The 56,940-nt window shown below is 71.7% G+C and carries 50 protein-coding genes, 1 tRNA gene and 2 pseudogenes (1 of these 53 only partly in view); 34 read left to right on the forward strand and 19 right to left on the reverse strand.

Annotated elements, in window-relative coordinates:
- The 5 genes from IF47_RS0118915 to IF47_RS0118935 all read left to right on the forward strand — a co-directional run.
- A partial coding sequence (locus IF47_RS0118915; RefSeq protein WP_037732947.1) for a sulfate adenylyltransferase subunit 1 occupies positions 1 to 1,158 on the forward strand: 1,158 nt, incomplete at its 5' end.
- A 127-nt stretch (positions 1,159 to 1,285) separates the two neighbouring features.
- Positions 1,286 to 1,435 carry a hypothetical protein gene (locus tag IF47_RS31645; RefSeq protein ID WP_157840003.1) on the forward strand — a complete coding sequence of 50 codons (150 nt, stop codon included), beginning with the start codon at positions 1,286 to 1,288 and terminating at the stop codon, positions 1,433 to 1,435.
- Between the two features lie 74 nt (positions 1,436 to 1,509).
- Positions 1,510 to 3,783 carry a TOMM precursor leader peptide-binding protein gene (locus IF47_RS0118925; protein ID WP_031510040.1) on the forward strand — a complete coding sequence of 758 codons (2,274 nt, stop codon included), beginning with the start codon at positions 1,510 to 1,512 and terminating at the stop codon, positions 3,781 to 3,783.
- A gap of 32 nt (positions 3,784 to 3,815) precedes the next feature.
- Positions 3,816 to 5,327, forward strand: a complete 1,512-nt coding sequence (locus IF47_RS0118930; protein WP_051717875.1) for a SagB family peptide dehydrogenase — start codon at positions 3,816 to 3,818, stop codon at positions 5,325 to 5,327.
- Between the two features lie 152 nt (positions 5,328 to 5,479).
- The gene (locus tag IF47_RS0118935; protein ID WP_245641168.1) at positions 5,480 to 6,664 is read left to right on the forward strand and encodes a sensor histidine kinase; all 1,185 of its coding nucleotides are present in this window, start codon (positions 5,480 to 5,482) and stop codon (positions 6,662 to 6,664) included.
- A 475-nt stretch (positions 6,665 to 7,139) separates the two neighbouring features.
- Here IF47_RS0118935 and IF47_RS0118940 read toward each other — a convergent pair whose 3' ends face one another.
- The 6 genes from IF47_RS0118940 to IF47_RS29630 form a co-directional block, all read right to left on the reverse strand.
- Positions 7,140 to 7,745, reverse strand: a complete 606-nt coding sequence (locus IF47_RS0118940) for a response regulator transcription factor (RefSeq protein WP_031510043.1) — start codon at positions 7,743 to 7,745, stop codon at positions 7,140 to 7,142.
- Positions 7,746 to 8,222: 477 nt separating this feature from the next.
- On the reverse strand, positions 8,223 to 8,819 hold the full coding sequence (locus tag IF47_RS0118945) for a YdeI/OmpD-associated family protein (protein WP_031510044.1): 597 nt from the start codon (positions 8,817 to 8,819) through the stop codon (positions 8,223 to 8,225).
- On the reverse strand, positions 8,816 to 10,843 hold the full coding sequence (locus IF47_RS29625; RefSeq protein WP_078591966.1) for an NAD(P)-binding domain-containing protein: 2,028 nt from the start codon (positions 10,841 to 10,843) through the stop codon (positions 8,816 to 8,818). The genes IF47_RS0118945 and IF47_RS29625 overlap by 4 nt, the downstream gene beginning before the upstream one ends.
- 50 nt (positions 10,844 to 10,893) lie before the next feature.
- Positions 10,894 to 11,376, reverse strand: a complete 483-nt coding sequence (locus tag IF47_RS0118955) for a type II toxin-antitoxin system RatA family toxin (RefSeq protein ID WP_031510046.1) — start codon at positions 11,374 to 11,376, stop codon at positions 10,894 to 10,896.
- Positions 11,373 to 12,962, reverse strand: a complete 1,590-nt coding sequence (locus IF47_RS0118960) for an aldehyde dehydrogenase family protein (RefSeq protein ID WP_031510047.1) — start codon at positions 12,960 to 12,962, stop codon at positions 11,373 to 11,375. Before IF47_RS0118960 ends, IF47_RS0118955 begins: the two co-directional genes overlap by 4 nt.
- Before the next feature lie 224 nt (positions 12,963 to 13,186).
- The gene (locus IF47_RS29630) at positions 13,187 to 13,510 is read right to left on the reverse strand and encodes a transposase (RefSeq protein ID WP_425423621.1); all 324 of its coding nucleotides are present in this window, start codon (positions 13,508 to 13,510) and stop codon (positions 13,187 to 13,189) included.
- Here IF47_RS29630 and IF47_RS32155 point away from each other — a divergent pair.
- The 9 genes and pseudogenes from IF47_RS32155 to IF47_RS0119005 all read left to right on the forward strand — a co-directional run.
- A pseudogene (locus IF47_RS32155) lies at positions 13,442 to 13,775 on the forward strand (IS1380 family transposase); the annotation flags it as partial. The gene IF47_RS29630 and the pseudogene IF47_RS32155 sit on opposite strands and share 69 nt — an antisense overlap.
- A gap of 681 nt (positions 13,776 to 14,456) precedes the next feature.
- Complete coding sequence (locus IF47_RS30800; protein WP_157840005.1) at positions 14,457 to 14,924, forward strand: CYTH domain-containing protein; 468 nt, start codon at positions 14,457 to 14,459, stop codon at positions 14,922 to 14,924.
- 199 nt (positions 14,925 to 15,123) lie between these two features.
- Positions 15,124 to 15,450, forward strand: coding sequence for a hypothetical protein (locus IF47_RS0118975; protein ID WP_245641172.1), 327 nt, complete (start codon positions 15,124 to 15,126; stop codon positions 15,448 to 15,450).
- Between the two features lie 135 nt (positions 15,451 to 15,585).
- Positions 15,586 to 16,350: an IS5 family transposase gene (locus tag IF47_RS0118980; protein ID WP_031510050.1), complete on the forward strand. Its 765-nt coding sequence runs from the start codon at positions 15,586 to 15,588 to the stop codon at positions 16,348 to 16,350.
- Positions 16,351 to 16,389: 39 nt separating this feature from the next.
- Positions 16,390 to 17,286, forward strand: coding sequence for an MFS transporter (locus IF47_RS0118985; RefSeq protein WP_051717878.1), 897 nt, complete (start codon positions 16,390 to 16,392; stop codon positions 17,284 to 17,286).
- Positions 17,287 to 17,315: 29 nt separating this feature from the next.
- Positions 17,316 to 17,951 (forward strand): C39 family peptidase, encoded by a 636-nt coding sequence (locus tag IF47_RS28850; RefSeq protein WP_106982608.1) that lies wholly within the window; start codon positions 17,316 to 17,318, stop codon positions 17,949 to 17,951.
- Positions 17,951 to 19,090, forward strand: coding sequence for a GNAT family N-acetyltransferase (locus IF47_RS0118995; protein WP_051717880.1), 1,140 nt, complete (start codon positions 17,951 to 17,953; stop codon positions 19,088 to 19,090). The genes IF47_RS28850 and IF47_RS0118995 overlap by 1 nt, the downstream gene beginning before the upstream one ends.
- A gap of 32 nt (positions 19,091 to 19,122) precedes the next feature.
- Complete coding sequence (locus tag IF47_RS28855; RefSeq protein WP_169745226.1) at positions 19,123 to 20,382, forward strand: ATP-grasp domain-containing protein; 1,260 nt, start codon at positions 19,123 to 19,125, stop codon at positions 20,380 to 20,382.
- 648 nt (positions 20,383 to 21,030) lie between these two features.
- Positions 21,031 to 21,690: a M15 family metallopeptidase gene (locus IF47_RS0119005; protein WP_031510055.1), complete on the forward strand. Its 660-nt coding sequence runs from the start codon at positions 21,031 to 21,033 to the stop codon at positions 21,688 to 21,690.
- Positions 21,691 to 21,730: 40 nt separating this feature from the next.
- Here the strand turns inward: IF47_RS0119005 and IF47_RS32160 are convergent, their stop codons facing one another.
- On the reverse strand, positions 21,731 to 22,585 hold the full coding sequence (locus IF47_RS32160; protein ID WP_078591969.1) for a hypothetical protein: 855 nt from the start codon (positions 22,583 to 22,585) through the stop codon (positions 21,731 to 21,733).
- Between the two features lie 545 nt (positions 22,586 to 23,130).
- Between IF47_RS32160 and IF47_RS28000 the strand changes: the two genes are divergently transcribed.
- Together IF47_RS28000 and IF47_RS31945 are read left to right on the forward strand one after the other, a co-directional pair.
- On the forward strand, positions 23,131 to 23,709 hold the full coding sequence (locus IF47_RS28000; RefSeq protein WP_245641169.1) for a site-specific integrase: 579 nt from the start codon (positions 23,131 to 23,133) through the stop codon (positions 23,707 to 23,709).
- The gene (locus IF47_RS31945) at positions 23,706 to 23,831 is read left to right on the forward strand and encodes a hypothetical protein (RefSeq protein WP_281179523.1); all 126 of its coding nucleotides are present in this window, start codon (positions 23,706 to 23,708) and stop codon (positions 23,829 to 23,831) included. Before IF47_RS28000 ends, IF47_RS31945 begins: the two co-directional genes overlap by 4 nt.
- A 68-nt stretch (positions 23,832 to 23,899) precedes the next feature.
- Here the strand turns inward: IF47_RS31945 and IF47_RS0119015 are convergent.
- Positions 23,900 to 23,973, reverse strand: a tRNA-Pro gene (locus IF47_RS0119015).
- 307 nt (positions 23,974 to 24,280) lie between these two features.
- On the opposite strand from IF47_RS0119015, the gene IF47_RS0119020 reads away from it, so the two are divergent.
- On the forward strand, positions 24,281 to 25,627 hold the full coding sequence (locus tag IF47_RS0119020; protein WP_037732948.1) for an NAD(P)/FAD-dependent oxidoreductase: 1,347 nt from the start codon (positions 24,281 to 24,283) through the stop codon (positions 25,625 to 25,627).
- A gap of 55 nt (positions 25,628 to 25,682) precedes the next feature.
- On the opposite strand, the gene IF47_RS0119025 is transcribed toward IF47_RS0119020, so the two are convergent.
- A complete protein-coding gene (locus IF47_RS0119025; protein WP_031510057.1) occupies positions 25,683 to 27,104 on the reverse strand; it encodes a lipase maturation factor family protein in 1,422 nt (473 codons plus the stop codon).
- A gap of 148 nt (positions 27,105 to 27,252) precedes the next feature.
- On the opposite strand from IF47_RS0119025, the pseudogene IF47_RS28005 reads away from it, so the two are divergent.
- The 4 genes and pseudogenes from IF47_RS28005 to IF47_RS29640 all read left to right on the forward strand — a co-directional run.
- Positions 27,253 to 28,235: pseudogene (locus IF47_RS28005) on the forward strand (NAD-dependent epimerase/dehydratase family protein); the annotation flags it as partial.
- A gap of 174 nt (positions 28,236 to 28,409) precedes the next feature.
- Entirely contained in the window at positions 28,410 to 29,075 is a 666-nt protein-coding gene (locus IF47_RS0119035) for a glycosyltransferase family 2 protein (protein ID WP_031510058.1), read from the forward strand.
- Positions 29,072 to 29,737, forward strand: coding sequence for a TIGR04282 family arsenosugar biosynthesis glycosyltransferase (locus tag IF47_RS31650; protein WP_037732951.1), 666 nt, complete (start codon positions 29,072 to 29,074; stop codon positions 29,735 to 29,737). The genes IF47_RS0119035 and IF47_RS31650 overlap by 4 nt, the downstream gene beginning before the upstream one ends.
- Positions 29,734 to 30,561 (forward strand): methyltransferase domain-containing protein, encoded by an 828-nt coding sequence (locus IF47_RS29640; RefSeq protein WP_245641170.1) that lies wholly within the window; start codon positions 29,734 to 29,736, stop codon positions 30,559 to 30,561. The genes IF47_RS31650 and IF47_RS29640 overlap by 4 nt, the downstream gene beginning before the upstream one ends.
- Here IF47_RS29640 and IF47_RS0119050 read toward each other — a convergent pair.
- On the reverse strand, positions 30,548 to 31,933 hold the full coding sequence (locus IF47_RS0119050; RefSeq protein WP_051717884.1) for a hypothetical protein: 1,386 nt from the start codon (positions 31,931 to 31,933) through the stop codon (positions 30,548 to 30,550). The genes IF47_RS29640 and IF47_RS0119050 overlap by 14 nt on opposite strands.
- Positions 31,934 to 32,106: 173 nt before the next feature.
- On the opposite strand from IF47_RS0119050, the gene IF47_RS0119055 reads away from it, so the two are divergent.
- Positions 32,107 to 33,096, forward strand: coding sequence for an acetylxylan esterase (locus IF47_RS0119055; protein ID WP_031510063.1), 990 nt, complete (start codon positions 32,107 to 32,109; stop codon positions 33,094 to 33,096).
- Between the two features lie 87 nt (positions 33,097 to 33,183).
- Here the strand turns inward: IF47_RS0119055 and IF47_RS0119060 are convergent, their stop codons facing one another.
- The gene (locus IF47_RS0119060) at positions 33,184 to 34,455 is read right to left on the reverse strand and encodes an extracellular solute-binding protein (protein ID WP_031510064.1); all 1,272 of its coding nucleotides are present in this window, start codon (positions 34,453 to 34,455) and stop codon (positions 33,184 to 33,186) included.
- A 291-nt stretch (positions 34,456 to 34,746) separates the two neighbouring features.
- Here IF47_RS0119060 and IF47_RS0119065 point away from each other — a divergent pair, with 291 nt between their 5' ends.
- The 5 genes from IF47_RS0119065 to IF47_RS0119090 all read left to right on the forward strand — a co-directional run bounded on the left by IF47_RS0119065 (position 34,747) and on the right by IF47_RS0119090 (position 40,015).
- Entirely contained in the window at positions 34,747 to 36,351 is a 1,605-nt protein-coding gene (locus tag IF47_RS0119065) for an ABC transporter substrate-binding protein (RefSeq protein ID WP_031510065.1), read from the forward strand.
- Positions 36,352 to 36,455: 104 nt separating this feature from the next.
- On the forward strand, positions 36,456 to 37,424 hold the full coding sequence (locus tag IF47_RS0119075) for an ABC transporter permease (RefSeq protein WP_031510066.1): 969 nt from the start codon (positions 36,456 to 36,458) through the stop codon (positions 37,422 to 37,424).
- Positions 37,421 to 38,329: an ABC transporter permease gene (locus IF47_RS0119080; protein ID WP_051717885.1), complete on the forward strand. Its 909-nt coding sequence runs from the start codon at positions 37,421 to 37,423 to the stop codon at positions 38,327 to 38,329. Before IF47_RS0119075 ends, IF47_RS0119080 begins: the two co-directional genes overlap by 4 nt.
- A 59-nt stretch (positions 38,330 to 38,388) precedes the next feature.
- On the forward strand, positions 38,389 to 39,312 hold the full coding sequence (locus tag IF47_RS0119085; RefSeq protein WP_078591971.1) for an ABC transporter ATP-binding protein: 924 nt from the start codon (positions 38,389 to 38,391) through the stop codon (positions 39,310 to 39,312).
- Positions 39,305 to 40,015 carry an ABC transporter ATP-binding protein gene (locus tag IF47_RS0119090; protein WP_051717888.1) on the forward strand — a complete coding sequence of 237 codons (711 nt, stop codon included), beginning with the start codon at positions 39,305 to 39,307 and terminating at the stop codon, positions 40,013 to 40,015. The genes IF47_RS0119085 and IF47_RS0119090 overlap by 8 nt, the downstream gene beginning before the upstream one ends.
- Before the next feature lie 46 nt (positions 40,016 to 40,061).
- Here the strand turns inward: IF47_RS0119090 and IF47_RS0119095 are convergent, their stop codons facing one another.
- Positions 40,062 to 41,273, reverse strand: a complete 1,212-nt coding sequence (locus IF47_RS0119095; RefSeq protein WP_031510070.1) for a pyridoxal phosphate-dependent aminotransferase — start codon at positions 41,271 to 41,273, stop codon at positions 40,062 to 40,064.
- Between the two features lie 56 nt (positions 41,274 to 41,329).
- Between IF47_RS0119095 and IF47_RS0119100 the strand changes: the two genes are divergently transcribed.
- The 3 genes from IF47_RS0119100 to IF47_RS0119110 all read left to right on the forward strand — a co-directional run bounded on the left by IF47_RS0119100 (position 41,330) and on the right by IF47_RS0119110 (position 44,794).
- The gene (locus IF47_RS0119100; protein ID WP_078591972.1) at positions 41,330 to 41,920 is read left to right on the forward strand and encodes a winged helix-turn-helix transcriptional regulator; all 591 of its coding nucleotides are present in this window, start codon (positions 41,330 to 41,332) and stop codon (positions 41,918 to 41,920) included.
- A gap of 292 nt (positions 41,921 to 42,212) precedes the next feature.
- Positions 42,213 to 43,127: an AurF N-oxygenase family protein gene (locus tag IF47_RS0119105; RefSeq protein ID WP_031510072.1), complete on the forward strand. Its 915-nt coding sequence runs from the start codon at positions 42,213 to 42,215 to the stop codon at positions 43,125 to 43,127.
- 17 nt (positions 43,128 to 43,144) lie between these two features.
- Positions 43,145 to 44,794 (forward strand): FAD-dependent oxidoreductase, encoded by a 1,650-nt coding sequence (locus IF47_RS0119110; protein WP_031510073.1) that lies wholly within the window; start codon positions 43,145 to 43,147, stop codon positions 44,792 to 44,794.
- 51 nt (positions 44,795 to 44,845) lie between these two features.
- On the opposite strand, the gene IF47_RS0119115 is transcribed toward IF47_RS0119110, so the two are convergent.
- The gene (locus IF47_RS0119115) at positions 44,846 to 45,496 is read right to left on the reverse strand and encodes a GOLPH3/VPS74 family protein (protein ID WP_031510074.1); all 651 of its coding nucleotides are present in this window, start codon (positions 45,494 to 45,496) and stop codon (positions 44,846 to 44,848) included.
- A gap of 476 nt (positions 45,497 to 45,972) precedes the next feature.
- On the opposite strand from IF47_RS0119115, the gene IF47_RS0119120 reads away from it, so the two are divergent.
- The 3 genes from IF47_RS0119120 to IF47_RS0119130 all read left to right on the forward strand — a co-directional run bounded on the left by IF47_RS0119120 (position 45,973) and on the right by IF47_RS0119130 (position 48,923).
- Positions 45,973 to 46,809: a nitroreductase/quinone reductase family protein gene (locus tag IF47_RS0119120; protein ID WP_031510075.1), complete on the forward strand. Its 837-nt coding sequence runs from the start codon at positions 45,973 to 45,975 to the stop codon at positions 46,807 to 46,809.
- 147 nt (positions 46,810 to 46,956) lie between these two features.
- On the forward strand, positions 46,957 to 47,766 hold the full coding sequence (locus tag IF47_RS0119125; RefSeq protein ID WP_031510076.1) for an SAM-dependent methyltransferase: 810 nt from the start codon (positions 46,957 to 46,959) through the stop codon (positions 47,764 to 47,766).
- Between the two features lie 125 nt (positions 47,767 to 47,891).
- Positions 47,892 to 48,923, forward strand: a complete 1,032-nt coding sequence (locus tag IF47_RS0119130) for an MsnO8 family LLM class oxidoreductase (RefSeq protein ID WP_031510077.1) — start codon at positions 47,892 to 47,894, stop codon at positions 48,921 to 48,923.
- Between the two features lie 276 nt (positions 48,924 to 49,199).
- On the opposite strand, the gene IF47_RS0119135 is transcribed toward IF47_RS0119130, so the two are convergent.
- From IF47_RS0119135 to xylB, 4 genes are all read right to left on the reverse strand, one after another.
- Positions 49,200 to 50,540: a carboxyl transferase domain-containing protein gene (locus IF47_RS0119135; protein ID WP_031510078.1), complete on the reverse strand. Its 1,341-nt coding sequence runs from the start codon at positions 50,538 to 50,540 to the stop codon at positions 49,200 to 49,202.
- Entirely contained in the window at positions 50,533 to 51,996 is a 1,464-nt protein-coding gene (locus tag IF47_RS0119140) for an acyl-CoA synthetase (protein WP_031510079.1), read from the reverse strand. Before IF47_RS0119140 ends, IF47_RS0119135 begins: the two co-directional genes overlap by 8 nt.
- Positions 51,997 to 52,173: 177 nt before the next feature.
- Positions 52,174 to 53,391, reverse strand: a complete 1,218-nt coding sequence (locus IF47_RS0119145; protein ID WP_031510080.1) for an ROK family transcriptional regulator — start codon at positions 53,389 to 53,391, stop codon at positions 52,174 to 52,176.
- Positions 53,392 to 53,468: 77 nt separating this feature from the next.
- Positions 53,469 to 54,896 (reverse strand): xylulokinase, encoded by a 1,428-nt coding sequence (gene xylB, locus IF47_RS0119150; RefSeq protein WP_031510081.1) that lies wholly within the window; start codon positions 54,894 to 54,896, stop codon positions 53,469 to 53,471.
- A 78-nt stretch (positions 54,897 to 54,974) separates the two neighbouring features.
- On the opposite strand from xylB, the gene xylA reads away from it, so the two are divergent.
- Entirely contained in the window at positions 54,975 to 56,147 is a 1,173-nt protein-coding gene (gene xylA, locus IF47_RS0119155; RefSeq protein ID WP_031510082.1) for a xylose isomerase, read from the forward strand.
- 86 nt (positions 56,148 to 56,233) lie between these two features.
- On the opposite strand, the gene IF47_RS0119160 is transcribed toward xylA, so the two are convergent.
- Positions 56,234 to 56,530 (reverse strand): SGM_3592 family protein, encoded by a 297-nt coding sequence (locus IF47_RS0119160; protein ID WP_031510083.1) that lies wholly within the window; start codon positions 56,528 to 56,530, stop codon positions 56,234 to 56,236.
- A 69-nt stretch (positions 56,531 to 56,599) separates the two neighbouring features.
- Positions 56,600 to 56,940, reverse strand: the final stretch of a protein-coding gene (locus IF47_RS0119165; protein ID WP_051717889.1) for a glycoside hydrolase family 95 protein. Its footprint extends 2,005 nt past the window's final position; the window shows 341 of its 2,346 coding nt (coding positions 2,006–2,346); its start codon lies beyond the right edge, outside the window; it ends in the stop codon at positions 56,600 to 56,602.

Below are 56,940 nucleotides of genomic sequence, written 5' to 3' on the forward strand. Positions count from 1 at the left end.
GTCGAGCACGCCTCCCGCAGCCGCGGCGCCGAGGGCCCGGACCTGGCCCTGCTCACCGACGGCCTGCGCGCCGAGCGCGAGCAGGGCATCACCATCGACATCGCCTACCGCTACTTCGCCACCCCGCGCAGACGGTTCGTCCTGGCCGACACCCCCGGCCACGTGCAGTACACCCGCAACATGGTCACCGGCGCCTCCACCGCCGACCTCGCCCTGGTCCTCGTCGACGCCCGCAACGGCGTGGTCGAGCAGACCCGCCGACACCTCGCCGTCGCCGCCCTGCTGCGCATCCGCCATGTGACCCTCGTGGTCAACAAGATGGACCTGGTGGACTGTTCGGAGGACGTGTTCGCGCGCACCGCCGACGCGTTCTCCGAGTGCGCCACCGCGCTCGGCGTCGAGCGGGTGACCGCCATCCCGGTCTCGGCGCTGGCCGGCGACAACGTCGTTCGCCCCTCGGAGCGCATGGACTGGTACGCGGGGCCCACGGTCCTCGAGCACCTGGAGACGGTCCCGGTGGGCGACGATCCGCGCACCGTGGCGGCCCGCCTGCCCGTCCAGTACGTCATCCGTCCGCAGACGCCCGAGCACCCCGACTACCGCGGCTACGCGGGCCAGATCACCTCCGGGGTGCTGCGCGTCGGCGACCGGGTCGCCGTCCTGCCCGCCGGCTCGGTCAGCACCATCGCGGCCATCGACACCCTGGACAGCACCACCACCGACACCGCCTGGGCACCCCAGTCCGTCACCGTCCGCCTGACCGACGACCTCGACATCGCCCGGGGCGACCTGCTGGCCCCGGCGGACACCGCGCCCCACGCCGTGCGGCGGCTGACCGCCACGGTCTGCCACCTGCACGACACCCCGCTGCGGGTGGGGCAGCGGGTGCTGCTGAAGCACACCACCCGCACCGTACGGGCGGTCGTCGCGGAGATCTCCTCGCAACTCGATCTGCGGGACCTGTCCGAGCGGCCGGGAGCCGACACACTCGGCGCCAACGACATCGGCAGGATCGTGGTGAGGACCGCCGAGCCGCTCGCCCTGGACGGTTACGCGGACTTCCGGCGCACCGGATCGTTCCTGCTCATCGACCCCTCCGACGGCAGCACGCTCACCGCCGCGATGGCGGACGAGCCGGCCGGCACGGAAGGGGCGTGATGCCCTCGCCGGATGATCATGAGAACCTCATGCCCACCCGGTGACACAGGCACTGCCGGCCTTTTACGAGGTACAGCAGACTCTTCCTCGTCAGCAAGCCAACTCAGCACCCAGGGGAAGGGTCGACATGAACCTCACCGCCGTCACCGCCGTCACCGCCGTCACCGTCATCCCGACCGTCGAGGACCTGGTCATCGAGGACCTGAGCGGAGCCGTCGCCGAGCAGTACCAGCCCGGCACCTGCATCTGCTGGATGAGCGAGGCGCTCGCCGAGTAGTCCCGCACGCCTCTTCCGGCATCCGGGCAAGCAACCATCCGCAGGCCGTACACCACACAGGGGAGGGCAATACGGTGACACAGCGCCAAGGCACCGCGTACGGACTCGGATTCAAGCCTCATCTGAGGGCCGAAACAGTTCCGGGGGAGGGCGTGTTCCTCATATCCGAACGCGGAGTGACCGCCCTGCGCGGATCCTGTGTCACCGCTCTCGCCTCATTGCTGGACGGCACCCGTACGCTCGACCGGCTGGTCGCCGACACCGCCGGTTCCCTCCCCGCCGACCAGGTACGCCAGGTCGTCACCCGGCTCCTCGGCTCCGGCCTGCTCGCCCACCGGGTGCCGGACCCGGCCACGGCCGGGTCCGGCGAGGCGTTCTGGGAACTGGCCGGTGTGGACGGCAGCGAGGCGGTCCGCCGCACCGGCAGCGCCACCGTCGCCGGCATCGGCCGGGGTACGGAGGCGGGCACCGGCACCGAAGAGCTGCTCGCCGCCCTGGCCGGGGCGGGCCTGCGCGTCCACCGGGCGGGCACGGACACCGAATCCCCCGGCCTGGCCGTCGTCCTCTGCGACAGCTACCTCGACCCCGCCCTGGCCGAGGTGGACGCCGTGTACCGTGCCGACGGCACGCCCTGGCTGCCCGTCCGGCTCACCGGCGAACAGCCCTGGATCGGGCCGGTGTTCCAACCCGACGAAGGACCGTGCTGGCATTGTCTGGCCGAGCCGCTGCGCCGTAACCGCCCCACGGAGACCTACCTGGCCCGGGCGCTCGGCCGCCCCGTCAGCGTGCCGCCCTCCGGGCTGGCCGCAGGCCGTACGGCCGGACTCCACCTCGCGTGCCTCGAAGCCGTCAAGTGGATGGCGGGACACCGGCACTCCGGCCAGAGCGCGCTGTGGACGATGGACACCCTGAACCTGGCCGGCCACCACCATCCGGTGCGCAAGCGGCCCCAGTGCCCGTCCTGCGGAGACCCCGAGGTGACGACCCGCCGCATCTGGGCCCCGGTCCGGCCGGTCAGCCGGCCCAAGTCCGGCACCGGCACCGGCGAGCGGTCGCTGACCCCCGAGGAGATGCTGGATCGGTACGGGCACCTGGTCGACGAACTGACCGGCGTGGTCAAGGAGGTGCGCCGCGACCGGCGTGACCCCGGCTTCCTCAACTGCTTCCACTCCGGGCACAATCCGGCATCCTCGCCCACAGGGCTCGCCGCCGTGCGCGCGGGACTGCGCAGCCACAGTTCCGGTAAGGGCACCACCCCGCTCCAGGCGCAGGTCAGCGCCCTGTGTGAGGCCGTCGAACGCCACAGCGGCTACCGCCAGGGTGACGAACCCGCCCTGCGGGCGCCCTACCGCCAGGTCGCCGACCGCGCCGTCCACCCCGACACCGTCCAGTTGTTCCATCCCCACCAGTTCTCCGACCGGGCGACCTGGAACGCGGAGCACGCCCCCGCACACCATGTCTGCGCCCCCTTCGACGAGGACGTTCCGGTCGACTGGACCCCGGTCTGGTCCCTGACCGCGAATCGCCACCGGCTGCTGCCCACGTCGATGCTCTACTACGACACGCCCTGCCCCTCGGGCTTCTTCTCGGCCCACTCCAACGGCTCGGCGGCCGGAAGCTCCCTTGAGGACGCCATCGTCCAGGGTTTCCTCGAACTCGTCGAGCGCGACGCCGTGGCCCTGTGGTGGTACAACCGCACCCGCCAACCCGCCGTGGATCTCGGCTCCTTCGACGACTCCTGGATCGAGGAGACGAGAGCCGCGCACACCGAACTGGACCGCGCGCTCTGGGTCCTGGACCTCACCAGCGACCTCGGCATACCCGTCTTCGCCGCGCTCTCCCGGCGTACCGACAAGCCCGCCGAGGACATCACCCTGGGGTTCGGCGCGCACTTCGACCCCCGGGTGGCGCTCCGGCGGGCCGTGGCCGAGGTCAACCAGATGCTGCCGCCGGTCGTGAACGTCACGGCGGACGGCGCCGGCTACGGCTGCGACGACCCGATTCCGCTGCACTGGTGGCGAACCGCCACCACCGCGAGCCACCCCTATCTGGTCCCGTCCGGACCGGACCGCACCCCTGCCGACTTCCCGTACACGCCGCGCGCCGACCTGGCCGCGGACGTGGCCGCGGCCGAGGCGCTCGCCCGGGGCCTCGGCAGCGAACTCCTGGTGCTCGACCAGACGAGGGCGGACGTCGGCCTGCCGGTCGTCAAGGTGATCGTGCCCGGGATGCGCACTTTCTGGACCCGCTTCGCCCCCGGCCGCCTGTACGACGTCCCGGTACGCCTGGGCCGCCTCTCCGCACCCACCCGTTACGAGGACCTCAATCCGGTCCCGCTTTTCCTGTGACACCGTCGCACCATCCGCGTGAGGTACCGGCCATGAAGTCTTCCGCCCCACTCGCTTCGCGGGACATCCGACTGATCGAACTCTGGTCGCTCCGCGAGGACACCACGGTGGAGAGAGCGGCGGACGATCCAGGAACCGGCCTGGTCAGCACCCACTGGGGCGAGATCCGGTTGCCGATGACCGATCCGGTGATCTTCCGCGCTCTCGAGCGCATGACGTACGGCCCGGTGTCGCTGGACAACGTCCTGACCGGCTTCAGCGACACCGGCTCCGCATCGGGTGATCCGCGCCGTGCCGCCCTGCGCTCCACACTGGAAGCGGTGCGGTACGCCGTGATCCGCACGCTCGCCTTGGCCGACGGCACCGAACAACTGTCCGTCGTGCCGATCGTGCGCGAGGCCCGCTTCGCTCCGCACAAGCCCGCGGCGGACGCCGTGCACCGGCTGTCCCGGTTCGCCACGCTGCGCATCGGCCCCCGCGACATGGTCCTCGAATCACCGTTGAGCGCGCACCGGGTGCTGCTGCACACCCCGCAGGCCGCGTGGCTGGTCTGCTGCTACGTCCGTCCCGCGTCGGTCCGCGAGACGGCCCGGCTCCTGGACGTACCGGTGGATGTGGTGCGCATGGCGGTCGGCTATCTGGAGGCGTCCGGCATGCTGGTGCCGGGCATCCGCGAGGACAGCCGAGCCGGGTCCGGTCCCTCCGCGCTCTCCTCGGAGCGCACCGAGCCGTACCCCTTCACCTTCGCCGAGGATCGCGATCCCGTACTGGAGCACTGGTCACCGCGCGAGCTGATGCTGCACAACCGGAGCAGACCAGGCCTGCACGACGAGCCGATCGGGCCCCTCCACGGAACGGCCGAGGCGTCGAAGGCCGAGCGTCCGGAGGCCGACGGCGCTGTCCTCGCGCTGCCGGTCCCCGACCTCGAACTCGCCGGAGATCCGCCACTCACCACCGTGCTCGAATCCCGCCGCACGGTCCGCGTGGACGGCAGCCTGCCGCTCACCCTGGCCCAATTGGGGGAGCTGCTCCACCGCGCCGCCCGGGACCGCCCGGCCGCGGGCCGGCCCTATCCGAGCGCCGGTTCGGCCTACCCGCTGGAGCTGTACGTCACCGTGGCCGGAACCGGCGAACTGCCGCGGGGGGCCTACCACTACGACCCGGTCGCCCACACACTCCGCCCGTTCGGCACGGAACCGGACCTGGTGGACGCACTGCTGGCCGAGGCGGGCGCGAACGCGGGACTGAGCGAGGAACCACCGGTCCTGATCAACATGACGGCGCGCTTCGGGCGGATGAGCGCCGCCTACCCGGGAGCCGCGTACAGCGCGCTCCTGAAAGAGGTCGGGGCGCTCCAGCAGACGCTGTACCTGGTCTCGACGGCCATGGGGATCGGGCCGTGCGCCCTGGCGTTCGGCGACACCGCGATCTCGGCCCGCGCCTTCGGCCTCGACTGGCGCGCGGAGTCGGGCGTCGGTGAGTTCGTCCTGGCCGCGCTGCCCACCGGCGTGGTCCGGGGCACCCCTGACGGAACCGGCACGTGACATCTTTGTACCTACACGGTCCGGTACGTCACTACTCTGCGTATGCTGCACCTCCGTGCGAAAACGCAGTCGAGTAGGGGGCTCCTGTGCGATGGTTCCGTTCCACCGGTCCAGACGCGGCTTTCCCTCCCCGGCCTTCCGAAGGGGGTGACTTGGCACCGCGGGTCGCCGGCACCATCACCGTCGTCGTCATCCTCTGCTTCTTCGCCGTCGCCCTGACCCATGCGGTGAACGCGGGCTTCGGAGCCGGCGAACTCTCCGCGTGCGGCGGCCTGATGGCGCTGCTGCTCTGCATCCAGCTCAGCCACTCCTTCCCGGACTGGATACCGGGAGCCGCCCGCCACCGCACGGCAACCTACGCCGTCCAAGCGGTGCTCACCTTCGCCCCGTTCGCCCTGTTCGGTTCCGCATGGCTGGGCATGCCAGGCTTTCTCGCCGCGTCTTCGCTGCTCGTCCTCCGGCCGGCGGCGGGCTGGATCTCCTTTGCCGCCATCACCGTCGCGACCTGCGGCGTGCAGTTCGCCGTGGGGTACGGGCTGGATCAGCTCGCTTACAACTGCGTGGCCACCGTCCTCACCGGCCTGGTCGTCTACGGCCTCAGCCGATTGTCCGAACTGGTCCGCGAAGTCCAGGAGGCACGTGAGGAGTTGGTCCGGCTCGCGGTGACGCAGGAACGTCTCCGCTTCGCTCGTGACCTGCACGACCTGCTCGGCTTCAGCCTCTCCACCATCACGCTCAAGTGCGAACTCGTCCACCGGTTGGTGCGGGTACAGCCCGAGCGCGCCGAGATGGAGATCACGGAGATCGTCCAGACCGCTCGGCAGGCCCTGACCGACGTTCGTTCCGTGGCCAGCAGCTATGTCCGGATGAACCTGAACCGTGAGGTGGAGTCCGCCTGTTCGCTGCTGCGCGCGGTGGGCATCCGGACCGATGTCCGGATCACCCGGGAGCCCCTGTCCGCACCCGTGGACACGGTCCTCGCCACGGTCTTACGCGAGGGCGTGACCAATCTGCTGCGCCACAGCAAGGCACAGCACTGTGTGATCGAGGCGTGCGCCGACGACGCGACCGTCCGACTCCGGATCGCCAACGACGGTCTGCGCGACAAGGGTTCCGCCCACGGCACCGACGGCGAAGGCGTCACGGGCGGTGTGGGTCTGCGCAGCCTCACGATCCGCGCCGAGGCGCTGGGCGGCCGGCTCGACTGCCGCGTTCGCCCGGAAGGCTGGTTCGAACTCACCGTCGAGCTCCCGCACCACCCGGCGGGCACGGCTGCCCGGCCCGAGCACACCGCGGCCGACACCGGCGGGGGCGCCGACCGCGAGGCTGCGGGCTAGTGGGACTCCGTCAGGTGCCCATGGGCACCTGACGGAGTCCCACCAGGTCAGGTTGCGAGAGTTCCGTCCGGTGGGGAACGCCTGACCGCCGAGGACGGCGATACCGGCGTGCCCGCGGATTCGGGTCGCGAGGTGGTCGACGTGGAAGAGAGTCCCCTTGAGCGGCTCCGGGTCCTCCACCTCGTTCTCCGACGTTCTCCGGCTCGTCGAGCGGCCGGAATTCGCAGAGCACCGGGGCACGCGCCTTCACCGCGTTGTCGTCGGCCGTCGGCGCAGCCCGCTGCGCTCTCCTCCTTCCGCCTTGTGATGCGCCCCCATGGCCTTGGCGGGCCCGGGGAGACCCGATGCGCCAGGCCCCTTCCACCACGCCCTGTGGGCGTGATGGGGTCGTCACTCACTCATCCACCCTGGTCCAAACGGGAAACCCCAGACCCGTGGTCGGACCGCGGGGCAACCCGACTCAAGGCCGCCCGGCTCACAGCCATCCGGCGTCCCGGGCGATCCGTACCGCGTCCATGCGATTACGGGCGCCGAGCTTGGTCACCACTGTGGTCAGGTAGTTCCGGACGGTTCCCGTGGACAGGAACAGCTTCCGTGCGATCTCCGGCGCGTCGAGCCCCTGGGCGGCCAGCCGCAGTACTTCGCTCTCCCGCGCGCTCAGCGGACTGCCGCCGGTCTGCAACGTGGCGAGCGCGAGCTGCGGATCGACGACCTGCTCCCCGGCGACCACCTGGTGAATCGCGGCGGCGAGCCGGGTGGGGTCGGTGTCCTTCAGCAGGAAACCGGACACCTTGGCCTCCAGAGCCCGACGCAGGTTCCCTGGCCTGCCGAGGCTGGTCAGGATGATCGTCCTGCACTCGGGGAGTTCCCGGCTGAGCAGTTCCGCGGCCTTGATGCCGTCGATCCCCGGCATGTCGATGTCCAGGACCGCCACGTCCGGCCGGGTCTCCAGCGCGACGGGAAGCACCCGGTCGCCGTTGTCGGCCTCGCCCACCACCTCGATGTCCTCTTCCAGTTCCAGCAGCGAGACCAAGGCCCGCCGGAGCATCAACATGTCTTCTGCGAGCAGCACTCGGACCACAGTCGCCCCCCCATGAGCCCTGTATCGGGGCCCGTACGCGCGGTAAATGCTACTGGGGGAGGGGTGAATTGGCTTGTACTCGTTGTATTCTGCCGTAATCGCCCAGGTCAGAAGCACGGGGCGAGCGGCACCGCCGCCGGCCCGAACCGCACCGGCGCCCTGCCGTGCGAGACCGAGAAATCGCGCCGCGCCTTTCTCGACGACAGGGCGTGTGGGCGGTCGCGGCACGGGCGGTCCGCCCGCCTCAGCCGTACCGCACGCGGCGCCAGGTCCGGCCGCTCGCCGAGCAGCGTTCGTGGTGCCACGTGGGCGACGAGACGGTTCCGCCGGTCCGCTTCGCGTCGTGACGAGTCGGGCGTCGCGGCTCCCCGGCGTCCAGCACCGGGGGAGCGAGCCGCCCTGTCCGGCCGGCCCAGGTCTCCGCCTCGGCCGGCCACGGCGTCGTCTCCGACGCCCGCCTCGTCGACGGGGTGGGGATCACGGCTTTCTTCGCGGCCCGTGCGGCGGATCGCCCGCCTCCAGCCGCTCGACGTAACCGGCGATCCTGCGAGCCCGCGTCTCCGGCTTCACCGCCTTCTCGACATTGAGCAGAATCTGGTATCGGTTGCTCCTGCTCAGCGCCTCGTACGCGGCTGCCGCGGCCGGGGACGCGTCGAGGGCCGCCCGCAGATCGGGCGGTACCTCCGCCGTACTCTGCGGAGCGTAGGCCGCGGCCCAGCGCCCGTCGGCCTTGGCCGACTCGATCTGCACGAGACCAGCGGGCCGCATCCGGCCGGCGGCGATGAGCTCCTCGGCCTTGGCGCAGTTGATCTTCGACCAAGGGCTGCGACGCTTACGGGGGGAGAAGCGCTGGGCCCACCAGCCGTCGGGCACGTTCCCCGAGAAGGCCTTGCCGTCGATCCAGCCGTAGCACAGCGCGACGTCGAGTGCTTGGTCCCTGGTGACCGAGGCCACCGGCGTACCTTTCTTCGGCAGCGCGAGCCAGACTTCGTCGGCCTCCTCGTGGTGCTCCTCCATCCAGGCGGCGAATTCCTCGACCGAGGCACAGCGCAGGTTGTCGTCCGTCGTCGTCATGCGGCCGTGTCCACCTTCTCCATGTCCACCTTCTCCATGCCCACCTTCTCCTTGCCCCCGCTCTCTGTCTCCACGGTCCCTGTCTCCCCGCTCTCTGTCTCCACGGTCCCGGCCTCCGCGTCCTCCGCCCGCGCCGTCTCCATGACGCGCGCTCCGGGCCGCTCCGAGCCGGAGACCTCAGAGGCCGCGCTCAGGAGCCGGCCCTGCGCCTCGGCCGCGGCCTTGACCCGCTCCAGGGTCCTGCGCATGCCCTCGCGCAGTTCCCTGGTGTGATTCTCGTGGCCGCCGAGCATCGTGTTGGCGAAGGACGCGGTGCGCTTGCGCTGGCCGGTGGTCTGTCCGGAGACGTCCCACACCTCGGTGAGCACGGTGCCCCCCTTGCCGTCGCGTTCCAGCCGGTAGCTCCAGCGCACGCCGTTGGTCGTGGTGCGGAAGGCGAAGAACTTGCCCCGCTCTGTCCGCTCGATCGTATTGGAGGTGATCCATACGACCCAGCCGCGCCGGTTGATCCCGATGAACCTCGAGCCGACTCCGCGCTTGTCACCACGCCAATGGCAGCGTCGGCACTCGGGGCTCCACTGTCCCATCCGCGTCACATCGCTGATGAGGTCCCACACGACCTCGGGAGCGGCGTCGATCCGGATCGACACTTCCTCCGGACGGTGGTCGGCGAGCGACCGGTACGGGGCGGGAACCCCCGACTTCTTCGCGAGCCTGGCGCCCTTGCGTCGCACTTGGCGGAGCTCGGCCAGGTACGGGTAGTGGTCCACCTGCATGGTGTGGCGCTTGGACGTGACGTAGCGCTTGGCGAGCTTCTCCTTGTACCGGGTGATCTCCTGCCGCATCTTCTCCTTGGACGGCAGCGCGGCCCTGCCCTGCAGGAGGTCGGCCACCCAGTGGGACTGCGCCTCTGCGAGCACCGTGGTCGCGCCGAGCGGCTGGAAGAGACCGATGAAGTACAGACCGGAGTGGTGGGGGTCGACCACACGGTGGAAGAGGGAGACGTCGTTGTCCGTCGGAGCGATCACGGACTGATCCAGGAACGGGAAGCTGACCCTGTAACCGGTGCTGTAGATGACCGCGTCGATGACCTCGCTGCTGCCGTCGGTGAAATGCACCGTGTCGCCGTCGAAGTGGGAGACGTTCGGCTTGACGGTGAGACCGCCGTGGCCGAGGCGGGGCAGCAGGGACTCCGAGACGGTGGGGTGGGAGTTGAACAGCTTGTGGCCCGGCTTCGGCAACCCGAAGTCGGTGACCTTGCCGACCGTCATGCGCAGCAGGGCGGCCATGACCCAGCGCTGCGTCTCGCGCGGCATCATTCGAGTGATGAAGGGGTTGATCATATCGTCGCCGGGTTTGCCGAACATGAATTTGGGGAAGACGTAGCCCCCGGTTCTGACGGACAGGAACGTGCGCTCGGAGACGGTGGAGGTCTCCACCGCGATGTCCGAGGCCGAGTTGCCGAAGCCGAGCACGAGCACCCGCTTGCCGGCGTACTCGTCGGGGACACGGTAGTAGTGCGAGTGGATCTGGGTGCCGGTGAAGGTGTCCGCGCCGGGGAAGGCCGGCTCGGGGTCGCGCGGATCCCAGTGGTGACCGTTGGCCACGATCACCGAGCCATAGTGGCGGATCGTCTTCTCGCCGGTGTCGCGGTGGTGCGCGGTCACGGTCCAGCCGCCGCCCTCGGCGGGCTCCACATGGGTGACCGAGGTACGGAAGACGATCGATTCGCGGAAGCCGAAGTGGTCGACGTAGTCGTCCAGGTACTGAGCGATCTGGGCATGACCGGGGTAGGGCGGATAGTTCTCGGGCATCGGGTAGCTGCGGTACTCGGACAGCTTCTTGGACGTGTTGATGTGCAGGGACTGGTACCCCGAGGACATGCCGTTGTCGTTGAGGTAGCGCCAGTTGCCGCCCACCTGGGAGCCGGCTTCGTAGCAGTCGAAGGCGATCCCGCGCTCGTGCAGGACCTGACAGGCGGCAAGCCCCGACCAGCCGGCTCCGATGATGCAGACGTTCTCCATGGTGTGCTTCTCCCTGTGGGCCGAGGCCGATCGGTCTGCCGACCGGCTGTTCAGGACTGCCGGAGGTGCTCGGACGGGTCTCCCAGGAGGTGGCTGCCGGCGGTGATCCGTGCCGGGCCGGCGACGGCGGAGATCACCTGGTGAGCACTGTTGAGCAGGACGTGCCCGATGGCCGAGTCGATCGCGCCGGCGAGATGGGGCACGCTCGTGCTGTAACCGATCTCGAAGGCGACCTCGCTGCCGCCGCCGGGGAGGTCGGTGCTTGTCCAGGCTCCCTTGAGGTGCTGGAAGTCCCCTCTGACCTGCTCGAACTCGATGCGGTACGGCTGCTCGCCGCCAGGCCGTCCACTGCGCTGTACCCAGTCGGCGGTGCCGCCGCGGAACGCGAGCACCCACTGCTGGCACCCGTCGTCGGTGTCGGAGACGGAGAGGATGTCCTCGGCGTACGAGGGGAACGCCGTCTGGTCGACGAGGTGCCGCATCACGTCGGCGGCCGTGGCCGGAACTGTCGCCTTCAGTACGCGGGTCGTCATGACGCGTGCTCCTTGTCGGCCGCCGGGTGCAGGATGCTGACGCCCTGCAGGCGTGTGGTGCGCAGCATCGGATGGCTCGCCTCTCCGAAGGCGCCACCGGTCAGGCCGGGGCCGCCCTGGTTGGGCAGGAAGGGGACGAAGCCACTGTGCGAGTCGTTGATCTTGAGGTTGCCGGCGTTGGTGACCCCGTTCAGGAACCGTCGGATCGTCGCGTCGCAGGTTGACCAGACGGAATTGCGCAGGCCGTACGCGTTGGAGTTCACGAAGGCCAGCACCTCCTCCAGGAGGTCCTCGTCCGTGGCGCCGGACTCGGGCACGATGATCGGCAGCAACGGGAAGAAGGTCTCGTCACGAACGACGGAGAGCGACCGGGCGCCCTGAAGTCCCTCGACACGGACAATGCTCGGCTCGACGAAGAACCCGGTGCTCGACGGTGAGCCGTCCACTTCGAGACGGCGTCCGCCGTGGACGAGCTTCGCGCCCTTGGCGAGCGCCTCACCGAGGCAGCCGAAGAACCAGTCCACACCGAGCACCGGAGTGAGGACCACACCCGCCTCATCGGGATAGCCGGGCTTGATCTCCTTGGTGGCCACGACCAGTCGCTCGATGAGTTCGTCGGCGATCGCCGGGTGGGCGACGACCTGGTTCGGTACGTTGCAGATCTGGCCGGAGTTCAGGAAGAACTGGGTGATGGTCTCCACCGCGGCGTCCAGGTCGGCGTCGTGCCACACCACGCAGCAGTCGTTCCCCGCGAGTTCCAGGATCGGCTTCTTGCCCGCGGCGATCGCGTCGGCCTCGAACTCGAGACCTTTCTTGCTGCCGCCGAAGAAGAGGATGTCGTCGACGTGCTCACTGGCCAGCCAGGTCTCCAGCATGGGAGCCCCACAGAACGCGTTGAGTGTGCCCGCCGGTGCGCCCATCTCCTCCAGAACGGGCGCCACCACTTCCCGCATCGCATACATACAACTGAGCGAGACCCCGCGCGGCGCCCGCACCACCACCGTGTTGCCGGCGAGCATGGCGGTGAGGCCGTTCAACGCGTTCACGGTGGCGGCGTTCTGCGGTGGATTGATGCAGACGACTCCGTCGGGAATCCGTCGCAGAATCATCTCGCGCTCACCGTCTTGGCGCCGGAACTCCAACTGCTCGGCGCACCATTCGAGCGTTTCCTTGCTCCAACTGGTGAACGGAATTCCAGTGATCATTCCCTCGGCTGCGGACCGGGGCGTTCCTTCGGCGACCAGGAGCTCGACGAGCGGCTCCCGGTGCTCCAACAGCCGCTCCCCGATCCGCCGTCCCACCTCCAACCGCCTTGAAATCGGCACCTGTCGCCATTGCTCGGCGGCCCGCGCAGCCGCCTCCAGCGCGAGTTCCGCCATCCTGTCGTCAGCGACCACACAGGCCCCGACGACACGTTCCCCCGCCGTGCTCGAATCGACGATTCCCAGGTCGAGGTCGCGTTTGAGACGCAGGCTGGGGAAAGTGTCCTCGATGAGGGAACGGGCGGTAACGGTGTGTACGAGCTGTGGATTGTCGCCGGTGACGTCCCGGCCACCGATGTAGGCCGGAAATATTCCGAACTTCATTTCGTCCCCTTCAGTCAGTCCGAACACGGCTGACATTTGACCCCAAACTATGGGGCTCCTTCGCCGGGAACAATCAATCCGCCATTAGACCTGCTTATTGGCCCGATGAGACCGGACGGTCTCCACGGTCTCGGTCAGGCCCTTGAGCCCGATGCCCCCATGGATGTCAAGCCGCGTGGCCGCGGGAGGACGGACAGCGGAGCGAGGCGATGACGCGGGGGATCTCACGGGCGGCGCACCGCTTCGGGTCCGGATGACATCCCGCTTCGTCTTGCTCTCTGCCGTGCGGCATCGCAGGCGGGTTCGGGACCGTCTTCCCAGCGCGGACGGGAGAGCACGATGCGGTGGAGGGCCGCGCCGGCCTGCCGGTTCCCGCCGCGGTTGAGCCGTCGGCGTTGGCTCTTGCCGGAGAAGCGTTCGACCGGACCGGCGCCGGACAGAGCAGCGAGGGACGCCTTGTCGCGGAGACGGTCGTGGGTGTCGCCGCCCTGCGGTGGCCGGGCAACGCGGGCGCGAACACCGCCACCGGCCACATCAGCGCCGCCCACCTCGCCTTGGCCGGCTGCCGAAGAAGCATCGGCAGGCCGGCGGGGGCTGATCCGCCGCGCCTCCGGTGGCGGGACGCACGAGTCCGTCGCCGAGCTCACCGGCGATGTCCTGGGCTACCGGCCGACGGGCATGCGGCTCATCCCGCGCAAGGAACGCCCCCGTTCAGGCGTCCGGTTGAGGATCACGGACGCGGACGGCAGGCGGATCACCCGCCTCGCCACCAACACCACCGACCGGCCGATCGTCGCCCTCGAGTTCACACACCCGCCGAGAGAGTGGGCCTGATGGCCCGCGTCACCGAGCGAAGGGAGCTGATCGACCCGGAGAAGGCAGGCGCGATCCGTTACCGCCATCGAGACTCGGTCATTCCCCCGCCCTGGCCGGCCACCGATGAGGACGCGCGACACGGGAGCTTCGCGGGGCTTGTGGGAAGCCCGCTGCATTGAGAGGTGCCCGGCTGGGGTCGGGGAGCGTCCTGGGGAAACAGGCCGGCCACATCCGCGCTTGTAACGTTCGTCGACGAGCACCAGGACCGCTTTGGCGGTGTCGAGCCGATCCGCCGCGCGCTGACCGAGCACGAGTGCGGCATCGCCCCCTGGCGCACCGGCATCGCCGCTGGCCTTCGCCACCACTCGCGCAGCTCCACCCCTGACCGCTCTCGGCGTCACGTGATCGGACCGGATGGACTCACCGGATGACGCCGCCCTGTCCCACGCAGCGAAGGTGCGTCACGACTGGAGGCAGGAATGGGGCATGACCGACACATCCCCCGAGGGGTTCGGCGAGATACGAATCCATGGGCGATCCCGAGTCCTTCGTGCTGGAATCCCTCTGCGGTTCACCTCGCGCTGTTCTCGTCGGACAGCAGAGCGGGCCGAGTGCCTGCTCGTGGCGGCATATCGATCAGCAGGGCGGACAAGTCGACTGCGGGGCCTTGTGATGCACATGGAGATCGAGCGCAAGTTCAAGATTTCAGACGACTGGACGGTGCCGCGGGACGTGGCGCGGCAACGAGTGAGACAGGCCTACCTCACTTCCCCCGGATCCGACTCCGAGATTCGAGTCAGGGAGAAGGGAGAGGTGCGAGTGCTTACGGTGAAGTCGCCCGTCGCGGATGCCGGCTCCCTGGTCCGGAAGGAAGTCGAGTTCGAGATCGACGACGAGGTTTTCGAGCAGTTGTGGGAGATGGCTCGAGGGCACAGCCTGAGCAAGATCCGCTCGATCGTTCCGGTGGGCGACCGAGTCGCCGCGGTTGATGTCTACGAAGGTCCGTTGGCGGGTCTGTGTGTCGTTGAGGTCGAGTTCGACAGCGTCGATACAGCCAAGGCTTTCATCCCGCCCAGTTGGTTCGGGGAAGAGGTCACGGATGATCCCGCCTGGAGCAACCGTGAACTTGCCGCAGTTTATGCATGAAGCAGTTGTGCCGCAGGGGTGGAACATATCTTCCTGATCCCGAGGCGCCGCTCGTGGACTCGAATAGAACCCATGACGAGAGGGTCTGTTTTCTTGAACAACCAGGGAGCTCTTTTCAACCTCAGCAGGGCTGCCGGCGCGACTCGCCCCCGGTTGAGCCGGGCGGAGGCTCTGGGGGCAGGATGCCTTCGTGCCCACCATGGTTGTTGAGACCCACGTACCGTTGCAGCCGACGCCCGACCTAGCGGACGGCGCCTACCCGTTTCCCTGGATCGAGGAGGTCGAGGATTTCCTGTCCGATCTCGAAGACCAAGGTGACGTGGAAGTCTTCGACGAGGGAGAGGAGGACGGGGGCGTCTACGTCTTCTTCGTCACCGGAGCCGGTGAGGGGGATCTTCTGGCGGTGGCGTCCCGCGTGGCTGCGCTGCCTGGGGTCCCGGCGGGAACGGTTGCGTTCGTCAGTACCGACGAGGCCGAGGAGTTCGGTCTGGGACGACGGGTGGCGCTTCCACTGCCTGCGCCCTGAAGACCGGTGCGGCACCTCTGCCCCTGCCCAGGTCGGTGCAAGTCGCGCTTCAGCGGGGCGCCGCGTGTGGGGCGAAGTGAAGCTCCTGGTAGACGAGTTGTCGACCGAGATCAACCTGTCCGCCCGGAGCTTCGCATGCTTGTCTACCCATCGGGACTCGATCCGTCCAGTTCAGCCCTGCGGTTCCTGACCGGGAAGCTGACGGCCCTGCGCCGTGAGCGCGGAACACGGTGGCGCCGACTCGGAACGGACCGGCAGGCCCTGCTCGTCCTGGCCCACCTGCGATGCGGACACACCTACGCCCAGCTGGCCACCGGGTTCGGCATCAGCCTCAGCACCGTCTACCGGTACGTGAGCGAGGCCGTCGAACTACTGGCCGCCCTCGCTCCCGACCTCGCCGCAGCGGTACGCGCCGCTTCCCGCAAAGCCTTCGTGATCCTGGACGGAACCCTTTTGCCCATCGACCGCATCGTTGCTGACCAGCCCTTCTATTTCGGCAAACACAAGAAACACGGTATGAACGTCCAAGTCCTGGCCGACCCGGCAGGCAGACTGCTGTGGGCCTCACCTGCGCTGCCCGGAGCCGTTCACGACCTTCGTGCGACCCGAGAACACGGCATCGTCGACTCCCTGGCTGGGGCCGGCATCCGCTGCTGGGCCGACAAGGGATACCAAGGAGCCGGCGGAACCGTCCGCGTGCCGTACCGCGGTCGCCGGGAGAAGCTCTCCGCAGGTCAGCAGGCCGTCAACCGGGCCCATGCCAAAATCCGGGCGCTAGGTGAGCAGGCCATGGCCACGCTCAAGACCTGGCGCCTCCTGCGCAAGCTGCGGTGCAGCACCACCCGCATCACCAGCCTTGTTCAGGCCGTCTTCACCCTCCATCTGACCTGCTCAGAGTGAGGATGGAAAAGGCTCACGGTCGGTTCCCTGATCCATGCCATGAGCGGCAAGGAGAACCGGATCACTGCCAGGGCTCAGTTGAGAACCGCCACCAACGTGGGTCTGGGCGTGGGCACGCTGATCGCGGGTGGGGCGCTGCTGGTGGACACGACGGCGGCGTACACCTTCGTGGTGGCCGGCAATGCCCTCCTCTTCGGCTTCGCCGCCGCCATGCTGGTCGGTGTGAACGTCGAACACCGCCGGGTGCCCCTCGTTGCCGAGGCAGACGCTGTCCGCCGTCCGGGTCCGCTGCGTGACTACCGCTATCTTGCCGTGACCGCCGCGAACGGGCTCTTGGCATTGCATGTGAGCGTGTTGAGCTTCGCCCTGCCGCTCTGGGGGGCCAACCATGCCGAAGCACCCAAGTGGTCGATCGCCATGGTCATGATCGTGAACACGATCCTCGTCGTCCTTTTCCAGGTACGGGCCAGCCGTCGGGCGAGTGCGGTCCCGCAGGCAGCCCGGATGGCGCGGGTGACCGGTGTCGTCTTCGCTGTGGCCTGCCTGACGATGGCGGTCACCGAGTCACTGGGGCCGATCCTCTGCGTTGCCGTCCTCCTGCTGTGGGCCGTGATCTACACCATCGGTGAACTATGGCAGACCTCTGCCGAGTTCTGCTTCGGATTCGAGCCGGCGCCCGATGATGCCCAGGGCGCCTACCAGAGCGTCTTCGCGTTGGGCCCAGGTGTGATGCGCGCCCTCGCCCCGACGCTGCTGGCCACGCTGGTCCTCGGAAACGGAACCGTGGGCTGGACCGCACTCGCGGGATTCTTCCTGGTGTCCGGACTTCTGGCCTCCACTGCGGCCCTGTCGGCACACCGCAACCGGGACACGTTCCGGCGGCCCGCCGCACTCTCCTTGGCACAGCCGGCGGAGCGGAGCGTGACCTCCTCATAAAGTCCCAGAAACCGAGTACCAAGGTGACCATGCCGCTCGCCATCCGGCGCTACGCCCAGCACTTCACCGCGGAGGAACAATCCGACAGCGGCTTCGCCTGGCCCCCCGGCGGTCCGGAGGTCTGGGGCGAGAAGTGCTGCGGACTGGCCTGCCTGCGCATGATCCTCGACCACTACGGCCTGCACGTCCCCTCACAGCGTCAATTGCTGCGTGAAGGACTGGAGCTGGGCGCCTACACCTCCAACGGGTGGATCCACCAGGGCCTGGTCGAGATCGCTGGTCTGCACGGGCTGTCCGGGGCGGCAGCGCCCTACACTTCCACCGCCCAGTTGCAGAGCCTCGCCGAGGCCGGCATTCCGAGCATCGTGTCGTGCACCTTCCGATTTCCCGAGGACGGCAGCAAGGGCGGACACCTCGTCGTCTTCTGCGGAGAGACGGTGAAAGGCGGCGGACGGTACGCCACGTTCGCGGATCCCTCCCGGTGGGGTGCCCACCACACGGAGCTGCCCGCTGAACGGTTCTGGGCGAGCTGGACGGGCCGGGCCGTTTCCCTGTGGCCGCAGGACTGGCCCGCCTCACGGATCGCGGACGACGTCGGCCCCGACATCGCAAGCCTGCTCCGGATTTCTCTCCGTTCCGAGGCCATTCCTGTGGGGGAGACCTGATGAACGTCGACGTGGTGAAGAGCCTCGACGATGTGGGAAGCGAGGCATGGGACGCACTGACAGGCGGCTCCTTCTACGCGAGTCACGCCTGGATGAGATACCAGGAGAGAGACCCGGGAACATCCGTGCGCTACGTGCTGGTCCACGATGCCGAGGAGCGACTCGTCGCAGGGCTTCCGGTCTATCTCGTGACCTCCGAAGCGAGCGGCATGTACGACCCGGCACGACTCTTTCCCGACATGCCGGCGCAGCCCCGGAGCATGGGACGCACGGTGCTGGCGGGAAACCGGCGCGGCTACGCGAACCGCATTCTCGTGGACGAAGATCTGGAGCGGCGCCAGGACGTCATCCGGCAACTCGTCGATGCCGTCGACCTCATCGCGGCGGAAGAGGCCGACGGCCACGCATGGTGGCTGTATCTCGACGAGTCGGACGCGAAGTCCCTGTTGCCGTATGCGTCGGGCTCGCTGCCCAGGCTGCTCGCCGCGGACTGTGCCATCCCACTGCCCGGGGAGAGCTTCGAGGACTACCTCCAATCCGGCTCAAGCAATATGAGGCGGCAGATCCGCAAGGATCGCCAGGCGTTCCTCGCCGCTGGTTACACCTGCTCGGAGGATTCGCTGGCCGAGTGCTGGGACGACATCAGCCCGCTGATCGCCTCGCATCAGCAGCACCATGGCGAACCTTCCGATCCCGACTTCATCCGTGCCCTCCTGCGTGACCAGGCCGAGGCAACCGGCGACGCAGGCGTGGTGCACGCGTGCCACAAGGACAACCAGATGGTGGGCTGCACGCTCACTTATGTGACGCCCGACGAAGTCACCTCCAGAGCCTATGGGTTCGATCATCGACGGCCGGCGGATGCGGCGGAGTACTTCGAACTCCTCTATTACCGCCCCATGGAAGCGGCCTACCGGTTCGGGGCGTCACGTCTCCACCTGGGAATCGGTACCCTTCGGCCGAAAATCCGACGCGGTGCAGATGTCTCCCTGCTGTGGGGACTGCGGACCGGAGCAGCATTCGGTGACGACCTCGACGCGGCACGCGCCTACAACAACGCCCGTTGGCAGCGGCTCGCCGACGAGATGGGCGGGGTGGCTGACAAAGTCGCGTCTCGCTTTTTCGCAGCCGCACTATGACTCCTGGCCAGTTCACGAAAATGGGGGACACCATGCCCGCGCGCAACGGTTGGATCGTCTTCGTGGAGTTGCACACGTTGCCCGGCGGCGGCCGTGGCCGGCTCTCCGCCGGTGAAGCCGTGGTGGCCCCGTGCCGTGCGCAGTTGGAGGCCGCCAAGCGACTGGGATTCCACACCGCGGTGGCCGTGTCCGATCGCGCTTCCTACGGCAGCCAGTTCGACGACGTGGTTGACGCATGGCTGTTCGCGAACACCACGGATGCCGCCAACATCGCGCATGTCCTGAGGGCCCTGCACGGCGAGATCGTCGCCGTGTTCAGCTCCGTGGACAGCTTCGTCCGGGTCGCGGCCGCGGTCGCTGCCAAGTTCGGCCTCGCCGGACCTCAGCCGCTGGGCGCCGGCATCGCACGGGACAAAGCCGTGGCCCGCGCGGCTCTGGCATCCGCCGGAGTCCCCGACATCCGGTGGGGCGTCAAGTCCGCGCACGACGACGACCTGGACTCACCGATCGGCTATCCGTGCATCGTCAAGCCCGTTGACGGAGCGGCTAGCTGGGACGTGGTGCTGGCGGAGGACGTCCAGGCCGTACGGGACGTGGCCGCCCGGCACCTGCAGCGCGCGTACGGCAGGCGGGTGCGTCCGCAGCGCAAGCTCCTGTTCGAGGAAGTGCTTGTCGGCCCGCTGCTGAGCGCGGAGGGTTTCATCGACTCCGGAGAGGTGTGCACCATCGGTTACTCGGATCGCGTGCTTTCCGCTCCGCCGCGATTCGTGGAGCTCGCGGTCCGATTCGCGGCCGACCTTCCCTTCGACGGTGCGGACGAGTACGTGGCCGAGACGCTGGCCGCCTTGGAGTACGACTTCGGCGCCTTCCACCTGGAGTTCATCCTCACATCAGACGGGCCCCGACTGGTCGAACTCAATCCGCGCTTCGTCGGCGCCGGTGTCCAACACGCCATCAGCGAGCTCACCGGCGTCCCGCCGGCCGAGCTGCTCATGGCAAAGCTCACGGGCAACCCCGTTCCCGAATTCACCTGTGAGGGAGCGGTCACGGAACTGTATCTGACGGCTCCGGCCTCGGGTCGGCTGGAGGGGGTGCGGGGGCTCGACGAAGCAGTAGCCGTGGAGGGCTGTCGTGCCGCTGGGCTCTATGTCGCCTTGGGCGACGAGGTCAGCAGTGAGGTGGAGTCCAACAGTCAGTACATCGGTTACGTGCACGCCGTGGGAGACAGCCGCGCGCAATCCTACGCGATCGCCTTGGAGGCGGCGTCGCGCATCTCCTTCGAGATCCGATGAGGCGGCACAGGGAAACGACGCACATGCGCAGTCCACCTGCACCGGCACGGCACCCTCGCGCAGCTCGCCGCAGGCTTCGGCACTCCACAGGCACTGTCGGCACGGGCTGAAGACGCCGGTGGTGACCGACCCGGCCGGGCGGCTGCCGTGGACCTCGCCCGCGCTGCCCGGCCGCGCCCACGACCTGACGGCGGCCCGCACCCGGCGGATCATCCGGATCTGCGCACGCCAGGGCGTCCCGGCCCTCGCCGTCCGCGCCTGCCTGGGCGGTGATTCACGGGTGGCGACACCGACCAGGCGCCCGTCCGGTGGCGAGCCCACCCCGACCCGGGCCGGCGTCTCGTTCTTCCGCAGGTGCGCGGGAGCCGGCAGGGCCTGCCGGAAACAACTCAGCCTCCGCCGCCCCGTGCCAAGTTCCCGCCTTCGGACGTAGATCAGCCACGAGACGTGCTCCACAAGTTCGTAAGGCGCATCCCGCAGGGAAGGACACGGAACCGACAGATCTCCTCGGATCGTCGGTGTCGAGTGAGGCCGACACCTCGACGACGAGGGTCTCCGTCATGTCACCACGACCTCACTGAACAGGCCATTTCACCCCCGCTGCACAGGGTGAGAGGTTCACTGTGTGCTCTACGGGATGATCGCCTCATGGCTGAGATCATCTTGATGTCTGATCCGAGGGTCGTGGCGGTACCCGTGCGAGAGTGCGGCGAGCGGCTCGTGGACGTGCGACGGTGCGGTCTGCTGCTGGTCGATGAGCGGAAGCGGGACTCGTCCGGAGCGTTCGCTCATCTGCGGAAGGGTGTACTCGCTCGTCTCCTCAGGGCGCAGGAGGAACTCCCCGAGGGTGTCCGGCTGCTCTTCGTCGAGGGGTACCGGCCGCCGGACCTGCAACAGCGTTACTTCGACGAGTACGCCGCCGAGTTGAGCGCCGCCCATCCCGACTGGTCTGTCGACCAGGTCCGATCGGCTGCGAGTCGCTACGTGTCGCCGCCCGAGATCGCACCGCACCCTGCCGGGGCGGCCGTTGACCTCACGCTCGCTGATGTCGAAGGTCGCGAGCTCGACCTGGGCACCCGCTTGAACGCCAGTCCGGAGGAAAGCGCGGGCGCCTGCTACACCCATGCCACGAACATCAGCGACGAGGCTCGCGCTCACCGGCAGATCCTGGGAGCCGCCTTGAGCGCGGCCGGCTTTGTGAACTACCCGACGGAGTGGTGGCACTGGTCTTTCGGGGACCGGTACTGGGCCTTGACCACCGGACCTGAATCCGCAACCGCCATCTACGGACCGAAGGCGTTCACGTAGCGGAGCGCCTCTCGCCTCGTGCCATGCGTCGTCCGTCAACTCAGCGCGTCGGAGGTGCGCCCGTGTTGGGAGATACAGGGGTGGACATTTCGAGCGACGTGCCTCGCTGATCCAATACCGCAGCCGCCGTTACGGAGGGCGGTGGCCGCGCCTGCGGCAGTGGCTGAGCCAAGCCCGGTGTTGACGGCGGCGTCGCCGGCGTGACCGGTGCGGAACACGAGCCGTCTCGTGTCGGGCTGTGTGGACGACCTTGGACAACAGGCGGCGGACCCCGTTCGCGCTCAGCCGGATCAAGGCGCGGTTGTCTCCCTCCCCTTTCGCCGGTGACAGCCCGTAGCGCGGCCAGGTGGGCGGCGGTCGCCCTGGCCAGGGTGATGTGCCGGCACCGGGCCCGGTGGTGGCGAACCCGGCAGTGGTCCAGGCCGCACTCGTTCTTCGCGGCCTGGAAGCACTCCTCGATCGCCCAGCGTGTCCCAGCGGTCCACACCGGTTCCTGCACGGTGGCCCCCCAAGGGGGCATAGGCGATCTCGTCGGGTTTGCCGATGCCGCGCCGGGCCGGCGCCCACCGCATCCGGTGGGGAACCTCGCCTTGGTGGTGGTCGAACTCGGCGACTGCCGGCAGTCGCACTGCCGCCCAGGAATGGCGGCCAAGGCCCTTCGCGCCGTCGCCGCAGGAGATCTTCTCCCATGTCTCGGCCGGGGCCTGCGCGAACAGGCCCTCGATGCGGGGACGGCCCACGGTGAACCGGGACGTGGGCACGGCCGGCGCACAGCCGACGCCCGACTGCTCCAGTACTGCTCCAGCGGCCGGCGGAAGCGGCTCTCCTGCCCGTAGGCGGAATCCGCGGTGACCCGGGAGATGGGCAGCGGCGAGGCGAGGGCACGCAGCACCATGTGCCGGGCCAACTCGCCCTTGGTGGCGAACCCCCGATCGTCGGGACCTTGGCCACGCGGCGGCGTTCGCGGTCCTCGGCCCAGGACTTGGGGAGGTGCGACTCACGATCGACCAAGGCGCGGCCGCGAGCGGTGGCGTAGGCGGTGAAGACGCCGATTTGGCTGGGGGCACCCCCGCCGGGGGGTTCTCGGTACGGCCGGCGGTGCCGGTGAGGGCACCTCCCGCCGCGAAGCGGAAGGGGGGATGCCGGCGCTGCACTCCGGCCGAGGTGGTGTCCTTCCCGAGGAACCCGGTGTCGTCGATGATGAGGACCCCGCCGTCCTCGTCGAGATTGCCGGCGACGTACCTCCTGTGGCTCGTCGCGGATGTCGCCGGACTCCCACATCTGCTCGGTGGCGCGGTGATCAGCTCGGCGAACCGCCGCGGGCTCGGCCCGGTGAACGGGGCTGTCCAGAGCGACTCCGACGCCGAGATCACACCAACCACGGCAAGATCGTCCCACCCGCGACCAGCAGTCACGGGACAACGCTTCGTCGGTTGCATCGTGGAGACGCCCCCGGTCGCTCGGCAGGAGGTGCGACCGCTGGGCCGGACCGAGGTGCGGATGCCGCTCAAGGCGGCCCGCCCCCACCGGCTGTACGCCCTGTGGCTGCTGCTCGTCTCCACCGGCCTGTGCCGAGGGGAAGCGCTCGCCCTCACCTGGGACGACATCGGCCCCGACCGGCGACGGCTTCGAGTGCGCCGCAACCTCCGGCGCATCAAGAAGGAGCCGGTTTTCGGCACCCCGAAAACCGCTCGCTCCCAACGCACCATCTCGCTGCCCCGGCGGTGCGTGGACGCGCTCAGGGAACACCGGGCGGCCCAGCGCACCGAGCGGGCCGTCGCCGGGATGAAGTGGGACCCGCTCCCGTACCAGCCGAGCGGGTTGGTCTTCACGACGCCCACCGGGCGGCCGACCGATCCGCGGAGCCTGAACCGGATGCTCACCGTGCTCTGCCGCACCGCGAATGTGCGCAGGTGCGGGTGCACGATCGCCGGCACACCTGCGTCTCACTCCTGCCGGCTCAAGGGCTGGGCGCCCGGACCATCATGGAGACGCTGGGTCACAGCACGATCACCATGACGCTGGACACCTACGCGCACGTGATGGAGACGACGCTCAAGGCCGCGGCCGAGCGGATGGAGGATGCGTTGGGTCCGGAGGACGGGGGAGCGAGGGGCGGAGCCGCCCGGCCGCCCGAGTGACCCCGGTTGATGTCAGCCGCTGATGTCAGAGGCCCCCTGGGATCATCCCAGGGGGCCTCTGACCAGTGTCGGGACGGCGGGATTTGAACCCACGACCCCTTGACCCCCAGTCAAGTGCGCTACCAAGCTGCGCCACGTCCCGGTGCTCTCCCGGCTCGGGGTTTCCCCTCGCCGTTCGCGCACAGAAACCATACCGCACTTCGGAGGGTGCTCGCGCACACCGGGTTACGGGAGGAAGTATTCGTTCAAACGTTCGGTCTGCTCGTGGTGAGGGTATGACCGCGGCCGTCGAGGTCCTCCGCGGGACGGGCGGCGTCGGAAGGGGGCGTCCCGTGGGGCGTCGGCGTGAAAACGGCTCCGACCTGCGTGAACGTGTCATCCGGGTTTGTCCGGCCTCCAGAGGGAAACGCGGTTTGTCCGGCCGTTGGTCCCAAGGACTGGAGTCACACGTGAGCCGTTCCCGGATTGTGATCGTCGGAGCAGGGTTCGCCGGTTATCAGACGGCCAGGACGCTGTCGCGGAAGCTCCGCGGGGCGGCCGAGATCGTGCTGGTGAATCCCAACGACTACTTCCTGTATCTACCGCTGCTGCCGGAGGTGTCGGCCGGCGTCCTGGAGCCCCGCCGGGTCTCGGTGTCGCTGGCCGGGACGTTGCCGAAGGTGCGCCTGGTGCTGGGAGAGGTCCACTCGGTGGACCTCGACGGGCGCTCCGTCGCCTACACCGACCCCGACGGGCGCGAGCGGCAGATGGCCTACGACCGGCTGGTCCTCACCGTCGGAAGTGTGAACAAGCTGCTGCCCATTCCCGGCGTGGCCGAGCACGCGCGCGGCTTCCGGGGCATGCCGGAGGCGCTGTTCCTGCGGGACCACATCAGCCGGGAGATCGCGCTCGCCACCGAGGAGGAGGACCCGCGGGAGCGCCAGGCGCGCTGCACCTTCGTGGTCGTCGGCGCGGGCTACACCGGTACCGAGGTGGCCGCGCACGGCAAGATGTTCACCGATTCGCTCGCCCGCCAGCACGCCCGCGGCGTCGGGGGCCTGCGGGCCGACGCCCGACCCCGCTGGATCCTGATGGACATCGCGGACCGGGTGTTGCCCGGTCTGGACGAGAAGTTGGCGCGGACCGCGCACCGGGTGTTGGTCAAGCGCGGGGTGGACGTGCGGACCAACACCTCGGTGAAGGAGGCCACCGAGGACGGGGTGCTCCTGAACACCGGGGAGTTCATCCCCACCCGTTCGTTGATCTGGTGCGTCGGGGTGCGGCCCGACCCGCTGGTGCAGAACCTCGGGCTGCCCACCGAGAGGGGACGGCTGCTGGTCGACGAGTACCTGAACGTCCCCGGCCACCCGGACGTGTTCGCCTGCGGTGACGCCGCCGCGGTGCCGGACCTGACCAAGCCGGGGCAGTACACGGCGATGACCGCCCAGCACGCGCACCGGCAGGGCAAGACGGCCGCCAACAACGTCATGGCCTCCTACGGCATCGGCACCCGCCGCCCGTACAAGCACAGCGACCTGGGTTTCGTGGTCGACCTCGGCGGGCTGCAGGCGGCGGCCAACCCCTTCGGCATCCAACTGGCGGGCCCGGTCGCCAATCTCGTCACCCGCGGCTACCACCTCGCCGCGATGCCGGGGAACCGTGTTCGGGTGCTCGCCGACTGGGCGCTGGACGCCGTGCTGCGGCGGCAGGCCGTCCAGTTCGGCGTGCTGCACCCCTGGTCGGTGCCGCTGGACACCTCCTCGCCCGAGAAGGCCCGGCTGCACGGTGGGCCGGAGAGCAGCCCGTCGGCCGCCTGAGCCGAGTCCTGAACCGAGTCGGGACGGCCGTGCGTCGGTCGGGTGCCGGGGAGGGCTACGGGCCCTCCCCGGCACCTCGCGACACCGTCTGCCCGTAGGGGCCGACCGGCTCGCGGTGCCACCAGGCGCCCGTGGCCCTCCGCTCCCGCCGGGTGGTGAAGCGGTAGCGGTACAGCAGAGCGCGCACATGGCGGGGCGGATCGACGGGGAAGGGATTGACGCGCAGCAGACGCAGCGTGTCCGGATCGTTCTCCACCAGCTTCCGCAGCAGCCGGGTGAACCAGGGGGCCGCGTAGGAGGGCGAGAGCGCGGCGAACCACATCAGCCAGTCCAGACGCAGGTGGTACGGCGCGTACTGTCGGGGCAGCCGGCGCACGTCCCCCGGCTTGCCCTTGAACTCGTACTCCCGCCACCGCGTCTCCTCGGTGACGTGCTCCTCGTCGGTGCCCTCGATCACCACCTCGTGACGCAGCCGGGTCACACTGCCGAAGGCGCCGTAGGTGTTGACCAGGTGGAGGGGGTTGAAGGAGCGGTTCATCTCCTGGCGACTCGAGACCAGGTTGCGCACCGGCCACCAACTGAGCACCGCCACCAGTGCCGAGACCCCGATGACGGCGGCGACGAACCACGGCGGCACCTGACCGTACTCCCGGGTGCCCGCGACGGGGGAACCGTCCACGGCGGACAGGGCGAGCACGATCGTGAGCCAGTTGAGCCAGGAGAAGTTGCCGGACGCCACCAGCCACAACTGGGTGACGATCATGATCAGCGCGGCGACGGTCGCGACCGGCTGCGGGGCGAACAGCAGGAAGGGGAGGCCGAGCTGGGTGACGTGGTTCGCCGCGGCCTCCACCCGGTGCAGCGGCTTGGGCAGGTGGTGGAAGAACCAGCTCAACGGTCCCGGCATCGGCTGGGTCTCGTGGTGGTGGTAGAGGCAGGTCAGCCGGCGCCAGCAGGGGTCGCCGCGCCACTTGATCAGCCCCGCGCCGAACTCCACCCGGAACAGCAGCCACCGCATCAGCAGGAGCACCAGCATCGGCGGGGCCACGTCCTCGTTGCCCAGGAAGATCGCGAGGAAGCCCGCCTCCAGCAGCAGCGACTCCCAGCCGAAGGCGTACCAGGTCTGTCCGACGTTGACGATCGACAGGTAGAGCGCCCACAGCAGCGCCCACATCAGCATGGACACGAACAGGGGCACCCGATCGGCGGCGCCCAGCAGCACCGCCGCCGACAGTGCCGCGCCGCCCCAGGCCACGGTCGCGAAGAGACGGTCGGAGTAGCGCAGGTGGAACAGGCCGGGGGAGGCGCGGAAGGGGGTGCGGCGCAGGAAGTCCGGCACCGGTGTCAGACCGCGCTCGCCGATCAACGCCCGGAACTGCAGGGCCGCCGAGACGAACGCGACGAGGTAGATCGCCGCCAGAGCCCGCTGGAGGACCAGCCGGCTCAGCCAGTACTCGGGTGCCTCGAACCACTCCATGGCGGACATGGGTACCACCCGGCGACACCGTCATGCGACGGCACCGGGTGGCACCGCGGGGCCGTCCGGGTGGGCGCGACCGGTGGGTTCCCGCCGGTCGCCGACGCGCCTGCGGTCGCGGACCGCCGCGGAACCCTAGCGTGACCTCATGCGCGTACTGGTGACCGGAGGAGCGGGCTTCATCGGCTCGCACGTCGTCGACGCCCTGCGCACGGCGGGGCACGAACCCGTCGTGCTCGACACCGCCCCCGCCGACCCGGGCATCCTCGGCGACGTCCGCGACGCGGAGACGGTGGCACGGGCCCTGCGCGGGGTGGACGCGGTCTGCCACCAGGCCGCGATGGTCGGCCTGGGCAAGGGCGTCGCCGACGCCCCCGCGTACGTGGGCGTCAACGATCTGGGCACCGCCGTGCTGTTGGCGGAGGCGGCCCGGGCGGGCGTGCGGCGCCTGGTGCTGGCCGGGTCGATGGTGGTCTACGGCGAGGGACGGTACGTCTGCGCCCGCCACGGGACCTGGACGCCGGCCGCTTCGAACCGCCCTGCCCACACTGCGGCGCGGCCCTGGAGCCCGGCCTGGTCGACGAGGACGCCCCGGCCGATCCGCGCAACGTCTACGCCACGACCAAACTGGCGCAGGAACACCTGGCGGCGGCCTGGGCCCGCTCGACCGGCGGACGGGTGATCAGCCTGCGCTACCACAACGTCTACGGCGACGGGATGCCGCGCGACACCCCCTACGCCGGGGTGGCCTCCTTCTTCCGCTCCGCCCTGGAGCGGGGCGAGCCCCCGCGGGTCTTCGAGGACGGCGCGCAGCGTCGGGACTTCGTCCACGTCGTGGACGTCGCGGCGGCCAACGTGGCGGCCCTCGAGGCGCTCGACGAGCGACCGGAGGGGACCTCGCGCGCGTACAACACCGGCAGCGGCGAGCCCCACACCGTCGGCGAGATGGCCCGCGCGCTGGCGGCGGCCTTCGGCGGGCCCGAACCGGTGGTGACGGGGGAGTACCGGCTGGGCGACGTCCGGCACATCACCGCCTCCTCCGAGCGGCTCCGCCGCGAGCTGGGCTGGAAACCGACGGTGGGATTCACCGAGGGAATGGCCCGCTTCGCGCAGGAGCGGCTGAGGGAGCCGCCGAGAGCGGCCGGGCCGGGCGCCGGGGGAGGCGCTGCCGGCGGGGCGATCCCGAAGGGCGACGAAGGGCGGCGGGAACGCGCGGACGCCGCCGGTGGGGCCTTCGGAGGCGGGTGGCCGCGTTCCCCGGAGCGCCTGCCCGACAGACCGCTTCCGTTCTCGTAGGTGAGGGAGATGACCGACCCCACACTCCTTCGCGGGGAGATCGTGCTGCCCTGCCTGAACGAGGCCCGGGCCCTGCCCTGGGTGCTGTCCCGGATCCCGGACGGCTGGCGCGCCGTCGTGGTCGACAACGGTTCGACGGACGGTTCGGCGGAGATCGCGCGGAAGCTCGGGGCCCGCGTGGTCCACGAACCGCGCCGCGGCTTCGGCGCCGCCTGCCACGCCGGGCTGCTCGCCGCCGAGGCGAAGATCGTCGCCTTCTGCGACTGCGACGCCTCCCTGGACCCCGCCGAAGCGGAGCGGATCGCCGCCCCCGTGCGGGAGGGCACGGCCGACCTCGTCCTGGCGCGCCGCCGCCCCACCGGGCGAGGCGCCTGGCCGCTGCACGCGCGGGTCGGCAACCGGGCCCTGGCCCGGATGGTGCGCCGCCGCACCGGGCTGCGCCTGCACGACCTGGGTCCGCTGCGGGCCGCGCGGCGCCGGGAGCTGCTGGAACTGGGACTGACCGACCGACGCAGCGGCTACCCGCTGCAGATGGTGGTCCGCGCGGCCGACGCCGGGTGGCGCGTGACGGAGACCGAGGTCGTCTACCGGCCGCGCACCGGACGCTCGAAGGTCACCGGCACCTGGCGCGGCACCTGGCAGGCCGTCAACGACATGCGGATGGTGCTGCGGTGAGCCCGTCGCGCGCCCCGGACGTCGGGGGAGCGGGGACCACGGCCCTGGTGATCGCCAAGGAACCGGTGCCGGGGCGGGTCAAGACCCGGCTCACCCCGCCCTTCACCCCCGTCGAGGCCGCCCGGCTGGCCGAGGCCGCACTCGTCGACACCCTGACGGCCGTGGCGGCGCTGCCCGTCCGGCGCCGGGTGCTGGTGCTCGACGGGCGGCCCGGCCCCTGGCTGCCGGACGGCTACGAGGTGCTGCCCCAGTGCGCGGGCGGGCTGGACGAGCGGATCGCCGGCGCCTTCGCGGCGTGCGACGGACCCGCCCTGCTGGTGGGCATGGACACCCCGCAACTCACCGCCGCCCCGCTCGCCCCGGTGCTCGCGCCGGACGGCTGGTCGGTGTGCGACGCCTGGTTCGGGCCCGCGGCCGACGGCGGCTTCTGGGCGCTGGGCCTGGCCGACCCCGACCCGGACCTGGTGCGCGGCGTGCCGATGTCCACCGAACACACCGGGGCCCGTCAGCGGCGCCGCCTGCTGGACGCCGGACTGACCGTCGGGGACCTGCCGGTGCTGCGGGACGTGGACACCGCCGAGGACGCGGCCGAGATCGCCGCGCGCACCGACGGCCGCTTCGCCGCCGAACACGCCCGACTGCGACAGACGGTGCTCCGGTGACGGCCTCGTCCGCCCCGGCCCCCGGCACGAGATCCGCGGACCGCGCGGAACCGGCGGAGGCCGGACGTCCCGCGGACCACCTCTCCTGGTGCGCCGACCCCTACGCCCGCGCCCTCCGCACCGGCCGCGGCCCCCTCTTCCTGCGTCGCACGGACGGCCGGCTGCTGCCCCTGGAGGTCGAGCGCTGGTGCGCCGGCGCGGACGAGGCCGACCGGACGGTGCTGCGGCGCTGCACCGGCGCCGTCCTCGACATCGGCTGCGGACCCGGCCGCATGGTCGCCGCCCTGACCGCGCCGGGCAGGACCGTCCTGGGCATCGACCCCGCGCCGGCCGCCGTCGCCCGCACCCGCGACCTGGGCGGGGCCGCGCTGTGCCGCTCGGTGTTCGACCCGCTCCCGGGCGAGGGGCGCTGGGACAGTGCCCTGCTGCTCGACGGAAACATCGGAATAGGCGGCGACCCGGCCGCCCTGCTGGCCAGGGTGGGCCGACTCCTCGCCCCGGACGGAGTGCTGCTGGCCGAGGCGGCGCCGGCCGAGGTCGAGGAGCGGATGGAGGTGCGGTTGGACGACGGCCGCGGCGACACGGACCCCGACCGGCACGGCCCCTTCTTCCCCTGGTCCCGGCTGGGCCGGACGGCCCTGCGCGCACGGGCGGAGGCGGAGGGGTGGACGGTGGCGGAGGAGTGGGACGCCCGCGGGCGCTTCTTCCTCGCCCTGCGGCCCGGCCGCGATGCGCGGACCGTGCGGGGCGCGGCGGAAGCGGAGCGGCGGATTCGAGGACGAGGACGGGGAGGAGACGGGGGACACGGCGTCACCAGCCGGTGATGAACAGGTGGTTGACGGCCAGTGCCGACGCCGCCTGGGCGCCGAGCCACCAGCGGCGGCCCCGCTCGGGCAGCAGCGCGGCGGCGGGCAGCAGCCACAGCGTGAACGGCAGCCAGATGCGCTCGGTCTCGGCCTTGCTCATCCCCGACAGGTCCGCGACCAGCACGGCGCACAGCACGCCCGCCAACAGCACCACCAGGGCGCCGCGCCGCACCTCCGCCGCCCGCCGCAACCCGGCCACCGTGGCCGCCCCCACCACCGCGACCTGCGCGGCGAGGTTGGCCCACACGTAGTACGAGTACGGCCGCACCCCCGCCGCGCCCTGGTAGTAGCGCTCGACCAGCGTGGTGTAGCCCTCGTACCACCAGAACCCGGCCGCGGTGAACACCACCACCCAGGGCACCGTCCCCAGCAGGACGTACGGCACCGGCCGCGCGGTGCGGGCCACGACCAGCACGGCCACCGCGGGCAATACCATCAGCGTCAGCCCGTAGGAGAGGTAGAACGTCCAGCCCAGCAGCAGGCCCGAGCCCAGCGCGACGGCGCGCGGCGCCCGCACGGCGCGGCCGGCCGACAGCGCCAGCAGGGCGACGGCCCAGGCGGCGACGGCGGCGAAGTACCCGTCGGCCGAGACGCCCACCCAGATCGCGGCCGGGGCCAGGACGAGGAAGGGCGCCGCCCGCCGCGCGGTCCCCTCGCCGCACAGCGTCCGCAGCGTCACCAGCACCGCCACCGTGGCCGAGGTGCCGACGGTGACGCACCAGGCCGCCGCCCAGCCGCCGCCCGCCAGGCCGATCCGGTCCAGCCCGACGAAGGTCAGCAGCGCGCCCGGCGGGTGCCCGGCGACGTGGGCGGGCCAGTTGTCGGGGGCGTCCAGGAGGATGTGGTCGGTGAAGGTGCGCAGGGTGGCCCCGATGTCGTGGACGTCGTCGACCGACCGCAGGTACTCGTGCTTCGACGTCAACTGCCCCGCGACCCCGTGCCGCCAGCCGTCGACGAGCGCCAGCGACCACGTCCAGGCCATCGCCCCGCCCCAGGCGACGAGGAGCAGCCGCCGCCAGGGCAGCCGGTGGGCCAGCGGCGGGCCGTACGCGACGGCCAGGGCGGCGAACGTCAGGGCCGCGGGGGTGCCCGGCCCGACGTGGGGCTCCCAGCGCGCGTACAGCGGAGGCCAGCGCAGCAGCAGCGTGTCGGCGGTGTGGAGGAGGTGGCCGACGAGGGCCGCGACGGCGAACAGGGCGAGGGCCGCGCCGACCGCGCACAGGTCCCGGCGCGTCCGTCGGGCGGGGTGTGGAGGGGGATCGGAGTGCGGGCTCGGAACCGGGGCATCAGGCGGGGGAGTGTGTTCTCGGTGGAGGGGGGAAGCGCTCACTCGCCTCACGCTAGGCGGGGCCGGCGCGCCCGGTGGCGCGGCGCGAGCGGGTGTCACCGGGCCGCCGGACCCCCACCCGGCGGTGGCGGTCGGCGTCGTCGTTGACCGGAGAACGCCCGAACCGTAAGTTGCCTGGAGAAAGCGCTTACTGCGACGAGGGGACGGACATCCGCATGCCGCTGACCGATCTTCCGCTGGAAGAACTGCGCGCCTACCGGCCCGAGGTGGCCGAACCCGAGGACTTCGACGCCTTCTGGTCCAAGACCCTCACCGCGGCCCGGTCCGCGACCTTCGGCCCGGCGGAGTACCGGCGGATCGAGGACGCCCCGTTGCACACCGTGGAGGTGTACGACGCGCGCTTCCCCGGCTGGGACGGCCAACCCGTCGCGGCCTGGCTGATCCTGCCGCGCGGCGCGCGCCGGCCGCTGCCCGCCGTGGTCAACTACATCGGCTACAGCGGCGGACGCGGCCTGTACATCGAGCACCTGCTGTGGAGCGCGGCCGGTTACGCCACCCTCGTCGTCGACAGTCGGGGCCAGGGCCACGACACCCCCGACCCGGATCCGGCGACCACCCCGCAGTACGTCGGCGGCTTCATGACCCGCGGCCTGGACGACCCCGCCCACCACTACTACCGGCGGCTGATGACCGATTGCGTGCGCGCGGTGGACGCGGTGCGCGAGCACCCGGCGGTGGACCCGGAGCGGGTGGTGGTCGCCGGCGGCAGCCAGGGCGGCGGACTGGCCCTGGCGGTGGCCGGGCTGGTCCCGGAGAAAGTGGCGGCGGCGCTGGTGGACGTGCCGTTCCTGTGCCACTTCCGGCGCGGCGCCGAACTGGCCTCGGTCGGGCCCTACCCGGAGATCGCCCACTATCTGGGCGTCCACAAGCGCGTCGACCCCGACGCCGTCTTCGCCACCCTGAACTACTTCGACGGGCTGCACTTCGCGCGCCGCGCCACGGCCCCCGCCCTGTTCAGCGTCGCCCTGATGGACCCGGTCTGCCCGCCGTCGACGGTCTTCGCCGCCTACCACCGCTACGCGGGGGAGGGCAAGGACATCCGCGTGTGGCACTTCGGCGACCACGCCGGAGGCCGCTCCTCGCAGCAGCACGAGCAGTTGCTGTGGCTGCGCGAGCGCGGCCTGGCCCCCGAGACGGCCGGGTGATCGGATCGGGGCGCGACACGACGGAGGCGCCGCGCGCCGCGGGAGACATCCGGGGTCCGGGCGGGTGCGCGGGCCGGTCGGCCCGGATCACCCGACGTTCCCGCGGCGGCCGGCGAGGATCGCGGTGATCTCGTCGGACGCCCGGCGCGCCGCGGTGCGCGGATCGGCTCCCCGGAGCACCGCCGTCTGGTAGCGCTTGATCGGGTTGTCCTCCTCCAACTCGCCCCAGCGGGGCGAGTTGGGGGTGGCGTGCCCGTTCCGGGCGCCCTCGGCCATCGCCGCGGCGCCGGGGTCGTCCTCCAGCGCGTCGGCCAGTTCGGTGCTGTTGGGCACCACGCTCATCGTCCGCGCCAACTCCCGCTGCCACTTCTCGCCGGTCAGCAGTTTGACGAAGGCGTACGCCGCGTCCTGCTCGTCCGCCCGCTCGGGGATGATCAGCACCGAGCCGCCGGTGAAGACCGCGCCCGGGGTGCCCTTCCGCTTGCCGGGGATGGGGAAGAAGCCGAGTTTTCCGGCCAGCTCGGGGTTGGCCTCGACGATCAGCTCCGCCGCGCCGGGCACGTCGATGAGCTGTGCCGTCTCGCTCTCGGCGAAGACGCCGCGCTGCTCGGTGTGGGCCTCGTCGGAGTCGACGGGGCCCCGACCGTGGGACTGGAGCTCCCGGTAGAACTCCATCCCGCGCAGGGCCTCGGGGGTGTGGAGCGCCCCGGTCCACTGACCGCTGCGTTCGACGGCGAGGTCGCCGCCCTCGTCCCAGACGAAGCCCGCCAGGACGTACCAGTTCTGTCCCGGCAGGTAGATGCCCTGTTGTCCGGGGCGGTCGAGCCGGTCGGTGATCTCGATCCACTCCTCGCGGGTGGTGGGCAAGGAGGTGATCCCGGCGCGTTCGAAGAGGTCCTTGCGGTAGACGACGACACGGTTGGCGGCGTAGAAGGGGACGCCGTACTGGTACCCGTCGATCTTCCCGGGCTCCTCCAGGCCGGGGAGCCAGTGGTCGCCGCCGAGGTCGGTGACCTCGACGGTGAGGTTCCTGACGCCGCCCGCCGCCACGTACCGGGCGACCTGGGTGTTGCCCACCTCGATCACGTCCGGGGGGTCGTCGGAGGCGAGGGCGGCGGTGACCTTCTCCTGGATGCCCGGCCAGTCCTGGACGGTGACCTCCACCTCCACGCCGGGGTTCGACGATGCGAAGTCCCGGACGAGGGCGTCGGCGAGCTCGTCGGAGAGGCTGCCCCGCATCAGCCAGACATCCAGGGTGTCGGTCTCCTCGTCGACGTCCCCGAGGACGCCGCAGCCACCGAGCAGCAGAAGGGCCGACAGTGCGGAGACGAGCGGCCTGACGCGATGACGGACGGACATGGTGGATCCCCGAGTGAGATGGCCTGTAGGGCTGGGTGTGGGGGCCCGAACAGAATTGGCTCGGATCAACAGCAGGTCAAGGTCTAGACCTGAATGGGGAGGGCTTAACCGGTTCTCATCTCGGATCGTGACCATGGGGTGACCGGGGAGTGATCGAAGCGTGGCGATTGAGAGCGCTTTCGGTGTGCGCCGGGCGCATGGCGTGGGATGTGCCGAGACGAACGAAGTGCTCCTGGTGTTTAATTGCAAGTCGTTCGCAACAACGGTGCGTCGGTGACAGGGATGTGGAGCATGACAGTCCGAGCGCTACGAGCCATGGCGACCGCCGTGACGGCCGGCGCGCTGCTGGCGGGCACGGCCGCCTGCTCGGCGCCCTCCGAGGGAGATACCGCGTCCGGGGCGGGGGACACCCTGGTGGTGGGCATAGCCCAGGAGCCCGACACCCTCAACCCCCTGCTGGGCTACGGCAAGGACGGCAACTCCAAGGTCTTCGACGGACTGCTGCGGCACGACGCCGACATGGAGCTGCGGCCCGCCCTCGCCGCGGAACTCCCCGAGGTCGGCAACGGCGGCAGAACGTACACCTACACCCTCCGCGAAGGGGTGACCTTCAGCGACGGCACCCCCTTCGACGCCGAGGACGTGGTCTTCACCTACGAGACCATCCTCGACGAGAAGACCAACAACCCCTCCAAGGGCGAACTCGACGCACTCGCCGACGTCACCGCCGAGGACGACCACACCGTCGTCTTCGAGCTGAAGTACCCCTACGCCGCCTTCGCCGAGCGCACCGTGCTGCCCATCGTCTCCAAGGAGGCGTTCGAGGGGCAGGACGTCAACGCCGGCTCCCACAACACCGAACCGGTCGGCACCGGCCCGTACGTCCTCACCGGCTGGAGCAAGGGGGAGAAGCTCGTCTTCGAGGCCAACCCCGACTACTGGGGCGGCGCGCCGAAGGTGCGGAAGCTCACCATGGCGATCATCAAGGACGACGACATCCGCGCCACCCGCCTGCGCTCCGGCGAACTCGACGCCGCGATCCTGCCGCCCGTCCTGGCCGACACCTTCGCCAAGGACGGACGGGAGGCCGGCAAGCGCGTGATACGGGCGAAGACCGCCGACTTCCGCGCCGTCACCCTCCCCACCGCCAACCCCGTCACCGGCGACCGCGCCGTCCGCCGCGCCCTCGACATCGCCGTGGACCGCGAGGCCATCGTGAAGAGCGTCCTGAACGGTGCCGGACGGGCCGCGTACGGGCCCGTCCCCACCGACAGTCCCTGGTTCGCGAAGGGCACCGAACGCCGCCACGATCCCGAACGGGCGAAGGAGATCCTCGACGAGGCCGGCTGGAAGCCCGGCCAGGACGGGGTGCGCCGCAAGGACGGCCGCCGCGCCGCCTTCACCCTCTGGTACCCCTCCGGCGACCGGCTCCGCCAGGAACACGCCCTCGCCTACGCCGCCGACGCCAAGAAGATCGGCATCGACATCACCGTCGAGTCCGGCACCTGGGAGGTCATCGAGCCGCGCATGGAGGACGACGCCGTCCTCTCCGGCGGCGGCAGCCCGGCCGACCCCGACTTCGACCTCTACTCGCTGCTGCACTCCTCCCTCGCCCTGGACGGCTTCAACAACATGGCCGCCTACGACAACCCGGCCGTCGACCGGGCTCTGGAGGAGGGCCGCCGCGCGGGCGACCGCGACGACCGGGCCGAGGCCTACGCCACCGTCCAGCGCGAACTGGCCGAGAACCCCGGTTACACCTTCCTCACCCACGTCGACCACGTGTACGTGATGGACGACGCCTGGGAGGACATCACCACCCAGGTCGAGCCCCACGACCACGGCTTCGGCACCGGTCCCTGGTGGAACGTCGAGGACTGGCGGCCCAAGCGGTGACGAGCCCGACCACCACGGAACCCGCACCGGGAGCGGAGGCGGGGACGGAGAAGGCCCCGCCCCGCCCCGTGTCCGTCCGGGGCCGGGGACTGCCCTGGGCGGCGATGGCCCGGCTGGCCGCACGGCGCGCCCTCGCCGCCGTGCCCGTGCTGGTCGCCGTCACCCTGGGCGCCTTCGCGCTGGCCGCCGCCTCCCCCTTCGATCCGGTGCGCCAGTACGCCGGAAGCGCCGGGCTGCGCGCCTCGCAGGACACCCTCGACCAACTGCGGGAGAACCTCGCCCTGGACGGTCCGTTCACCGAGCAGTGGTGGCGCTGGCTCACCTCCGCCCTGGGCGGGGACCTGGGCTGGTCGGTGTCCCTGCGCCAACCGGTCGCCCAGGTCATCGGCGAGCGGATGGGCTGGTCCGTGCTGCTGTGCGCGATCGCGTTCGTCCTCGCGGTGGTGCTCGGGACGCTGCTCGGCGTCGTCGCCGCGCGCCGCCAGGGTGGATGGCTCGACCGCTGCGTCACCGGCGCGGCGTACGTCCTGCAGGCCGCCCCGCCGTTCTGGCTCGGCCTGCTCGCCGTCTGGTTCTTCGCCCTCCACCTCGGGGTGCTGCCCGCCGGAGGACTCACCGAGTTCGGCGAGGAGACGGTCACCGCCGGCTCGTTGGCCCGCCACCTGGCGCTGCCCGTCGGCGTGCTCGCCGTCTCCCAACTGCCGTGGTTCGCCCTCTACACGAGGCAGGGCGTCGCCGACGCCCTGCGCGAGGACCCGGTGCGCGGCGCCCGCGCCCGGGGCCTGCGCGAGCGGACCGTCCTGTTCGGCCACGCCCTGCGCTCCGGGCTGCTGCCGGTGCTCACCCTCGTCGGCACCCGCGTCCCCGAACTGATCACCGGGGCCCTGCTGGTGGAGACCGTGTTCAGTTGGCCCGGCATCGCCTCGGCGACCGTGCGGGCCGCCACCGACAGCGACTTCCCGCTGCTGGCCGCGGTGACCGTGCTCGCCACCCTGGCCGTCCTCGTCGGAAACCTGCTGGCCGACCTGTTGTACGTGTTGGCCGACCCACGGGTCGACCCGGAGGAGATGTGACCACCGCCGACCCCACCAACGACACCAATCCCGGCACCGGCGCCGGCGCCGCCTGGCGCGCCGTCGGCGCCGACGGGCGTCGGGCCCGGACGCGGCGCGGACTCGTCCCGCTCGTGCTCGTGGCCGCCACCGTCCTCGCCGTCCTGGTCGTGCCGCCGCTGTTCCCCCTGGACCAGCAGGCCGTCGACCTCGCCGCCAAGCTCCGGCCCCCGTCCCCGGAACACCCGTTCGGCACCGACGAGATGGGCCGCGACCTGCTGCTGCGCTCCGTCTACGGGCTGCGCGTCTCGCTGCTCGTCGGCGTGGTCGCCGCCCTGGTGGCCACGGTCGTCGGCATCGCCGTGGGTGCCGCGGCCGGGGCGCTGGGCGGCACGGTCGACCGGCTGGTGATGCGCGCCGTGGACGTCTTCGCGTCCGTGCCCCACCTGCTGATGGGCATCTTCATCGTGGCGATGTTCCGGCCCGGCGTCTGGCCCGTCGTCGCCTCCGTCGGCCTCACCCACTGGGTGTCCACCGCCCGCATCGTCCGCGCCGAGGTGCACTCGCTGCGCGGCCGTCCCTACCTGGACGCGGCGATCTCCGGCGGCGCGTCGCGGTGGCGGGTGACCGTACGGCACCTGCTGCCCGGTGTCCTGCCGCAGGCGGGGTTGGCGGCCGTGCTGATGGTGCCGCACGCCATCTGGCACGAGTCGGCGCTGTCCTTCCTGGGCCTGGGCATCCCCGCCCACCAGGCCAGTCTCGGCACCATGGTGGAGGCCGCGCGGGGCACGCTGCTCGCCGGCGCCTGGTGGACCACCCTCTGGCCCGGCCTGTTCATCGTCGTCCCCACCCTCGCCATCGCCGGGCTCGCCGGCGCCTGGCGCGAACGGATCAACCCGCGCCGCCGATCGGAGCTGATGCTGTGACGGCCCAGACGTCCCCACCTGTCCGGCTCTCCGTACGAGAGCTGTCCGTGCGCTTTTGGATGCGCGGCGGGCGCACCGTCGCCGCCGTGACGGACGTGTCCTTCGACGTGGCCGCGGGGGAGTGCCTGGCCCTGGTGGGCGAGAGCGGCTGCGGCAAGTCCGTGCTGACCTCCGCGCTGCTGGGACTGCTGCCCGGCAACGCCCAGGTGCGCGGCTCCGCCCTCCTGGACGGCCTCGACCTGATCGCGGCCGACGAGGCCACCCTGGCCCGCACCGTCCGCGGTCGGCGGGTGGCCCTCATCCCACAGAGCCCCGCCGCACACCTCACCCCGGTGCGCACCGTCCGCTCTCAACTGGAGGAGACGGTACGGGAGTTGACCGGGGCGCGCGGACACCAGGCGCGCGCCGCCGCCGAACGGGTCGCCGAGCGCGCCGCGTTCCCCGCCGACCACCTCGACCACCACCCCCACGAGCTCTCCGGGGGCCTCGCCCAGCGCGCCGCCATCGCCCTCGCCCTCGTCGGCGACGCGCCCCTGCTGATCGCCGACGAGCCGACCACCGGGCTGGACCGGGACCTGGTGGACCGTACCGTCGACGAACTCCGCCGCCACGTGGACGACGGGCACGGCCTGCTGGTCATCACCCACGACCTGGCCGCCGCCGAACGCGTCGCGGACCGGATCGCGGTGATGTACGCCGGACGTGTCGTCGAACTCGCCGACGCCGACGACTTCTTCGGCTCGCCCGGTCCCCGGCACCCCTACTCCCGCGGACTGCTGGACGCCCTGCCCGAACGGGCCTTCACCCCCATCCCCGGCATGCCACCGGAGCTGGACGCCCTGCCCGACGGCTGCGCCTTCGCCCCCCGCTGCCCCCGCGCCGACGCGGCCTGCGCCGCCGTCCCCGCCCTCACCGGCGCGTCCGGCCGGGCGGTCGCCTGCCACCACGCGTACGCCCGCACCCCGGAGACGGCCGATGTCTGAGCCGATACCCGCGCCGGCCACCGGACCGGCCGCCGGACCGGCCGCCGCGCCGGCCCTCGAACTCCTCGACGTCACCGCCGGATACGACCGCCGCGCCCCCGTGCTGGACGGGATCTCCCTGACCGTCGCCGCCGGCGAGTCCGTCGGTCTGCTCGGACCCAGCGGCTGCGGCAAGTCCACCCTCGCCCGCGTCGCCGCCCTGCTGCACCGCCCCTGGGCGGGCGCCGTACGGCTGGCGGGCCGGGAGGTGCGCGGCTTCCGCCATCGAGCCCCGCGCGAACTGCGCACGTCCGTCGGCGTGGTCTTCCAGCAGCCCCGCCTCGCCGCCGACCCCCGCCTCACCCTCGCCGACATCGTCGCCGAGCCCCTGCGTGCCACCGGACGCCGCGCCGAGATCCCCGACCGCCTGCCCGAGCTGGCCGCCTCCGTCGGCCTCGGCGGCGACCTCCTCGCCCGCCGCCCCCACGAGGTCAGCGACGGCCAGCTCCAGCGCGCCTGCCTGGCCCGCGCGCTGGTCCTCCGCCCGAAGCTGCTGATCTGCGACGAGATGACCGCGATGCTGGACGCCTCCACCACCGCGGCCCTGGTCGCCGCCGTGGAGGACCACCGCCGCGCACACGGCACCGCGCTCCTCGCGGTCGGTCACGACCGGGTGCTGCTGAGGCGCTGGTGCGACCGGGTGGTGGACTTCCCGCCCGCGTGACGCCGGGCGGGGGCCGTTTCCCGGGCGGCTTCCCGAGCGGTGCGGGTCACTGGCGGTAGCCGGCGAGGAAGCGGCCGATCCGACTGATGGCCGCGTCGAGGTCGTCGGCGTGCGGCAGGGTGAGGATGCGGAAGTGGTCCGGGCGCGGCCAGCTGAAGCCGGTGCCCTGGACGACCTGGATCTTCTCGCGGAGCAGCAGGTCGAGGACGAACCTCTCGTCGTCGTGGATGGGGTGGACGGCCGGGTCGATCCGGGGGAAGGCGTACAGCGCGCCCTTGGGCTTGACGCAGGACACGCCGGGGATCTCGTTGAGCTTCCGCCAGGCGCGGTCGCGCTGTTCGTGAAGGCGTCCGCCGGGCAGCACGAGGTCCTCGATGGACTGCCGTCCGCCCAGCGCGGCCTGGATCGCGTGCTGCGCCGGGACGTTGGGGCACAGCCGCATCGAGGCCAGCATGGTCAGGCCCTCGAGGTAGTCGCGGGCGTGCTGCTTGGGGCCGGTGACGACCAGCCAGCCGGAGCGGAAACCGGCGACCCGGTACGCCTTGGACAGGCCGCTGAAGGTCAGGCACAGCACGTCGGGGGCGAGGAGGGCGGCGTGGTGGTGGACGGCGTCGTCGTAGAGGATCTTGTCGTAGATCTCGTCGGCGAAGACCATCAGGTGGTGCCGGCGGGCCAGGTCGAGCATGCCCTCCAGCACCTCCTTGGGGTAGACGGCGCCGGTCGGATTGTTGGGGTTGATGATCACCAGGGCCCTGGTCCGGCTGGTGATCTTCGCGGCCATGTCGTCCAGGTCCGGCAGCCAGTCGGCGGACTCGTCGCACATGTAGTGCACGGCCTTGCCGCCCGCGAGGGTCGGGGCGGCCGTCCACAGCGGGAAGTCGGGGGCCGGGACGAGCACTTCGTCGCCGTCGTCGACCAGTGCCTGCACGGCCATCTGGACCAGTTCGGAGACCCCGTTGCCGAGGAACACGTCGTCCACGTCCACCTCGGCGAGTCCGCGCTCCTGGTAGTGCTGGGCCACCGCCCGGCGGGCGGAGAGGATGCCGCGCGAGTCGCTGTAGCCGTGCGCGGTCGGCAGGGTGCGGATGATGTCCTGCAGGATTCCCTCGGGCGCCTCGAAACCGAAGAGCGCGGGGTTGCCGGTGTTCAACCGCAGCACGCTGTGGCCGGCCTCCTCCAGGGCGTTGGCGTGTTCGACCACCGGGCCGCGGATCTCGTAGCAAACGTCGGTCAGCTTGCTCGACTGCTTGAACTCCATACTTGGTTTTACCAAGTGAGAGCTTGGAAAGTCCAACCTTCCGTTAGGCTGGCGCCATGCCACGCCGAAGGTACGACCAGTTCTGCCCCATCGCCCGAGCCCTGGACGTCGTCGGGGAGCGCTGGACCCTGCTGATCGTCCGTGAACTGCTGGCCGGCCCCCGCCGTTACACGGACCTCCACGCCGACCTGCCCGGCGTGTCCACCGACGTGCTCGCGACCCGGCTGAAGGAGATGGAGCGCGAGGAGCTGGTCGCCCGCCGCCGCCTGCCGCCCCCGGCCGCGGCGTTCGTGTACGAACTGACCGAGCGCGGGCGCGGGTTGCTCCCCGTGCTGGCCGCGCTGGCCGACTGGGGCGCTCCCGCCCTCGCCGAGCGACGTCCCACCGACGCGGTACGGGCCCACTGGTTCGCCGTCCCGCTCATGCGGCACCTGGCCGAGACCACCGAGCGCACCGAAGGCGTCATCGAGGTCCGACTCGACGAGGGCACCTTCCACGTCACCCTCGACGAGACGGGGCCCGCCTACGCCGACGGCCCCGCCGCGCACCCCGACGAGCGCCTCGTGATGGACACCGACACGGTGCTGAAGATCCTCGGTCAGGAGGAAGGGGGCCGGTTCCGGGAGCCGGGAGAACCGGTGGACTGAGACGCCGGTGGCCTGACGGGGTCTTCGATACCGCCAAGGGGCGGGGTCGCCGAGGGAATCCTCGACGGCCCCGCCCCTTGGCGTGCGCGCGCCGATGGTGCGGAGTCGAGGCGCCGGACCCGATCGCGTTCACGGGGGTGGCCTGGACGACACCCGTGATTTACAGTCTGTCTAACAAGAGCGGGGGTACCCCTCTCCGTGAGCCTCCGCGGACGAGGGGCGGACGGCGCCGCGACCGCCCCGCGACGCACGGGCGAACCAGGAACGTCACACACGCTTCGAGGAGCGCACCATGGCCAGCAGCACCGTTCGGCCGAAGACGCAGGACCGGTCCCAGGAACACGATGTCGCCCGACGGCTGCTCGACTCGGCCGCGAAGCTGGCGTACGACCCGGCCACGGAGGTGGACTGGGAGACGCCGCTGGACAAGGACTTCCACGGCGCGAGCCCGGAGTGGAGCACCCTCTACGGCACGGCCTACTGGAACGAGATGACCGAGGAGCAGCGCAAGGAACTGACGCGGCAGGAGGCCGCGTCGGTGGCCAGCACCGGCATCTGGTTCGAGATGATCCTCCAACAGATGGTGCTGCGCGACATCTACGCGAAGGACCCGACCGACCCCGAGTTCCAGTGGGCCCTGACGGAGATAGCCGAGGAGTGCCGGCACTCGATCATGTTCGCCCGCGGCGCCGCCAAGTTGGAGGCCCCCCACTACCGCCCGCACCGGCTCGCGTTCGAACTCGGCCGGGCCTTCAAGACGCTCGCGTTCGGCGAGGTGGCGTACGCGGCGATCCTGGTGGCGGAGGAGGTCCTCGACGTCATGCAGCGCGACTGGATGCGCGACGAGCGGGTCGTGCCGTTCGTCCGCACCATCAACAACATCCACGTCGTCGAGGAGTCCCGACACATGAAGTTCGCCCGCGACGAGACGCGCAAGCGCCTCGCGGGCGCCGGGTTCCTCCGCCGCCGGATCAACGCCCTCGTGATCGCGATCGCGTCCTACGTCATCGTCACCAGCATGGTGAACAGGAAGGTCTACGCGAGGGCCGGCCTCGACGAGAAGCGCGCCGTCCGGGAGGCGAGGGCCAACGAGCACCACAAGGCCATGATGCGGTCGAGCTGTTCGGGCCTCATGGAGTTCCTGGCCTCCGCCGGTCTGCTCACCAAGCCGGCGCTCGTGTTCTACAAGCGCGCCAACCTGATCTGACCCCGGCGAACCGCGACATGACCCACGTCATCACCCAGAACTGTTGCGGCGACGCGACCTGCGTCGCCGTCTGCCCGGTCAACTGCATCCACCCCGCGCCGGGGGAACGGGACTTCGGCGACACGGAGATGCTGTACATCGACCCGAAGGCCTGCATCGACTGCGGCGCCTGCGCGGACGCCTGCCCGGTGGACGCGATCTTCCCGGCCGACGCCCTCCCCGAGACACAGCGGGAGTACGTCGACGTCAACGCGGCGTACTTTGCGGACAGGGAACCCGAACCGGTCGTCGACGGCCCGAACTTCCACCCCTGGGGGGAGCCGACGTTCGACCGCAACCTGCCGTCCGACTTCGCGCCGCTGAGGATCGCCGTCGTCGGCACCGGCCCGGCCGGCATGTACGCCGCCGAGGACCTGCTGCTGCACACCAACGCCGAGGTGACGCTCATCGACCGGGTGCCGGTGGCCGGCGGCCTCGTGCGATACGGCGTGGCGCCGGACCACCCGGCGACCAAACGGGTCGGCGACACCTTCGCGCGGCTGTACACCCACCCGCGGGTGCGGATGTACCTGGGACTGGAGGTGGGCGGGGACGTCACCCCGGAGGAGCTGGCCGAGCACCACGACGCGGTCGTCTACGCCGTCGGGGCCCGCGCCGACCGCCGTCTCGGAATCCCGGGCGAGGACCTGCCCGGAAGCCTCGCCGCCACCACGTTCGTCGCCTGGTACAACGCCCACCCGGAGGTCGCGCCGGACACGGTCGACCTGTCGGCCGAGCGGGTGGCCGTGGTCGGCACCGGCAACGTCGCCCTCGACGTCGCCCGCATCCTGGTGACCGACCCGGACACGCTGGCCGGCACCGACATCGCCGACCACGCGCTGGCGGCGCTGCGCGCCGGCGGGGTGCGCGAGGTGGTGCTCCTCGGACGCCGTGGCCCCGAGGACGCGGCGTACACCAGGTCCGAGCTGCTCGCCCTGAAACACCTGCCCGGTGTGGAGCTGGTCGTGGACGACCACGATCCCCGCGTCGGGGCGAGCATCGACGCCGCCAGTCCGAAGGACAAGGCCGCCGTGCTGCGGGACGTCGCCCGCGAGGAGGTGGACTGGTCGCGTCCGCCCGCGCCGGGGCGGCGCATCGTGCTCCGCTTCCACTCCGCGCCCGTGGCGGCGCTCGGCGACACGGGCGTCCGCGCCCTGCGCGCCACCGGCCCCGCGGACGAGGTGGAGATACCGGTCGGCATGCTGCTGCGGGCGGTCGGCTACCGCGGTGTGCCGGTCACCGGGCTGCCCTTCGACGAGGACACCGGCACCATCCCGCACGAGGGCGGCCGAGTGGTCGGCAGGCCGGGAACGTACGTCGTGGGCTGGATCAAACGCGGACCCTCGGGAGGCATCGGCGCCAACCGCGCCTGTGCCGCCGAGACGGTCGGCACCCTGCTCGCCGACGCCGTCGCCGGTTCCCTGCCCGCACCGACGCGCGACGCGAAGGCGTTCCACCGGCTCGCGCGGCGCCGCAGCCGCCGGCTGGTCGACGCCCGCGGACTGGCCGCGATCGGTCGGGCGGAGGAGGCCCTCGGTCGCCGGTACGGCCGACCGCGCGTCAAACTGGCCACGACCCGCGAACTGGTGGCGGCGGCCAAGGGCAACCGCCGGTGGCTCCCTCGCTGAACCGTGCTCGGAGCAAAGCCGCGACCCGCGTGCGGGTCGCGGCTTTGTCGCTCAGGACACCGCGGCGGTCGTGGTGATCACCGTGACCGCCGCCTGGAGGTCACGGATCGCTTTGTGGACGCCGTCGCCCGCCCACTGGCCCTCGGCGATCTCCGCCATCCGGGGCTCGACCCGCTCGCGGGGCAGCCCCGGGAACGCCTGCCGACGCAGACCGGCGGCGTGCAGCAGCGCCACCAGCCCACAGGTGCGGTCGTCCGGTTCCGCACCGTCCACGACCACGGCGGTCAGTCGGTCGCGCACCTCCCGCTCCACCGAGCCGTCCGTCTCCGGGTAACGCCGCACGGGGAGGAGACCGAACAGGCGGCGGTGCTCCTCGGAGACGAGGCCGCGCTCGCACAGGCTCTCCACCGCTGCCCGCACCGCCTTCGGCTGGTCCTTCGTCAGCCAGTCGGAGACCTTCTTCCGTCCGCTCCCCACCCAGTCGGCGATCCGCTCCAGACGACCGTCGAGCAGTGGGACGCCGGTCGGCGACCGGTCGACGACCTCCAACCGTCCGCCGGTCACCCGAAGCCGGCCCGCCAGGACCAGATCCAGCAGAATGCCGCCCGCGACGCCCCAGCCCGTGGACGACCGGTCCTTCGTCACGCCGGTCTCGTCGTCCAGCGACAGCAGCATGATCTCCTCGCCCAGAGTGACACGCACGGACAACCCCGCTTCCTCTCCGTTTCCCTGGTGGGGAAGACGTGTGAAGACCTTTCCGGGGTTGCCGCGCGGCGCACGGGAATTCGGCCGTGCGCGGCGGGAGAACGCCGTTGCGACGGTGTGGCCGCCGCCACTAGGCTCCACACCGTGACTGCCGGGTCGGCCATGGGCCATTCACGAGTGAGGCGCCCGGCCTCGACGTGAGCGCGAGGCGGGCGAGAGGCCCGCCTTTCCGTACGCTCCGCCTTCTCCGTTTCCGCGCGTTTCCCACTCGCACCGCGCGGTGAAACCGACCGGATTCCGCACGGCCGACGGCGTTGCCGCGACCACCGTCGACCGGTCCGAGACCGGCGCCCCATCCCCCTCCCCACCTCCACCTCCACATGTCCCGTGCCGGAGGCGAGAACGCCCGACGGTGAATTCGCCGTGCCCGCGAACGGGTGCGGAAAAACAACGTTCCAAGAAGAAAGCAGAGAATGCCGAACGACTTCAACCAGCAGGTCATCGATGAATTCCGCGCCAACGACGGGCGGGTCGGCGGTCCTTTCGAAGGGGGCCGGCTGATCCTGCTGACCACCACCGGGGTGCGGTCCGGCGCCCCGCACACCACCCCGCTCGGCTACCTCCCCGACGGGGAGCGGATCCTGGTCATCGCCTCCGCCGGCGGGTCGCCGAAACACCCGCACTGGTTCCGCAACCTGGTGGCCGACCCCCGCGTCACCGTCGAGGACGGCGTCTTCACCTACCAGGCGGAGGCCGTCGTCCTGGACGGTGCGGAACGCGACAGCGCCTTCGCCCGCGCGGTCGAGGCCGATCCCGCATGGGCCGAGTACCAGGAGCGGGCCGGGCGCGTCATCCCCGTGGTCGCCCTCCGGCCGCTTCCGGGACCGCCGAACCCGAACGCGACGTCCTGGGGCGAGGCCCTGAAGGCCGTCCACGACGCGTTCCGGCGCGAACTCGCCCTGATCCGCCGGGAGGTCACCGAGTCGGGGCCCAAATTGGGCGCCCAACTCCGGGTGAACTGCCTGACCTTCTGCGGAGGGCTGCACGGCCACCACGTCAACGAGGACGCCGGCATGTTCCCCGCCATCGCCGAACGGCATCCCGAACTCGCCCCGGTCGTCGACCGGCTGCGCCGGGAGCACGAGAGGATCGCGACCCTCGTGGCGGAGCTGCGGAAGACCGTCTCCGCCGCCGACGCCGACCCCGCGGATGTGCTCTCCGAGGTCGAACGGCTCACCGACGAACTGGAGGAGCACCTCGCGTACGAGGAGGAGCGGTTGATCCCCCTCCTCGACGCCCCCACCTCCTGAACACCGCTTCGGGCCCCGCCCGGACACCGGAAGTGAGGAGCGGGGCCCGGACCGGGGGAGGGGGACGCGGGAGGAGTGCGGAGGACGGGCCGAGGGCCGGCAGACTGTGGCCCGCAGACAGGGCCGGCACGAAGGAGACGAACGACCATGGCGGACAACGCGGCACGGCAGGGCACGGGCAGGATCGACACGTCCCGTCCGCACTCCGCCCGGATATGGAACTACCTGGCGGGCGGCAAGGACTACTACGAGGTCGACGCGGACGCCGCCGAGAAGGTCCTGGCGGCCTTCCCCGGCATGCGCGACATCACCCTCGCCTCCCGCGCCTTCATCGGCCGCGTGGTCCGTCACCTGGCCGGCCAGGAGGGCATCCGGCAGTTCCTGGACATCGGCACCGGCCTGCCGACCAGGGACAACACCCACGAGGTCGCCCAGCGCGTCGCCCCCGAGTCCCGCATCGTCTACGTCGACAACGACCCGGTGGTGCTGCTGCACGCCGAGGCCCTGCTCACCAGCTCCCCGGAAGGGGCGTGCGACTACATCGACGCCGACGTCCGCGACCCGGAGCGGATCCTCGAACAGGCCGCGCGGACACTGGACTTCTCCCGCCCCGTCGGACTGATGCTCATGGGCATCCTGGGCCTGGTCCCCGACCACGACGAGGCCCGCTCGGTGGTGCGGCGGCTGTTGGACGCCCTGCCGTCGGGCAGCTTCCTCGCCCTGAACGACGGCTCCACCGCCGACCCCACGTACGTCGCCTCCATCGAGGCCCACAACGCCCGGGGCACCGCCACCCCCTACACCCCTCGCGACCCCGAGGAGATCGCCGCCTTCTTCGACGGCCTGGAGCTGCTCGACCCCGGCGTCGTCTCCTGCTCGCGGTGGCGGCCGGAGGGCACGTCCGACCAGGTGCCCGCCGAGGTGGCCGTCCACGGCGGCGTCGGCCGCAAGCCGTAACCCCCGACGGGGTGACGCCCCGCCGGACCGAACACGATGACGCCGGGCCGTCGGACGGGTACCGGAGAGGAGTGAGTGAAAAGCCCGGACGGGAATCCCGCACGGCTCGAAGCGTTGGACGGAACATGGGCGACGACATCGACATCCTGCGCACCATCCGCCTGTCGGTCCTGGACCGCTCGCTGATCCGCCGGGGCGAGGGGGCGGACGAGGCCCTGCGCGCCACGGTGCGGTTCGCCCGGGACATCGAGGCGCTGGGCTACCACCGCTTCTGGGTCTCGGAACACCACGGGGTGCCCGGCGTCGCCGGTTCCGCGCCGACCGTGCTCGCCGCGGCCGTCGCCTCGGCCACCACCCGCGTCCGGGTCGGCACGGGCGGGGTGATGCTGCCCAACCACCGGCCGCTGGTGGTCGCCGAACAGTTCGGGGTGCTGGAGTCCCTCTTCCCCGGCCGGATCGACATGGGCCTGGGCCGTTCGGTCGGCTTCACCGGCGCCGTGCGCCGCGCCCTGGGCGCCGGGAAGGAGGCGGCCGAACGGTTCGGTGACGACCTGGCCGAACTGCTGGACTGGTTCGTCGGGAACGACGCCCGGGGCATGCGGGCGGTGCCCGCCGAGGGGCTGAGGGTCCCGGTGTTCCTGCTGGCCACGGGCGCCGGCGCCGCCCTGGCCGCCGAGTCGGGGCTGCCGCTGGTCATCGCCCCGGCGCGTGGGGAGGAGCGGATGCTCCGCGCCGTCGACGAGTACCGCGCCGCGTTCCGGCCCTCCGCCCTGACCCACGAGGCGTACCGGGAGCCGTACGTCGTCGTCTCGGTGAGCGTGGCGGTCGGCGAAACCGCCGAGGAGGCGGAATCGATGCAGGTCTCGGAGGCGTGGGCGACGGTCGTCTCCCGCACCCGGGGCGTCTTCCCGCCACTGCTGCCGCCCGAGGAGGTGCCGGTGCGGGAGATGACGGCGCGGGAGGCCACGCTGTTCGCCGAGGCCCGCCGCTCCCAGATCCACGGCACGGCGGAGGAGGTGACCGCCGCGCTCGCCGGGCTGATCCGGCGCAGCGGCGCCGACGAACTCCTCGTCACCCTGAACGCCCACGACCACGGCCGCCGCCTGGACTCCCACCGCCGCCTGGCCCGTCTGGCGGGCCTGCGCCCCGGCGCCTGAGGCCCGGCCGCCGGGGCGGACCGGAGGCGCGAACGCCGTCGTCCGCACGGCCCGGGGGTGACGGGATCCGGTCATGACGGCCGGTCCGGTGGTGACCCGCGCCCGCGCGTTGTGGAGTGAACCGACAGGCGTGCCGGTCGAGTTCGGGAGAACGGGGACGAGCGTCGCCGTCCCGCCGGGCTCGAGGCCGTGCCCGCCGTCCTGAGCCGGCGGCGGGGCCGGGCGACGCCGGAACCCCGCCGCACGTGCGGGACGCCGGCGGTCACGGCGGCCGGATCACGGTGCCACGATGCCGCGGGCGACGCCCAACTCCACCAGGTCCTGTGGGCGCAGCCGCAGTTCGTCGGCCGTGGCGCCCACCCGCTCCGGGCCGCGCTTGAGGATGGCCGCGGCCGACTCCGGGGCGATGACGGAGAAGTAGGCGTCCGGGGTGACCCAGGTGTCGTCCGGCGCCGCCAGGGCCAGGGCGCCGCCCGACCCGCCCTCCCCGACGACCAGGGTCGTCACCGGGACCCGGGCCTCGGCGACCGCCGCGAACGCCTCCGCGATGGCCGCGCCCGCGCCGGAACGTTCCGCCGCCTCGTCGTTGGCCGCGCCCGGGGTGTCCACCAGGGTGAGCACCGGGATGCCCAGCCGGTCGGCCAGCCGGATCAGCCGGGCGGCCGTGCGGAAGCCCGCGGGCAGGGTCGGGGTGCCGCACTGCGCGGCGTAGGCGACCGTACGGCCCCTCCGACGTCCGAAGCCGCAGCGCATCCCCGGGTCGGTCCCGCCGCGGCGGTCGCCGGAGATCTCCTCCCGCGTCTCGAAGTACGCGTCCAGGTAGGCGTCGGCGCGCGGACGGTGCGGCGAGCGGGCCCGCTCCACCGCCTCCCGGCCCGACTCCGGCGGCCCAAAGGCCGTGCCGAGCGCACGCGGCGGCTCGACGGGCCCGTCGGCGGGAGAGGTGAGCAGCGACAACCAGCGTCCCAGGACGTCCCGCAGCTCGTCCGGCGCCACGATCCGGTCCACCTGCCCGGCCGCCAGCTTCCCCTCCGCGCCGTACGCGGCCGGGTCGGCTCCCGGCGGGCGGACCCGCGAACCCGCGAAGGCGACCTGCGCTCCGGGCAGCGCCAGCACCACGTCCGACCCGGCGCCGAGCGTCGCCCAGCCGCCGCCTGTCGTCGGGTCCCGCGCCACGGCGATCTGCGGCAGACCGGCGGCCCGGGTCAGCGCCGACTGCCGTGCCACACGCTGGAGTTGGACCAGGGCCCGCATGCCCTCCTGCATGCGGCTGCCGCCGGTCGCGATCAGCGACACCACCGGCAGCCGCGCCTCGCGGGCGTGCCGGTGGGCGGCCTCGATCCGGTCGCCCGTGCGCTGCCCCAGCGAGCCGCCGAGGAAGGCGAACTCGAAGGCGATCAACACCGCCGGGACACCGTCGACCGTGCCGGTCCCGCACACCACCGACTCGCGCTCGCCGGTGCGCTCCCGCGCCCGGTCGCGCGCCGCTCCGTAGCCCTCCCACCCGATCGGGCCGTCCCCGTCCTCCGCGCCGCCTCCGTACAGGGGACCGGCGAGTTCGACGAAACCGTCGGCGACCGCGTCGAGCACCGCGCGGGCCGAGAGCCGCTCAGCCATGCGTCAGCGCCCGCTTCACGACCTTGCCCATGTCGTTGCGGGGCAGGGAGTCGGTGAACCGCACCACCCGGGGCCGTTTGTGCGGGGCGAGCTGCCGCGCGACGTGCTCGGCCAACTCCTCCGCGTCGGGCGGCTCCTGTCCCTCCGTCGGCACCACCCAGGCCACGATCCGCTCGCCCAGGTCCGGGTCGGGCTCGCCGACGACGGCGGCCTCGGCGACGCCGGGGTGGCCCAGCAGGCAGTTCTCGATCTCACCGGCGCCGATCTTGTAACCGCCGCTCTTGATCAGGTCGGTCGCCTTGCGGCCCACGATCCGGTAGCAGCCGTCGGCGTCCCTCGTCGCCATGTCGCCGGTGCGGAACCAGCCGCCGGCGAAGGCGTCGGCGGTGGCGTCGGGACGGCCCAGGTACTCGATGAACAGGTTCGGCCCGCGCACCTGGACCTCGCCGACGGTCTCCCCGTCGCTCTCCTCGATCCGCTTCCCCTCCTCGTCCACCAGCCGCACGTCCACGCTGCGCAGCGGCACGCCGACCGTGCCGGCGCGGTACTCGCCGTCCACCCGCACACTGGTGATCATCAGCGTCTCGGTCATGCCGTAGCGTTCGACGACGCGGCGGCCGGTGGCGGCCGTGATCCGCTCGTGGTCGTGGAGGGGCAGCGCCGCCGATCCGGAGACCAGCAGACGCGCGCCGCGCAGGGCCGCGGCGAGCCGGTCGCCGTCCGCCCCGCCGGCGTCGAGGACCTCGGCCAGCCGGTGGTACATCGTCGGCACCCCGAACATCATGGTGCCGCCCTCCTCCAAGGCCGTGGCGACGCCCTCGGGCGAGAACCGGCCCAGGTGGCGGAGGGTGCCGCCGCGCCGCAGCGGGCCCAGCACGCCCAGGATCAGACCGTGCACGTGGAACAGCGGCAGGGCGTGCACCAGCACGTCGTCGCCGGTCCACCGCCAGGCGTCGGCCAGGTCGTCCAGCGTGCCCGCGACCGCCCGGCGCGGCAGGACCACCCCCTTGGGCGGTCCGGTGGTGCCGGAGGTGTAGACGATGAACGCGGGGCTGTCCTCGCCGGGCTCCGGCAGGGTCCCGACGGGTGGGGCGGTCTCCTCGACGGTCAGCTCGACGTCGACGCGGGGGAGGGCGGCCAGTGCTCCGGGCAGGTCGTCACCGGGCGCGGCCAACACCAGGTCCGGTGTGCTGTCGGAGACGATGTGGTCCAGCTCGCGCGTGCCGATCCGGGGGTTGACGGGGACGACGGGCACGCCGGCCAGCAGCGCGGCCAGGACGCCGACGCAGGTGTAGGGGGAGGACGTGGCCCACACCGCGACCCGTCCGGCGTCCGCGATCCGCAGGGACAGGGAGTTCGCGAGCCCGACCAGCCGGCCGTACTCGATCACTCGCGCGTCGAAGTGGAGTGCGGGCTTGGCCGGAGCGTCGTGAAGGTGGGGGAAGAGCGTGGGCACCCGGTGACTCCTCGTCCTCGTGTCCGTACGGCTGACTGATCCGTCTCCAGGGTGGCCCATGACCGCCGGGGCACACAGCCCGGGGCCGTTTCCCAAGCTCGGGACGTCCGGAGGACGGGGACGGTCCGGAGGACGGCGGCCGGCTCGACGGCGCGGCCCCCTCGCCGACGGGGCGCGTCAGGCGCGTTGGGCCAGGGGGTCGTCCAGGACCGCCCGGACGACGGAGTGGGCCGCGCCCAGCAGCGGGCCGTCCGGGCCGAGGCGGGAGACCACAACCGGTGGCGGTCCGGCGATCCTGCGGTCCAGTTCCCGTTCCAGGGAGGGCAGCAGCCAGGGCGCCAAGCGGGCGAGGGCACCGCCGAGCACCACGGTCTGCGGGTCGAGCAGGTTGACGGTGCCGGTCAGCGCGGTGCCCAGCGCGGTGCCGGCCTCGTCCAGCGCCCGGCGCACCGCGCGGTCGCCGGCCTCGGCGCGGCCCGCGAGCAGGTCCATCCGGGCGCCGGGGCCGGGATGGCCGGCGGCCATGGCGCGCGGATCGAGCCCGGCGGCCCGCAGGACGGCCTCCTCGCCCGCGTACTGCTCCAGACAGCCGACCCCGCCGCAGGCGCAGGGGCGGCCCTCCGGGCGCACCGGCACATGGCCCAGTTCCCCGGCGAACCCCCTGGTGCCGCGGAGCAGTTCCCCGCCCACCACGATCGCGGCGCCGATGCCGATCTCGGCCGAGACGTGCACGAAGTCCTCCGGCGACGGGGTGTGGTCGCCGAGCCACAACTCGGCCAGGGCGCCGAGGTTGGCCTCGTTGTCGACGGCGCACACGGCGGCGCCGGCCGTGCCGAGGACGTCCCCGCGCAGATGGGGGGCGAGGTCGAGGTCCGTCCAGCCGAGGTTGGGAGCCTGGACGACGGTGGTGGTGCCCCGGGCGATCAGGCCCGGCACGGCCACGGCGAGCCCGGCCGGGTGCAGGCCCGCCCCCCGGACCTCCTCCGCCACCTCGCGCACCAGGGACGCCAACCGCCGCAGCACCGGCCCGGGGGCGCTGTCGCGGTTCACGGCGTCCACCGCGATCCGGGCGCGGACCTCGCCGCGCAGGTCGACGGCGCACACCGCCAGGTGGTCGACGCCGATCTCGGCGCCGATCCCGCAGGGGCCGCGGTCGCTGAGGGCCAGCGCGGTGCCGGGCCGCCCGGGAGTGCCCGAGCGGCCCGGCCCCAGCTCCACCAGCAGCCCGGCGCCGAGGAGCTCGTCCACCAGGGTGGAGACGGCGGTGCGGGTGAGGCCGATCCGCGTCGCGACGGCGGCCCGTGACAGGGGGCCGCCGTCGGCCACCGCGTGCAGGACGCGCGCCAGGTTCCGACGCCGCATCTCCTGCTGGGTGGTGGGCGCGGGTGCTGCCATCGGCCGTCTGCTCCTCGGATGCTCCGGGTGGTGCCGGTCGGGTGTTGGTCGGGGGCTGCTCCGGGACGCGCGTTGCGTCAGCGCCGCCGCAGCAGCGTATCGGCGCCGTCGAGGGTGGCGGCGAGGCGGGCCAGGGTCTCCTCGTCGCGCTCCACCGCCTCGTAGGACGGCCCCTCGGCGGTGGACCAGCGGCGGGCCACCGCGGCCGCGTCCTCGCCCAGCAGCAGAGCCGCGGCCTGTGCCGCCGCGCCGAGCGCGACCAGCTCCTGCGCGCGCGGCACGACCACCGGACGTCCGGACAGCCGCCGGACCGTCTCGCGCCACGCCGTGCCCTTGGCGCCGCCGCCGATCAGCAGGATCGGGGTGTCGGCGGCGGCGTCGGCGTCCAGCACCAGGTCCAACGCCGCCAGCAGCGAGTACACCGCCCCGTCGTAGGTGGCCTGGAGGATCCGGCCGGGGGTGGTGTCGTGCCGCAGACCGGTCAACAGACCGGAGGCATAGGGGAGGTCGGGGGTGCGCTCGCCGTCCAGGAAGGGCAGCACGGTCACGCCGCCGCCCGCCTCGACGGCCTCGCGGTCCAGACCGAACAGGGCCGCCACGCGGTCCACCGCCAGGGTGCAGTTGAGGGTGCAGGCCAGCGGCAGCCAGTCGGTGCGGGCGTCGGCGAACCCGGCGACGATGCCGGTGGGGTCGGCGGGGCGGTGGGTGGAGACGGCGTAGACGGTGCCGGAGGTGCCCAGGCTCAGCACCGGCTGCCCCGGACGCAGCCCCAGCCCGAGCGCGGCGGCCATGTTGTCGCCGGTGCCGGCGGCCACCAGCGCGCCCTGGGGCAGCGGCAGTCCCTCCGCCGGGCGCACGGTGCCGGCCGCCTCGCCGTGGCCCAGCACGCGGGGCAGCAGGTCGGGGGAGAGGCCGACCCTCTCCAGGATCTCCCGGTCGTACTCCTCGTCGGCCGTCGACCACCAGCCGGTGCCCGAGGCGTCGCCCCGGTCGGTGGTGCCCTGGCCGGTCAACCGCTCGGTGAGGTAGTCGTGGGGCAGCCGCACCGCACGGGTGGCCGCGGCGGCCTCCGGCTCCAGCTCGGTCAGCCACGCCCACTTGGTGACGGTGAAGGACGTGGCCGGGACGCTGCCGAAACGCTCGGCCCACACCTTCGGGCCGCCCAGTTCCTCCACCAGGCGGTCGCGCTGGGGGGCGGAGCGCACGTCGTTCCAGAGCAGGGCGGGCCGCACCGGCCGACCCCCGGCGTCCAGGGTCACCAGCCCGTGCTGCTGTCCGCCGATCGAGACCGCGGCGGCCTGGTGGACGGCCGGACCGCACTGCTCCAGCGCGGCGCACAGCGCATCCCACCACTGCTCGGGATCGCTCTCGTGATCGGCCGACACCGTGTGCGGCGCCTGGCCGCGGGCGACCACCTCACCGGTCGCGGCATCGACGACCAGCGCCTTCGTGGACTGCGTGGAGCTGTCCACACCTACGACGAGCGGACCTTCAGGTGCAGCCATGTCGCCTCTTCCTCTCTGCGGCTCCTGGGCGCATACTAATTTGTAAACGGCCATGACGAAATACCCGAGAGGCAGGCCATGAGTTACGAGCCGACACCGGAGCACAAGTTCACCTTCGGTCTGTGGACCGTGGGCTGGCAGGGTCGCGACCCCTTCGGCGACGCGACCCGCCCCGCCCTGGACCCGGTCGAGAGCGTGCGGAAGCTGGCGGAGCTGGGCGCCTACGGCGTCACCTTCCACGACGACGACCTGATCCCCTTCGGCTCCTCCGACAGCGAGCGCGAGGGCATCGTCAAGCGCTTCCGCCAGGCGCTGGACGCCACCGGCCTGAAGGTGCCGATGGCCACCACCAACCTCTTCACCCACCCGGTGTTCAAGGACGGCGCCTTCACCGCCAACGACCGCGACGTCCGCCGCTACGCCCTGCGCAAGACCATGCGCAACATCGACCTGGCCGTCGAGCTGGGCGCCACGACCTACGTCGCCTGGGGCGGACGCGAGGGCGCCGAGTCCGGTGCCGCCAAGGACGTGCGGGTGGCACTGGACCGCCTCAAGGAGGCCTTCGACCTGCTCGGCGACTACGTCGTCTCCCAGGGCTACGACCTGCGCTTCGCCATCGAGCCCAAGCCCAACGAGCCGCGCGGCGACATCCTGCTGCCCACCGTCGGCCACGCCCTGGCGTTCATCAACACCCTGGAGCACGCCGACCGGGTCGGCCTCAACCCCGAGGTCGGCCACGAGCAGATGGCCGGGCTGAACTTCCCGCACGGCATCGCCCAGGCGCTGTGGCACGGCAAGCTGTTCCACATCGACCTCAACGGCCAGTCCGGCATCAAGTACGACCAGGACCTGCGCTTCGGCGCCGGCGACCTGCGCTCCGCCTTCTGGCTGGTGGACCTGCTGGAGTCGGCCGGGTACGAGGGCCCGCGCCACTTCGACTTCAAGCCGCCGCGCACCGAGGACTTCGACGGCGTGTGGGCCTCCGCGGCCGGCTGCATGCGCAACTACCTGATCCTCAAGGAGAAGGCGGCGGCCTTCCGCGCCGACCCGGCCGTCCAGGAGGCGCTGCGCGCCGCCCGCCTGGACGAGCTGGCGCGACCCACCCTGAACGAGGGCGAGACCGCGGCCGACCTGCTGGCCGACAAGAGCGCCTTCGAGGAGTTCGACGTGGAGGCCGCCGCCCGGCGCGGCATGGCCTTCGAGCAGCTCGACCAGCTCGCGATGGACCACCTGCTGGGCGTCCGCGGCTGACCTTGGGACCGACGTCGACGGACGGGGGCGTGGGCCTGTGGGCCACGCCCCCGTGGCGTTCCGTCCAGGGGCTCGCCCCCTACGGCTCACTCCTCCTTGCGGCGGCGCCACCCGCGCCGTCTGCGCTTGCGGCTGCCCTTGCTCCAGAACCAGCCCGCCGGGGGCTCGTCCGCCCGCCACGGTCGCGGCTCCGGCGGATTCTCCCGCCACCGGGCGCGCAGCATCCGCGTGCGCGCCGTCGGCTCGCTCACCTCGGCGCCGCGCACGAAGTCCTCGTCGAACACGACGCCGTCCCAGGCGTCACCACCGCCGCTTCCCGGTGTGCCGTCCGGCTCCGGAGCGTCGTCGCCGCCGTCTCCCCGCCGTGGTCGTCGAGTGCTCACCGGGCACCTCCCCGTCCGTTTCCGCCCCGGGAAACGGACGGCGCGGCCGGTGAGTTCCGGGCGGCGCGCTCACGCCGGCACCAACCGGTGGACGCCTCCCGCCACCGTGTCGAACTCCACGACCCCCGCCGTGGGCCGTGCGGCCTCCACCGGCCGACCGTCGCACAGGACACGGACCTCCCCGGCCGTCCGCACCCGGACCCGACGCCCGCCGCGGGAGACCAGATCGGCCCCGACGAGCGCGCCGCCGCGCCAGGTGACGCCGACCTCGAACCCGCCGCGCGCCGGCAACCCCCGCACCGAACCCTCGGGGAGCGCGGGCGGCAGGGCGGGCAGCAGGTGGATCTCGCCGGCGTGGCTCTGCACCAGCCACTCCGCGATGCCCGAGGTGGCGCCGAAATTGCCGTCGA

Origin of the sequence: Streptomyces megasporus, from assembly GCF_000718985.1 — a bacterium.
Classification (GTDB): domain Bacteria; phylum Actinomycetota; class Actinomycetes; order Streptomycetales; family Streptomycetaceae; genus Streptomyces; species Streptomyces megasporus.

Coding starts and splice junctions, on each gene's coding strand:
- IF47_RS31645 (WP_157840003.1), top strand. CDS start 1,286: ATGAACCTCACCGCCGTCACCGCCGTCACCGCCGTCACCGTCATCCCG.
- IF47_RS0118930 (WP_051717875.1), top strand. CDS start 3,816: ATGAAGTCTTCCGCCCCACTCGCTTCGCGGGACATCCGACTGATCGAA.
- IF47_RS0118945 (WP_031510044.1), bottom strand. CDS start 8,819: ATGACGACGACGGACGACAACCTGCGCTGTGCCTCGGTCGAGGAATTC.
- IF47_RS29625 (WP_078591966.1), bottom strand. CDS start 10,843: ATGGAGAACGTCTGCATCATCGGAGCCGGCTGGTCGGGGCTTGCCGCC.
- IF47_RS0118955 (WP_031510046.1), bottom strand. CDS start 11,376: ATGACGACCCGCGTACTGAAGGCGACAGTTCCGGCCACGGCCGCCGAC.
- IF47_RS0118960 (WP_031510047.1), bottom strand. CDS start 12,962: ATGAAGTTCGGAATATTTCCGGCCTACATCGGTGGCCGGGACGTCACC.
- IF47_RS30800 (WP_157840005.1), top strand. CDS start 14,457: ATGGAGATCGAGCGCAAGTTCAAGATTTCAGACGACTGGACGGTGCCG.
- IF47_RS0118975 (WP_245641172.1), top strand. CDS start 15,124: ATGGTTGTTGAGACCCACGTACCGTTGCAGCCGACGCCCGACCTAGCG.
- IF47_RS0118980 (WP_031510050.1), top strand. CDS start 15,586: ATGCTTGTCTACCCATCGGGACTCGATCCGTCCAGTTCAGCCCTGCGG.
- IF47_RS0118985 (WP_051717878.1), top strand. CDS start 16,390: ATGAGCGGCAAGGAGAACCGGATCACTGCCAGGGCTCAGTTGAGAACC.
- IF47_RS28850 (WP_106982608.1), top strand. CDS start 17,316: ATGCCGCTCGCCATCCGGCGCTACGCCCAGCACTTCACCGCGGAGGAA.
- IF47_RS0118995 (WP_051717880.1), top strand. CDS start 17,951: ATGAACGTCGACGTGGTGAAGAGCCTCGACGATGTGGGAAGCGAGGCA.
- IF47_RS28855 (WP_169745226.1), top strand. CDS start 19,123: ATGCCCGCGCGCAACGGTTGGATCGTCTTCGTGGAGTTGCACACGTTG.
- IF47_RS0119005 (WP_031510055.1), top strand. CDS start 21,031: ATGGCTGAGATCATCTTGATGTCTGATCCGAGGGTCGTGGCGGTACCC.
- IF47_RS32160 (WP_078591969.1), bottom strand. CDS start 22,585: ATGGTGCTGCGTGCCCTCGCCTCGCCGCTGCCCATCTCCCGGGTCACC.
- IF47_RS31945 (WP_281179523.1), top strand. CDS start 23,706: ATGACGCTGGACACCTACGCGCACGTGATGGAGACGACGCTCAAGGCC.
- IF47_RS0119025 (WP_031510057.1), bottom strand. CDS start 27,104: ATGGAGTGGTTCGAGGCACCCGAGTACTGGCTGAGCCGGCTGGTCCTC.
- IF47_RS0119035 (WP_031510058.1), top strand. CDS start 28,410: ATGACCGACCCCACACTCCTTCGCGGGGAGATCGTGCTGCCCTGCCTG.
- IF47_RS0119055 (WP_031510063.1), top strand. CDS start 32,107: ATGCCGCTGACCGATCTTCCGCTGGAAGAACTGCGCGCCTACCGGCCC.
- IF47_RS0119060 (WP_031510064.1), bottom strand. CDS start 34,455: ATGTCCGTCCGTCATCGCGTCAGGCCGCTCGTCTCCGCACTGTCGGCC.
- IF47_RS0119065 (WP_031510065.1), top strand. CDS start 34,747: ATGACAGTCCGAGCGCTACGAGCCATGGCGACCGCCGTGACGGCCGGC.
- IF47_RS0119075 (WP_031510066.1), top strand. CDS start 36,456: ATGGCCCGGCTGGCCGCACGGCGCGCCCTCGCCGCCGTGCCCGTGCTG.
- IF47_RS0119085 (WP_078591971.1), top strand. CDS start 38,389: ATGCGCGGCGGGCGCACCGTCGCCGCCGTGACGGACGTGTCCTTCGAC.
- IF47_RS0119090 (WP_051717888.1), top strand. CDS start 39,305: ATGTCTGAGCCGATACCCGCGCCGGCCACCGGACCGGCCGCCGGACCG.
- IF47_RS0119095 (WP_031510070.1), bottom strand. CDS start 41,273: ATGGAGTTCAAGCAGTCGAGCAAGCTGACCGACGTTTGCTACGAGATC.
- IF47_RS0119100 (WP_078591972.1), top strand. CDS start 41,330: ATGCCACGCCGAAGGTACGACCAGTTCTGCCCCATCGCCCGAGCCCTG.
- IF47_RS0119105 (WP_031510072.1), top strand. CDS start 42,213: ATGGCCAGCAGCACCGTTCGGCCGAAGACGCAGGACCGGTCCCAGGAA.
- IF47_RS0119110 (WP_031510073.1), top strand. CDS start 43,145: ATGACCCACGTCATCACCCAGAACTGTTGCGGCGACGCGACCTGCGTC.
- IF47_RS0119120 (WP_031510075.1), top strand. CDS start 45,973: ATGCCGAACGACTTCAACCAGCAGGTCATCGATGAATTCCGCGCCAAC.
- IF47_RS0119125 (WP_031510076.1), top strand. CDS start 46,957: ATGGCGGACAACGCGGCACGGCAGGGCACGGGCAGGATCGACACGTCC.
- IF47_RS0119130 (WP_031510077.1), top strand. CDS start 47,892: ATGGGCGACGACATCGACATCCTGCGCACCATCCGCCTGTCGGTCCTG.
- IF47_RS0119135 (WP_031510078.1), bottom strand. CDS start 50,540: ATGGCTGAGCGGCTCTCGGCCCGCGCGGTGCTCGACGCGGTCGCCGAC.
- IF47_RS0119145 (WP_031510080.1), bottom strand. CDS start 53,391: ATGGCAGCACCCGCGCCCACCACCCAGCAGGAGATGCGGCGTCGGAAC.
- xylB (WP_031510081.1), bottom strand. CDS start 54,896: ATGGCTGCACCTGAAGGTCCGCTCGTCGTAGGTGTGGACAGCTCCACG.
- xylA (WP_031510082.1), top strand. CDS start 54,975: ATGAGTTACGAGCCGACACCGGAGCACAAGTTCACCTTCGGTCTGTGG.